This window comes from Phascolarctobacterium succinatutens (assembly GCF_023497905.1).
GTDB lineage: Bacteria > Bacillota > Negativicutes > Acidaminococcales > Acidaminococcaceae > Phascolarctobacterium_A > Phascolarctobacterium_A succinatutens.
On record NZ_CP097284.1, the window covers coordinates 1,919,459 to 1,977,129 of the forward strand.

At 45.8% G+C, this 57,671-nt stretch carries 49 protein-coding genes and 1 riboswitch (1 of these 50 cut by a window edge); of the genes, 10 read left to right on the top strand and 39 right to left on the bottom strand.

Annotated elements, in window-relative coordinates; translation table 11 throughout:
* The 4 genes from M5E81_RS09210 to M5E81_RS09225 all read right to left on the bottom strand — a co-directional run.
* On the bottom strand, window positions 1-916 hold the 5' portion of the coding sequence (locus M5E81_RS09210) for a hypothetical protein (RefSeq protein WP_249747339.1). Its footprint begins 59 nt before the window's first position; only the first 916 of its 975 coding nucleotides appear in the window; its start codon is at window positions 914-916; the stop codon falls past the left edge of the window.
* A 24-nt stretch (window positions 917-940) separates the two neighbouring features.
* Complete coding sequence (locus tag M5E81_RS09215; protein ID WP_249747340.1) at window positions 941-1,894, bottom strand: WaaS/CpsH family glycosyltransferase; 954 nt, start codon at window positions 1,892-1,894, stop codon at window positions 941-943.
* A gap of 195 nt (window positions 1,895-2,089) precedes the next feature.
* Window positions 2,090-3,904 (bottom strand): phosphoethanolamine transferase family protein, encoded by a 1,815-nt coding sequence (locus M5E81_RS09220; protein WP_249747341.1) that lies wholly within the window; start codon window positions 3,902-3,904, stop codon window positions 2,090-2,092.
* A gap of 27 nt (window positions 3,905-3,931) precedes the next feature.
* Window positions 3,932-4,864, bottom strand: a complete 933-nt coding sequence (locus tag M5E81_RS09225; protein WP_249747342.1) for a glycosyltransferase family 8 protein — start codon at window positions 4,862-4,864, stop codon at window positions 3,932-3,934.
* A gap of 159 nt (window positions 4,865-5,023) precedes the next feature.
* Here M5E81_RS09225 and M5E81_RS09230 point away from each other — a divergent pair, with 159 nt between their 5' ends.
* Window positions 5,024-6,808 carry a phosphoethanolamine transferase family protein gene (locus M5E81_RS09230; protein WP_249747343.1) on the top strand — a complete coding sequence of 595 codons (1,785 nt, stop codon included), beginning with the start codon at window positions 5,024-5,026 and terminating at the stop codon, window positions 6,806-6,808.
* 84 nt (window positions 6,809-6,892) lie between these two features.
* On the opposite strand, the gene M5E81_RS09235 is transcribed toward M5E81_RS09230, so the two are convergent.
* From M5E81_RS09235 to M5E81_RS09285, 11 genes are all read right to left on the bottom strand, one after another.
* Window positions 6,893-7,648, bottom strand: coding sequence for a glycosyltransferase family 2 protein (locus M5E81_RS09235; protein ID WP_249747344.1), 756 nt, complete (start codon window positions 7,646-7,648; stop codon window positions 6,893-6,895).
* 518 nt (window positions 7,649-8,166) lie between these two features.
* Window positions 8,167-9,375, bottom strand: a complete 1,209-nt coding sequence (locus M5E81_RS09240; protein ID WP_419720861.1) for an AAA family ATPase — start codon at window positions 9,373-9,375, stop codon at window positions 8,167-8,169.
* A 283-nt stretch (window positions 9,376-9,658) separates the two neighbouring features.
* A complete protein-coding gene (locus M5E81_RS09245; protein ID WP_249747346.1) occupies window positions 9,659-11,017 on the bottom strand; it encodes an MATE family efflux transporter in 1,359 nt (452 codons plus the stop codon).
* Between the two features lie 145 nt (window positions 11,018-11,162).
* A complete protein-coding gene (locus M5E81_RS09250) occupies window positions 11,163-13,055 on the bottom strand; it encodes an ABC-F family ATP-binding cassette domain-containing protein (protein ID WP_249747347.1) in 1,893 nt (630 codons plus the stop codon).
* A gap of 99 nt (window positions 13,056-13,154) precedes the next feature.
* Complete coding sequence (locus M5E81_RS09255) at window positions 13,155-13,424, bottom strand: barstar family protein (protein ID WP_249747348.1); 270 nt, start codon at window positions 13,422-13,424, stop codon at window positions 13,155-13,157.
* A gap of 10 nt (window positions 13,425-13,434) precedes the next feature.
* Entirely contained in the window at window positions 13,435-13,965 is a 531-nt protein-coding gene (locus M5E81_RS09260) for a ribonuclease domain-containing protein (RefSeq protein ID WP_249747349.1), read from the bottom strand.
* A gap of 107 nt (window positions 13,966-14,072) precedes the next feature.
* Window positions 14,073-15,650, bottom strand: a complete 1,578-nt coding sequence (locus M5E81_RS09265; RefSeq protein WP_074073548.1) for a recombinase family protein — start codon at window positions 15,648-15,650, stop codon at window positions 14,073-14,075.
* 140 nt (window positions 15,651-15,790) lie between these two features.
* Window positions 15,791-15,988 (bottom strand): hypothetical protein, encoded by a 198-nt coding sequence (locus M5E81_RS09270; RefSeq protein WP_032548367.1) that lies wholly within the window; start codon window positions 15,986-15,988, stop codon window positions 15,791-15,793.
* A gap of 58 nt (window positions 15,989-16,046) precedes the next feature.
* Window positions 16,047-16,985, bottom strand: coding sequence for a MobV family relaxase (gene mobV, locus M5E81_RS09275; RefSeq protein ID WP_249747350.1), 939 nt, complete (start codon window positions 16,983-16,985; stop codon window positions 16,047-16,049).
* Between the two features lie 182 nt (window positions 16,986-17,167).
* Window positions 17,168-17,563 (bottom strand): replication initiator protein A, encoded by a 396-nt coding sequence (locus M5E81_RS09280; protein WP_249747351.1) that lies wholly within the window; start codon window positions 17,561-17,563, stop codon window positions 17,168-17,170.
* A 111-nt stretch (window positions 17,564-17,674) separates the two neighbouring features.
* Window positions 17,675-18,088: a cysteine-rich VLP domain-containing protein gene (locus M5E81_RS09285; RefSeq protein WP_249747352.1), complete on the bottom strand. Its 414-nt coding sequence runs from the start codon at window positions 18,086-18,088 to the stop codon at window positions 17,675-17,677.
* A 380-nt stretch (window positions 18,089-18,468) separates the two neighbouring features.
* Between M5E81_RS09285 and M5E81_RS09290 the strand changes: the two genes are divergently transcribed.
* From M5E81_RS09290 to M5E81_RS09305, 4 genes are all read left to right on the top strand, one after another.
* Window positions 18,469-19,014: a P-loop nucleotide/nucleoside kinase family protein gene (locus M5E81_RS09290; RefSeq protein WP_021391068.1), complete on the top strand. Its 546-nt coding sequence runs from the start codon at window positions 18,469-18,471 to the stop codon at window positions 19,012-19,014.
* Between the two features lie 37 nt (window positions 19,015-19,051).
* The gene (locus M5E81_RS09295) at window positions 19,052-19,852 is read left to right on the top strand and encodes a helix-turn-helix domain-containing protein (RefSeq protein WP_249747353.1); all 801 of its coding nucleotides are present in this window, start codon (window positions 19,052-19,054) and stop codon (window positions 19,850-19,852) included.
* Between the two features lie 25 nt (window positions 19,853-19,877).
* Window positions 19,878-20,330 carry a GNAT family N-acetyltransferase gene (locus M5E81_RS09300; RefSeq protein WP_021391067.1) on the top strand — a complete coding sequence of 151 codons (453 nt, stop codon included), beginning with the start codon at window positions 19,878-19,880 and terminating at the stop codon, window positions 20,328-20,330.
* A gap of 374 nt (window positions 20,331-20,704) precedes the next feature.
* Window positions 20,705-22,180: an Lsa family ABC-F type ribosomal protection protein gene (locus tag M5E81_RS09305; RefSeq protein WP_235398761.1), complete on the top strand. Its 1,476-nt coding sequence runs from the start codon at window positions 20,705-20,707 to the stop codon at window positions 22,178-22,180.
* Window positions 22,181-23,383: 1,203 nt separating this feature from the next.
* On the opposite strand, the gene M5E81_RS09310 is transcribed toward M5E81_RS09305, so the two are convergent.
* The 9 genes from M5E81_RS09310 to M5E81_RS09350 form a co-directional block, all read right to left on the bottom strand.
* Window positions 23,384-24,970: an FAD-dependent oxidoreductase gene (locus tag M5E81_RS09310; RefSeq protein WP_009145613.1), complete on the bottom strand. Its 1,587-nt coding sequence runs from the start codon at window positions 24,968-24,970 to the stop codon at window positions 23,384-23,386.
* A 35-nt stretch (window positions 24,971-25,005) separates the two neighbouring features.
* Window positions 25,006-25,680 carry a 4Fe-4S dicluster domain-containing protein gene (locus tag M5E81_RS09315; protein ID WP_009145612.1) on the bottom strand — a complete coding sequence of 225 codons (675 nt, stop codon included), beginning with the start codon at window positions 25,678-25,680 and terminating at the stop codon, window positions 25,006-25,008.
* 292 nt (window positions 25,681-25,972) lie between these two features.
* A complete protein-coding gene (locus M5E81_RS09320; protein WP_249747354.1) occupies window positions 25,973-26,809 on the bottom strand; it encodes an FAD/NAD(P)-binding protein in 837 nt (278 codons plus the stop codon).
* Window positions 26,802-27,860: a 4Fe-4S dicluster domain-containing protein gene (locus M5E81_RS09325; protein WP_249747355.1), complete on the bottom strand. Its 1,059-nt coding sequence runs from the start codon at window positions 27,858-27,860 to the stop codon at window positions 26,802-26,804. Before M5E81_RS09325 ends, M5E81_RS09320 begins: the two co-directional genes overlap by 8 nt.
* On the bottom strand, window positions 27,853-28,842 hold the full coding sequence (locus M5E81_RS09330; RefSeq protein WP_249747356.1) for a 4Fe-4S dicluster domain-containing protein: 990 nt from the start codon (window positions 28,840-28,842) through the stop codon (window positions 27,853-27,855). Before M5E81_RS09330 ends, M5E81_RS09325 begins: the two co-directional genes overlap by 8 nt.
* Complete coding sequence (locus M5E81_RS09335; RefSeq protein ID WP_021719456.1) at window positions 28,830-29,267, bottom strand: hydrogenase iron-sulfur subunit; 438 nt, start codon at window positions 29,265-29,267, stop codon at window positions 28,830-28,832. The genes M5E81_RS09330 and M5E81_RS09335 overlap by 13 nt, the downstream gene beginning before the upstream one ends.
* Window positions 29,261-31,249: a CoB--CoM heterodisulfide reductase iron-sulfur subunit A family protein gene (locus tag M5E81_RS09340; protein ID WP_249747357.1), complete on the bottom strand. Its 1,989-nt coding sequence runs from the start codon at window positions 31,247-31,249 to the stop codon at window positions 29,261-29,263. The genes M5E81_RS09335 and M5E81_RS09340 overlap by 7 nt, the downstream gene beginning before the upstream one ends.
* Window positions 31,250-31,260: 11 nt before the next feature.
* A complete protein-coding gene (locus tag M5E81_RS09345; protein WP_249747358.1) occupies window positions 31,261-31,650 on the bottom strand; it encodes a 4Fe-4S dicluster domain-containing protein in 390 nt (129 codons plus the stop codon).
* Window positions 31,650-32,453 (bottom strand): CoB--CoM heterodisulfide reductase iron-sulfur subunit B family protein, encoded by an 804-nt coding sequence (locus M5E81_RS09350; RefSeq protein WP_249747359.1) that lies wholly within the window; start codon window positions 32,451-32,453, stop codon window positions 31,650-31,652. Before M5E81_RS09350 ends, M5E81_RS09345 begins: the two co-directional genes overlap by 1 nt.
* Window positions 32,454-32,766: 313 nt before the next feature.
* Here M5E81_RS09350 and M5E81_RS09355 point away from each other — a divergent pair, with 313 nt between their 5' ends.
* The gene (locus tag M5E81_RS09355; protein ID WP_249746999.1) at window positions 32,767-33,807 is read left to right on the top strand and encodes an IS30 family transposase; all 1,041 of its coding nucleotides are present in this window, start codon (window positions 32,767-32,769) and stop codon (window positions 33,805-33,807) included.
* A gap of 111 nt (window positions 33,808-33,918) precedes the next feature.
* Here M5E81_RS09355 and M5E81_RS09360 read toward each other — a convergent pair whose 3' ends face one another.
* The 12 genes from M5E81_RS09360 to thiC form a co-directional block, all read right to left on the bottom strand.
* Window positions 33,919-35,322 carry an alanine/glycine:cation symporter family protein gene (locus M5E81_RS09360; protein WP_249747360.1) on the bottom strand — a complete coding sequence of 468 codons (1,404 nt, stop codon included), beginning with the start codon at window positions 35,320-35,322 and terminating at the stop codon, window positions 33,919-33,921.
* 154 nt (window positions 35,323-35,476) lie between these two features.
* Window positions 35,477-36,121: a hypothetical protein gene (locus M5E81_RS09365; RefSeq protein ID WP_040565112.1), complete on the bottom strand. Its 645-nt coding sequence runs from the start codon at window positions 36,119-36,121 to the stop codon at window positions 35,477-35,479.
* A 1-nt stretch (window position 36,122) separates the two neighbouring features.
* Window positions 36,123-37,169 (bottom strand): glycosyltransferase family 9 protein, encoded by a 1,047-nt coding sequence (locus M5E81_RS09370; protein WP_249747361.1) that lies wholly within the window; start codon window positions 37,167-37,169, stop codon window positions 36,123-36,125.
* Complete coding sequence (gene waaC, locus M5E81_RS09375; protein ID WP_249747362.1) at window positions 37,169-38,212, bottom strand: lipopolysaccharide heptosyltransferase I; 1,044 nt, start codon at window positions 38,210-38,212, stop codon at window positions 37,169-37,171. Before waaC ends, M5E81_RS09370 begins: the two co-directional genes overlap by 1 nt.
* A 2-nt stretch (window positions 38,213-38,214) precedes the next feature.
* Window positions 38,215-38,721, bottom strand: coding sequence for a D-glycero-beta-D-manno-heptose 1,7-bisphosphate 7-phosphatase (gene gmhB / locus M5E81_RS09380; RefSeq protein ID WP_277247755.1), 507 nt, complete (start codon window positions 38,719-38,721; stop codon window positions 38,215-38,217).
* Entirely contained in the window at window positions 38,711-39,685 is a 975-nt protein-coding gene (gene rfaD / locus M5E81_RS09385; protein ID WP_009145598.1) for an ADP-glyceromanno-heptose 6-epimerase, read from the bottom strand. Before rfaD ends, gmhB begins: the two co-directional genes overlap by 11 nt.
* Window positions 39,682-41,172 (bottom strand): D-glycero-beta-D-manno-heptose-7-phosphate kinase, encoded by a 1,491-nt coding sequence (rfaE1, locus tag M5E81_RS09390; protein ID WP_367317902.1) that lies wholly within the window; start codon window positions 41,170-41,172, stop codon window positions 39,682-39,684. Before rfaE1 ends, rfaD begins: the two co-directional genes overlap by 4 nt.
* Window positions 41,162-41,725, bottom strand: a complete 564-nt coding sequence (locus M5E81_RS09395) for a D-sedoheptulose-7-phosphate isomerase (RefSeq protein ID WP_249747364.1) — start codon at window positions 41,723-41,725, stop codon at window positions 41,162-41,164. The genes rfaE1 and M5E81_RS09395 overlap by 11 nt, the downstream gene beginning before the upstream one ends.
* 14 nt (window positions 41,726-41,739) lie before the next feature.
* The gene (locus tag M5E81_RS09400) at window positions 41,740-43,254 is read right to left on the bottom strand and encodes an LPS-assembly protein LptD (protein ID WP_249747365.1); all 1,515 of its coding nucleotides are present in this window, start codon (window positions 43,252-43,254) and stop codon (window positions 41,740-41,742) included.
* A gap of 125 nt (window positions 43,255-43,379) precedes the next feature.
* Entirely contained in the window at window positions 43,380-44,309 is a 930-nt protein-coding gene (locus M5E81_RS09405) for a hypothetical protein (protein WP_040565109.1), read from the bottom strand.
* 176 nt (window positions 44,310-44,485) lie between these two features.
* Complete coding sequence (locus M5E81_RS09410) at window positions 44,486-45,391, bottom strand: VirK/YbjX family protein (RefSeq protein ID WP_249747366.1); 906 nt, start codon at window positions 45,389-45,391, stop codon at window positions 44,486-44,488.
* A gap of 395 nt (window positions 45,392-45,786) precedes the next feature.
* Window positions 45,787-47,088 (bottom strand): phosphomethylpyrimidine synthase ThiC, encoded by a 1,302-nt coding sequence (gene thiC / locus M5E81_RS09415; RefSeq protein ID WP_009145591.1) that lies wholly within the window; start codon window positions 47,086-47,088, stop codon window positions 45,787-45,789.
* Window positions 47,089-47,151: 63 nt separating this feature from the next.
* Window positions 47,152-47,250: riboswitch (TPP riboswitch) on the bottom strand.
* A 501-nt stretch (window positions 47,251-47,751) separates the two neighbouring features.
* Here thiC and serC point away from each other — a divergent pair.
* The 3 genes from serC to M5E81_RS09430 are packed head-to-tail and all read left to right on the top strand — an operon-like array spanning window position 47,752 to window position 51,098.
* Window positions 47,752-48,825: a 3-phosphoserine/phosphohydroxythreonine transaminase gene (gene serC, locus M5E81_RS09420; protein WP_249747367.1), complete on the top strand. Its 1,074-nt coding sequence runs from the start codon at window positions 47,752-47,754 to the stop codon at window positions 48,823-48,825.
* 17 nt (window positions 48,826-48,842) lie between these two features.
* Window positions 48,843-50,429 carry a phosphoglycerate dehydrogenase gene (serA, locus tag M5E81_RS09425; RefSeq protein ID WP_009145588.1) on the top strand — a complete coding sequence of 529 codons (1,587 nt, stop codon included), beginning with the start codon at window positions 48,843-48,845 and terminating at the stop codon, window positions 50,427-50,429.
* A gap of 30 nt (window positions 50,430-50,459) precedes the next feature.
* The gene (locus M5E81_RS09430; RefSeq protein WP_009145587.1) at window positions 50,460-51,098 is read left to right on the top strand and encodes a histidine phosphatase family protein; all 639 of its coding nucleotides are present in this window, start codon (window positions 50,460-50,462) and stop codon (window positions 51,096-51,098) included.
* Between the two features lie 808 nt (window positions 51,099-51,906).
* On the opposite strand, the gene M5E81_RS09435 is transcribed toward M5E81_RS09430, so the two are convergent.
* The 3 genes from M5E81_RS09435 to M5E81_RS09445 form a co-directional block, all read right to left on the bottom strand.
* Window positions 51,907-53,145, bottom strand: coding sequence for an S-layer homology domain-containing protein (locus M5E81_RS09435; protein ID WP_249747368.1), 1,239 nt, complete (start codon window positions 53,143-53,145; stop codon window positions 51,907-51,909).
* 376 nt (window positions 53,146-53,521) lie between these two features.
* Complete coding sequence (locus M5E81_RS09440) at window positions 53,522-54,073, bottom strand: hypothetical protein (RefSeq protein ID WP_249747369.1); 552 nt, start codon at window positions 54,071-54,073, stop codon at window positions 53,522-53,524.
* 374 nt (window positions 54,074-54,447) lie between these two features.
* Window positions 54,448-55,656 carry a porin gene (locus M5E81_RS09445; RefSeq protein ID WP_249747370.1) on the bottom strand — a complete coding sequence of 403 codons (1,209 nt, stop codon included), beginning with the start codon at window positions 55,654-55,656 and terminating at the stop codon, window positions 54,448-54,450.
* Window positions 55,657-56,159: 503 nt separating this feature from the next.
* On the opposite strand from M5E81_RS09445, the gene M5E81_RS09450 reads away from it, so the two are divergent.
* On the top strand, window positions 56,160-57,605 hold the full coding sequence (locus M5E81_RS09450) for an ATP-binding protein (RefSeq protein WP_009146093.1): 1,446 nt from the start codon (window positions 56,160-56,162) through the stop codon (window positions 57,603-57,605).
* Window positions 57,606-57,671 lie beyond the last annotated feature (66 nt).

A 57,671-nucleotide genomic window follows, 5' to 3' on the forward strand; every position in this document is an offset into this window, starting at 1 on the left:
CACTATTTTTAGACGTTTCATTCATTTTTTCGTGCTCTTTTTGCAATAATCCAATGGTACTTTTTGCATAATCAATTTCTGTATCAGTAAATCCTATGGCAATGCCATATCTTTTATTATACTCATTGCGATAATAGGATACACTTTTTCCTGGTTCAGGAACAATTATTGATATACAGCCACACAATGCAGCAATCCTCGAATAAGCCGTCTCTGTATCAAAACTAATACAGTACTTACATTTATTAAATACCTCAACCTTTTCTTGCTCCAGCAGATCATCAATTATAATTCCATCAAGCGATGCAGGCAAATCGCTTCTATTGCGACCTTTTCTTACGATATAACAGGTTGCACTCCTCTCTCCAAAATTCGTTCGTTTGTATAAATCAAGATTAAAATATGGACAGCAAAGCGTAATTTCTTTTGGATTAAGCTTATGATCATTAAATACATGTCTATAACATACAAACAGATCCTTTTCCTTGTTATATTCTCCATCCTTGTATGTATGATGGTATAATAGCCATCTTACAACATTCTTAGCCTTTAAAAAGTTTCCTTTAGCTATCTCTGGATATACCACTATTGTATTATCATCAACCCAAGGCAAATATTTTCTTGGCAAGCCCCTGATTGGTACATCGATATAATTAAAGTAATACCTTTTAAACATTTTTGCCAATAACGGTGCTGAAGCCAATTTCCATAAGTCTTTAACCGTAAACATTATCCACTTATACCAGAAAAAGAAGCTACCAGGTTTACTAAAATAACCAGAATAAAACATCTCTGCTTCATACCCTAAATCATTAAGATATTTACATAATGCATGTAATACTATAGCTCCACCACCATTATTTCTAGGAGAAACTATAACATACTTTAATTTGTTCCTATTATTATCTTTAGACATTAACTAAATCCCCCAATAATATCTTTACTTTTTAAACCTCTCCACCCAGCTTTTCAGCGTATATTCGTCAACAATCTCCTTGTCAATTTCTTTAAAAGGCGCATTCAAAAACTCCGGCAGTTCTGCAACCTCTCGTTCTCCTAAAACAAACACATTTTGCTCGCAGTAGAAATCATAATTTTTGATTTCAGCACTCGTCGTAATAAGCTTCTTTTTAAAGAAAAGTGCTTCATAAGGCCTTTGAGTAATACCGGTCTGTCCGTCAGAAATCAGCTCTAATATAGCCTTGCTTTGCTTAACATGTTCAATGACATCACTATATGTCATGTATGCAGCTTTCTTCTTGCCACGCCTGTTTTGCGGTACAAGGTGAATATCATGCGTCAGTCCTGCCTTAGAAAGGATTTCTTTAATTTGCGCAATTCTTTGCGCACGATCCCCTTTTTCCTCCCCAACAAAAAAGACCTCTCTATTGTTTTCAAGCCAACTGTCATTAAGATACTCATCAAAATAGTATGGTGAAAAAATATAAAAGTATGGTGCAAATTCAATGTGATATCTTTCTGCAATTCTTCTGTCGCAGGTAAAAAATCTTACCGGCAAATCCTTGTACAAAAATGGTTCTTTTTTCGAGCCTTCTTTTATTGGTGAATCGATAAAAACATTTAAGTTGCATTGAGGATTCTTTTCCAGAATATATTCAAAAACATCTCTTCCACGAATTTCATCTATAAGAATTACTGTGTCAAATCCCTTGATCCGCTCTTTCCAATCACCATACCAGGTACTTGGCTTAATACAGTCAAATACTTGCATGCTTTTGGGCATATGAAAAGACAAATCCTTGAATTTTTTTTCACACCAATTAACGTTTTCCCTATAAATACGCGTTACTTCAATATCCGGATATCTTTGTAACCACTTTTGCGGCGGCTTTACAGGCCAGCCAAGTATCAATGTTTTATTATTATTTATCATACCCTCTACTCCTATAAAATCATCTTTTTCTATTAAAATATTTTACACCCAAAACCAATACGTTTCAATCTCAGCACTGCCTTATTGCAAGCTTAAACTGCATATTTTTGCCCAAATTAGACATTAATGCATAGTGATATCAAGACCTTCGCTCACTTCTGACAAATTAACTTCTCATCATCTATGCATTATACTTTATTCAGCCTTTCGTGGCTCTTTATCATCGACCAATCTCATTTTTCCAAGCTCTGTTGTCAAATTCTCCCTTTTATACTTATACGAACTGTTCAATAAGCTTTCATCCTCATTGTAACGATTAGATTTTATCTGCAGCAAATTGCAAACAGCCTCATACATCAAATCATTCGTAAAGTAAGCGTTTCTGTGTTCCTTAAATACAGCAACACTGTCACTGAATAGCTGCTTGTATTCATCAGATACATAAATAAACATGGGAATCTGCAATGCTTTAAAGCCAGCAGCATCAGGATTACGCTTACGATAGGGATCAGCACCATGATCGCTAAAATACAGCATAGCCTGTAAATTCAAATTTGCATTGGCATACTTATAAACTTCACTCAAAACATAATCTGTATAAGCAATGCTGTCATCATAGTTCAAAACCATATCAAATTGACCGGGTTGGCTGAATTTGGCAAAGCTTTGCGGATAACGGTTAATGCAATCCTCATGACTACCCATAAAATGCAAAACAACAAAGTTATTCTTCGTCGGATCAACCTTTTTCAAGCAATTAAGCAAGTCGCCATCATATTGATACTTGCCCCTTAAATTTTTATCCTCGCTAAGCCATTCCGCATGGTCCGCAGTTTTAGCCACCATAGTAATAGGAGTATCTGCATCACTGATATAGCCTTTGTTGCTGAACCAATAGGTTTCATAACCGGCCTTTTTAGCAATATCAATTACGGTAACACTTTGATTGAATTCTTTATTATTATACTGATTTTTCTCCGTCAGAGCACGCTCTAATGCCGGCACTGTCTGGCACCTGCTTGTATAGGCATGGTTGAACAGGATAAAATTATAATTACCACGCATAGATTTCAGCCAAGGTGAATTATCATTTTTTACATCACTATACGCACTCATATAATAAGCAGAAGCTGATTCACCAATAACCATAATCACCGTGGAAGGTTTGGAGAATGCAGGCTTAGACGGCGATACAGTTAAATCCGCAAAATTTTGCTCATGATAAGTTTTAAACCTATTAGCACCTTCAAAATACTCTTTAGCAAATACATATGTCTGCATGACGCCAGTATTGAAAAACATCTTGCTTCCATAAACAACGGTAGCTAAACATATAAGCATCGCTGCAGCAACATACTTCTTGCTTAGTTTTACTGTGTTGTTAGTATAAAAATTGTTTAAATGCACAAAATACAGCAACATTAAAGCTAAAACTACAACTGCTGCCATAATTCCAAAATATCCCAGATTTAGCAGTAAATATTCCTTGGCTTCTTCAGGATTGGTCTGCAATAACGCAATAGAAGCAGCTTCAGTAATAGGATACTGATAGTTAGCAAAGTAAACTAACTGCAGACACGGTATTAAAGCTGCAATTGTATCTGCCAAACCAAAGCCAAATGCTATTATCCTGCTATCTTGCCATTTAATTAAAAGCAGGCGTAAGCATACAATAAAAGCGAAGAAATATGCACCGAACGACTCATCATAATGCTTATCAATAAAGGTTAACGTACTATGATAAGTCAGCCAATAGCAGATAGGATACACTAGAACCCATGCAACGCCAACTATTGCATGAGGCAACAATTTATTTAAATTCAACCCGGCATGTTTCCACGTAGAAACAGCTATAGCTACCGCCAAAGCACACGGAAGATAGCGACGCATTTGTAAAAACAATGTAGTCGGACGAATGCCAACGGAAGTAAAATAATAAACGCCTACTAAGACTATATATGTTAAAGCTAAACTAACAAAAAATGTTTTGGATTTAGATAAAAACCTCATATTTGTGATTTTGCACCCTTAACAACATTAAAAATGACTGATAAAGTCAGCTATATGTATTCTAAGCATCTGTCTGCCCAGTGATTTTCCCTGCATGTTTTTTCCCGGCTGAGGCATATCTACATCAGCAAAGGCAGTATTTTTTAGATATTTGTAGTACTTATCATTAAAGCCCGGCTTTAAGACAAATTCCCAAGGCTTATAGCGTCCTGCATAATGTAAAATAGCAATATCGTTTCTTGCTTTAATAGCTGAAGCTCTAAACCTATTATTAAGCAAAACCTTCGGCAATAAATCAAAAATAGGCGGAATTACATTCCACGATAACGGCAATTCCTTCCAATTATACATAAAGAGCTTGTTCAAAGCATCCTGATCATGGTGCGGGAAATTGCCTGTTGCAGCAAGCTCAATTACTTTACCGGAATAATCATTAGCACGCCACTGCTGTAAATCCATTATAACAACTCCGGAATTAAAGTACTTTTTATCTAAAGGCAAGCCAATAACCTCATGCTTCTGCTGCATCAATCGCTTGGAAGCCATAATGCCATAATCCGGCACAGCAGCTATAGCCTTCCCCTGCATATCAATGTTCCATAAAACAGCTATATCCTGCAGAACCAGCAAATCTACATCCAGATAAATTACCTTTTGCACATTCTCAGGCAATATATTGGCCATATATAATCTGAAATATGCAGCCTTGCTGATATGTCCGCTTGTATACAGCTTTTCAAAGCCCTTGTATGTCGACAAATCGCAAACAACCAGTTCTGCGTTCTTACCATCAATTGTCTGTTGTAAACCTGTAATTTTTTCAGCAGTAATACCGTCACTCAACAAGAAAAAACGCACTTTGTTTGTTTCTTCAGTATTCTCTAAGATTGACTCCATGACTACAGCTACATGCTGCGCATAATTATTATCTGCTGCTAATGCAATATTTATCGTTTTCATAACGAATCTCCTAGTATTTTTTATTTATTATACTATAAATAGCATTATTATGCTGACTTTTTCTCAATCACTAAGCCACAACTTATTTGCATTGCCGGCCAGACTATATTATAATAATTTTTAGATGATTTTATAAACAGAAAGGAAGTAACCGAATACATGTCTATTTATATTATAGCAGGCATCTGTCTTTACATCGCTTCTTATGCGTTTTATGTTACATTTTCCCACGGTCTTGGCCACAAAGCAGAATACCTGCAGCTGCGCAGATTTATTCCCTGCGCCATTTTAGCTGTGTTACCTATGTATCTGGTAAATGAGTCTTTACTCTCGCCCCAGTATCTGCTTAGCTTTTTGGTAGGTGTATCCTGGATAACAGCATATCCGCTGTTTTATTATCTTACCTACCACAAAATATCCTCGGATTTCGGCTTTCATCTAGATACAGTATTCGGCTTATACATTATCGGCTGGCTTATTTCCTTAAAGCTGCTTGTACAAGCCTTTAACATTTTCCCGGCAATCACCTTGTCACTTATCTCTCTTATGGAATACGTATTGCTGGCACTGCCATTATTTCAGGCTTCCTACTATCTCCTTTACGGAACCTGTGTAAGCACCGGTGCAGTAACTATGATTTTTGAAACCTATACTAATGAGGTTATAGAATATTTTAAATCTATGCCGTTAGCCGTACGCATCGGAACTCCGATACTTAACATCGCTCTGTTGGCAGGCTTCTTTTATTTCAATCTGACATCGGAAGCATCAATCACCGCTCCGCTGTTGCCGAATTTGGCAATAATCATTGCTTTAACTCTATTTTTAACCTATTATTTATGGAATACTAAAAAAGGTGTTTTCATCCGTACCGGTCTTATTGAATTAGTCTTGGATGTTAAAGACTATCTTGAGCAAACCAAATCATATAAAACAAACCTTGCCAAACGCGTAGCTAACCTCAATGTAACACAAACTACACCGTTCTGCAAAAAACCGGCTACGTTCATTTTGGTAATAGGCGAATCGGAATCCCGTGACTACATGAGTGCCTTCTGTAATTATCCGCAGGATACCACGCCTTGGTTAAATGCAAAGAAGCTTGAAAGAAATTATCTGTTATTCCCCAAAGCCTATTCCAGCCGCGGGCAAACCGTCCCTTCTTTAGAGCGAGCTTTTACTGAAGTTAACCAATATAATGACAAAAAGTTTTATGAATCCTGCTCCTTTGTTGATATAGCCCGCAAAGCAGGCTTTAAGATTTCATGGTTCAGTAATCAAAGCCATATCGGTGCTGCCGATACTGCGGTAACGCTGGTAGCAAATACTGCTGATACTGCAGAATGGACTAAGCTGCACCTCAATCAGGTACAATACGACGAAAGCCTATTGGGTTATTTGAAACAGATTGACGCTAATGAAAATAACTTTCTTGTTTTTCATCTCAAAGGCAGTCATTTTAATTTCATTAACCGCTATCCTCAGAAATTTGCTAAATTCAGTAAACCAGATACCTATGACCTTATTCCAAACTATATTGATTCAATTGCCTATACTGACTATGTTTTGCAGCAGATTCAGGAATACGCTGCTAAGCATTTAAATTTACAAGCTATGGTGTACTTCTCAGATCACGCTACAATGCCTGATAAACGACGTTCACCAAATTTTGGCGGGTTTGCAACAGTGCGCATCCCTCTGTTTACTTATTTTTCTGATGAGTATATTGAAAGCCATCCTCAAGTATATTCAGCACTTAAATCTAATCAGGATAAATATTGGACTAACGATTTAGCCTATGAGCTAATTTGCGGTATTTTAGATATCAAATCCAATCATTATGACGAAGCAAACAGCTTAGCATCCACTCAGTATAAATATACCAGAGATATGCTGCTAACCGACCTAGGAAAATTACATATTATCGATGATCCGGAAGGATAACCTGACAAACGCGAAACGTTAGTATAAAAAGCTAACCGCTTCGCGTTTTCTTCTTTACTTATATTTACACAATAAAATATCAGCCTATTTACTTTTTGCTTTCTGCAACTCATACAGCTTCAAATACTTCATCATAGTATAAATAAAATGCTGCAGACTGGAATATAAACCGCTCCAGCCATCAATAAAACCAAGCTGCAGTATATAAGCCCGCAGAAAGCCATAAGCCGAATGCGCAAAGCATGCTGCAAGTGAGGTCCGCTTTCCCTTTGCAAAATTATCCTCTGCCCAAATAGTAGTATAATGCCCTGCCTTATCCCACCATTGTTGCCAGGAATCATATGTATAATGTTCGATATAGCCTGCCAGCTTTTCTTTCGGCAAATCGCATACCGGTCTTTCATGCACTTTATTTTCCCAATGCACCTTATTTACAGGGAAAAGGCGCAACACTTCATCCGGTTTAAAAATGCCATGCTTATAGGTAAAACCAAAGGCATGTATTTTACGCATAATGCTGTACTGCTTTTGTGCTTTTGTTGCCATTGCTTTTTCTACAGCACAGCAAAGATCATCAGTCATTCTTTCATCTGCATCAAGATACAGCACCCATTCGGTTTTTACATGCTGTAACGCAAAATTGCGCTGCGCCGCAAAGTCATTATCCCAAGCACGGTAAACAACCTTCGCACCATTTTCTTCTGCTAATTGAACTGTTTTATCCGTACTACCGGAATCGACAATCAGCACCTCTGCTGCAACTTTCTTGGCATTCTGCACAACAGCGACTATATTTTTTTCTTCATTTTTTGTTAAAACTACTACAGTAACTTTACTCATTTTTATTTTCCTCATATTGGATTTTTTATCTAAATATCTCATATCAGCAAATAGCAATCTTCCTGTTAAACACTCACGCTAGTAGGTATATTATACCATACTTTTCATTCACAAGTTGACTATGATTATAAAAACTCTATTTAGTAATTATCAAGAAACTGCATCCGAAAAAACGATTACAAAAAAATCACTTTTCGTTTTTTCCAATCAAATATTAAGAACTACTACAAGTGAAAAAGTTGCATCGGTCCACCCATTCGTCAAGAAAAATGTAATTTATTGCACTTTTTCCTAACGAATATTATGTGCGCATATTGTTCTATTCTACAACTATATTCTGAATGTAAAAATAATGCATTCGGAAAATTAACTACCAATCGTCAAAACAGATATTTTCATTAAGAAATAAATTTAATCACTACTAAATCTCTCCGTTTACCTCTCTCCAATGCCAATCGTACTAAAAATCCCCCTGACAAATCAATGCCAAGGGGATAATACAGTCGGAGGTTTTAAGCTCATTGCCATTCACCATCCTTCAGCATATTCTGCAAGTATGGGTCTGCTCCGTAACGTCCTTCAAGATACTGCTTGTCATAAGCTGCGGTATTGTTGATACGCTCGTTGTTTTCTTTGCGGATTTCATAGAGCGAGTACAGCTCGCTGCTGTGGTTATCTCCTTCAGCGGCAAACCAAATCTCGTCACGGCGGTAAACAGTGTTTTTCATAGTTGCTATATCGTGAGAGGTGAAGATTAGTTGCGCTCCATGCGTATTTAGCTTAGGATTTTTAAACAGAGCTATGATGTAACGCAGCAGCTTCGGATGAAGCTTGGCATCTAATTCGTCAATAACAGCCAGCCGTCCTTCTGCTAAAGCAATCAGTAGTATCGGCAATGCTGCAATGAGCTTTTTAGTACCATCTGATTCATCTTTATAGGATAACTCGTAGGTTTTTCCATGCAGTGTTCTTTGCATGATGAGTTGTTTGCTATCGTTGTCGTAGCGATAGCCGTTGATATCAATACCCATATCATTTAAAGCACTTATAATTTGCCGGCGTATGGTTTTGTTATCAGACAGCATTATCTGTAATTCAGCTTCAGGATTAGCATAGCTGCGGATAATGCAGCTTTCAAACCATTTTTGAGCGTCATTGACAGCAGGGATATCATAGTTGATTGCCAAGAACGATAAGTAGGGCATCTTTGGATTTATATCTCTATTTATTGATGCTTTATTTATACTGGAGCCTAGAGTAATAACTTTTTCTTCTCGGTCAAAAATATGGGCGGTGCGTTTGCCGCCTATTTTTTTTCTGTCCAGTGCTTCGGCAATGATTTCATCATGAAGCATAGAAAGGTAATAGCGGTACTCATAGCCATTAGTACGGAAGTAAAGCAGGAATTCTGTAGGCTCATTAGAGGTTTTTTCATCAAACAGGAAAGGCGTGCAAGATACTTTTTGCTGTACTATAAGCTTAGTACGAGTTTTTTCCATATCGTAGATAGGTTTTACCACGGTGGAGATAAGGCAGGTTAAAGCCTGCAGCATATTTGTTTTACCGCCGCCGTTAGGTCCATAGATAGCTGCTACAGGTAAAAGATTACTCGCTGGCTTGCAGTAAATAATATTTTCGGCAAACTCAGGCAGATTAGCTGCCAGCATATCAAAAACTGTTTCATCTTTATATGATTTGAAATTTTTAAATGAAAATTGACAGAGCATGAAATCAACTCCTTTCATGCTCATTGTAACATTAAAAACGCCAAAAATCAATTTTATAAGCCTGTTTTAGAAAATATTTTACTGAAAACGGCATATAAAACCTAAAATTTGTTTTTTTAGCTGCTACTGGAAGTGCCTTTAGGCGTTTTTCACCCAAACTCTAAACTATTGGCATTGTTTAATATTCTATCATTTTCCCTAACGAATATCATACGCGTACATTATTCTACTATACAACTACATTTAAAGTGCAAAATAAGGAGCAGCTTAAGCCGCTCCCTATCTATTCTTCATCTTTCTTTATCCTGCGCTGCAGCAAAACAAGACGCAACGACAAAACAACAGCACTGCAGATTACGCCGATATCCAGGCTCTGCCAATAAGCAAAGGCACCATTATTGAACTTGTAATCCAAAAGCAGACCCACCGGCAGGCAAATTGCCCAATAAGCCAGCATGCTGCACCAAAATGTAGCATTAACGTCCTTGTAGCCACGCAAAATTCCCTGTATCGGCGCCGCGACTGCGTCGCCTCCCTGCCACATAATAGCGTAGATAATAAACACCTTCACCAGCTCAATGACGTGCGGATTCGTTGTATAAATGAGCGCAATATACTCACGCGCCACCAGCTCCAGCGCCATGTAACCCATAGCAATAAAAAGGCTCATCTCCAAGCCCAATGCCGTGTAATCGCGCGCCCCCTGATAGTTTTTCGCACCATATTCAACGCCCACCACGATCGTCAGCGCCAGCGAGAAGCTCATGGGGAACATATAAATAAGCGAGGAGAAGTTAAGTGCCGCCTGATGCGCAGCAATCACCTCTGTGCCGAATTTGGCAATGAAAAGCGCCACAACGCCAAAGATGCTTGTTTCCATAAAAATAGCCACACCCATAGGCACACCAATGCGCAGATATTCTGCCACCAGATGCTTTACTGGGCGCACAAAGCCCAGCACATCATACTGCTTGAACGGTTGCAGCTTCGTCACCACCACTGCGAACATCACCAAAAGCAGCCAAAAGGTGATGCCCGTTGCTACGCCGGCGCCAATGCCGCCCAGGCGCGGTAAGCCCAGCTTGCCGAAAATCAGCACATAGTTCAGGAAGGCGTTGACAGGCAGCGCCAAAAGATAAATCTTCATCGACAGCTTGGTATAACCCAAAGTATCTACAAGGCTGCGCAGCGGTGTGATAAGGAAGAACGGCAGCACGCCTATGCCAAGACCGGCCATATACCACAGCGCAATGTGATAAACCTCCGGTGCCAAGCTCATGCCCTGCAAAAACGGCGGCAGAAAGATAACGCCACCGACAATTATCAGCACAGAAAAGGCTACAGCCAACAGCATGCCATGTCGTACTACCGTAGAGATTTTTTCCTTTTCGCCTGCCCCCAACAGGTTGGCAATCAAAGGCATCGCCGCCAGCAAAATGCCTGCAAAGCAGGTCTGTACCGGCATCCAGATATTACCGCCGATGGCAGCGCCGGCCAAATCCGCATCGCCAGCCTGCCCGGACATACTGGCATCAAAAAAGTTCATGCCCATAATCGCAATCTGCGTGCCGATAATCGGCAACATAACGCTCAGCAAACGCTTAACCTTATCCTTATAATCCTTGTGTAAAATTTTTAGCATATCATTACTCCCATTTTCCCTAATATAACAAAAGCCACACGGCTGCAAACACAGTCGTGTGGCGAAAAGATGACTATTGAATCAGAAAAAATCCACAACAATTTTTCAGATTTAATTTTAACAATAAGCAGCCTGCTTGTCAAGCTCAGTCTTCTGCTTCTGCCAATTCGGAAAGATAAGCCCAACGGTCCACCATCTCATCCAGCTTTTGCTGCACAGCCTCCTGCTGCTTAGTTAAAGCTGCCAGACGGGTGAAGTCACTGCCGCATTGGTTGATTTCTGCGCCCAACATTTTCAGCTCTGCCTCACTGCGCGCAATCTCCTGGTCCAAACGCTCCAGCTCCAGGCGCTCGCCATAAGTCATTTTCTTCTTCGCAGGCTCTTCGGCAGGCTTTGCTGCAGCCACCGGCTTAGCCTTAATAGGCTGCGCCTGCTGCGCACTTTCCTCCTGCAGAGCTTCTGCATAATCGCTGTAGCCGCCGATATACGGCTTAATGCTGCCATCCTGCTCCAATGCGAAAATCTTTTGCGCAAAGCGGTCGAGGAAGTAACGGTCATGGGAAACGGCGATAACCGCACCGGCGAAGCTGTCGAGATAATCCTCCAAAACAGAAAGTGTCGGGATATCCAAATCATTTGTCGGTTCGTCCAAAAGCAGCACGTTCGGTGCCGTCATCAGCACACGCAACAGATACAAGCGGCGTTTTTCACCGCCACTGAGCTTGGACACCGGCACCCATTGCAGCTCCGGCGGGAAGAGGAAGCGTTCCAGCATCTGCGCTGCGCTGATGCGTTGGCCGTCGGCCGTTTCAATGTAATTATTCGCTTCCTTGATATATTCCAGCACACGCATATTGCTGTCCGGGAATTCGCTGTGCTGTGCAAAATAGCCAATCTTCACAGTCTGGCCTACGCGCATTTCGCCGCTCGTAGGCTGCAGCTTACCGGCAATGATATCCATCAGCGTTGATTTGCCTGCGCCATTAGGACCGACGATACCGATGCGGTCATTACGCAGCAGGATATAGCTGAAATCCTTGATATAATCCTTACCGTCCCACACCATGCCGATGTCTTCCAGCTCGATGATTGTTTTGCCAAGACGACTGCTGACGGAGGACATTTCCAGATTTGCTTCCGTCTTGACGTTCTTCACTTCCGCTTCAATCTGAGCAAAGCGCTCCACGCGGTCCTTCTTTTTGGTACGGCGTGCTTCCGCACCACGGCTAATCCACGCCAGCTCACGGCGATAGATGTTACGCAGCTTTTGCGCAGCAGAGGCCTCCGCAATACGGCGTTCCTCACGCTTTTGCAGAAAGAGGCTGTAGTTGCCTACATAAACATAGCCCTTGCCGCCATCTATCTCTAAAGTGCGGTTAACAACACGGTCAAAGAAATAACGGTCATGGGTTACCATCAGCAGCGCACCCTTGCGCGCCAACAGCTTTTGCTCCAGCCAGGCAACAGTGGCGTTATCCATATGGTTGGTAGGCTCGTCCAAAATCAGCAGATCCGACGGACGCACCAGCACACCGGCCAAGGCCACACGCTTGCGCTGGCCGCCGCTCAGCTCGCCCATCTGCTGCTGCAGATTAGTAATGCCAAGCTGCGTAAGCACTGCCTTCGCTTCGCTTTCCAGCTGCCAGGCATATTTATCATCCATCTGCTGCTGCAAATCAAGCAAATGCTTTTGCAGCTTTTTGTTATCAGGCTCCGCTGCAGCCTGCTCCACCGCAGTTTCGTAATCACGCAACAGCACCATCAGCGGCGAATCGCCTTTAAAAACCTGCTCCAATACAGTTGCATCTGCCTCAAACGGCGGGTCCTGCGGCAGATATTCCATCACCACGCCGCCGGGAATCGTCAGCTTGCCGTCACCGGCCTCATGATGGGCAATCATGCGCAGCAAGGTACTTTTACCGGTGCCATTAACACCGATAATACCGTACTTGTCACCCTCTTCTACGTTAAATGTAATATTTTCAAACAACAATCTGTCGCCATAGCTGTACGACAAATCCTCTGCACTTAAAATCATTTTACTTATCTCCCTGTGAAACATTTACACTCTAAAATTATAACACGCCTGCGGATAAAAGTAAAAAGGACGAACCGCTAAGGCTCGCCCTTCGTATTGCTAATTCACTGTTACCTGTAAATTTTCGTTTTCCTCTGCTGCGTCCTGCAAAACCTGCAGCAGCTGCTCGCCATACCAGCCCAGCTTTTCATTGTCGGTAATATCAGCAGGCACAATAATCTGCGTCGGCTCGGCAATTTCTGTCAGGCAATCATACAACGCGTCTAAATTGGCACCGTAATGCGCAGGCAATGCCAGTGCGCTGCGCAGATATTTATGCAGCGCAGGCACAGAGGTCATGCGCTCAAGGTCTAATGTGATTGTTCTCATAATAATCTCCTTATTTTCCGTAAAGCTTGCTGAAGGACTTGTAGTGATCACCGGTATAGTAAATCAGACCATCGTTGGAAAAGACAATGCGCTTCGCGTTACGATTACCCTTCACATAATCAATGTCACATTCCTTCCAGTTACGGCCGTTTTTCTTCGGCAGCTTACCCTCGTAATTGCCGTAGCGGTCGCCGCCGATGGATTTACCGGGTGCAACCTTGTCGAGGGTGCCTTTTGTCTGCCAGCCCAGCTTTTTGGCCTCGTTTTTCGTGATATAGTTGTGCGGCAATCGCTTATATTCGTTGATGTAGGCAGCAACATGCTCCTTATCGGTGTAGGCAGCGCTTTCGCTGATTTTGATTTTGCCGCTGTTGGCCTTGACGTTGGCCGCAGTGTTCTGGCCATTGTTGCTCTTGGTTGTATTAACATTTGTTGTCTGGGTTGTCTGCTTATCGTTGGTCTTGGGACTGTTACTGCCGCAGCCGGCAATTACGCTGACGCTGAGCAGCATCGCCAGTAAGAACGCTAAAAGTTTTTGCATAAGTATGCTCCTTTCGTTTTCTTTTCATTATATCATATACAAAAAATCGGCGCACCATATCATGATACGCCGCCCCGGTATCACATACTTAAAGATATTGGTGTCATTCAATCAATTTTGCCGATGAAGCGGTAGAAGATTTCTACCTCCTGTTCCCGGCTTCCGTCTTCGTTCTTGACCGCCTCATGGACAAGGATTTTTTCAATCAGCGTGTTCAAGAGTTCAGCGGTGAGTTCCGTGGGATTGACGCACTCTTTCATCAAGGCAATCCATTTTTCTGCGTCTGCGGCACTCTGGCTTTCAGCGGCAATAGCAGATTGAAGCTGTTCAATCTTTTCTTCCAGTTCCGCCTGTTCGCTTTGGTACTTCCCGGACAGCATATTGAAGTTGTATTCTGTGATACGCCCCGCCGCCCAGTCCTCATACATCCGGGCAAACAGGGTATCGACCTCGGCTTTCCGCTTCTCCGCTTTTTTCAGTTCAGCAGCCTGTTTTTTTCTTGCGGCGGCCTGTCCTTTGTCATTGGCGTTCAGCAGCCGTTTCAAAAGCTGTTCTTCATCGTGCTGTACCAGCGCCGACCAGTATTGCAGACGGGAGAGGACATAGGCGTAAAGCACATCATAGCGGATGTAGTGCATGGAGCATTGGCGTGTGCCTTGCCCGTTCTTGCTACAATGGTAGTAGCCATAGGGCTTGCTGTTCTGTCTGTTCTCCCCGTAGGCCAGCGACCAGCCGCAGTCCGCACACTTTATCAGCCCCGCAAAAATCTGTGTCGTGCCATTCTTGCGCTCCCTCCGGCGGCTTGCGATCTGCTCCTGTACCTGCCGGAAAACCTGTTCGCTGATAATCGGCTCCTGCGTGTTCTCCACCCGCACCCATTCGCTTTGGGGCTTGCGTATCCTCCGCTTGTTCTTAAAGGAAATATTGGTCTCCCGGTAGTGGATGGTATGGCCGATGTAGGTTTCATCTTTCATAATGCTTTTGACCTGCGCTATCGTCCATGCGTAGCCTTTTTCCTCTGGTGCGCCAGCATAGATATTGGCGAAAGTCCCGTCACGCTGGAAGTTGATAAATCCCGGCGTCGGTACTTTTTCCGCAATCAATATCCTTGTAATGCTGGCCGCCCCTTTGCCGTGAATAGCAAGGTCAAAAATCTTCTCCACGATCCAGCGGGTTTCCTCGTCGATTATCAGCTTGTTCTTGATTTCCGGGTGCTTCTTGTACCCGAGGGGAGCATAGGCGCTGATACGCTGTCCGGCGGCAAACTTTGCCTTGAAAGCAGTTTTTACCTTGCGGCTGGTGTCCTTTGCGAACCATTCGTTGAACAGGTTTTTGAATGGCACAAAATCGGACAGTCCCTTTTCTGTGTCCTCATTCTCCGCAACGGCGATGTACCGCACCCGTTTTTCCGGGAACAGAAATTCCAGATAGTAGTCCATCATCACATGCTCCCGCCCGAAACGGGACAGGTCTTTGGTGACAATGCAGTTTACTTTTCCGGCTTCCACATCGTCCATCATGCGCTGGAAACTCGGACGCTCGAAGTTTGTCCCACTCCACCCATCGTCCACATATTCTCCGACCACATGAAGCCCCTGCTCCCTTGCGTACTGTTGCAGGATTGTCCGCTGCGTTTCAATGCTTACGCTGTCACCATAGCTTTCATCGTCACGGCTTAACCGCATATAAAGAGCCGTGTTGTAAATGGTAGTATTGTAAGGTTGTTTCACCGTAAAAATCCTCCTTCTAAAGAAACAACCCACGCTTACAATACTTTTGCTCCATGGCAATTATATCATAAGCGTGGGCGTGTATCAACGATGGGTCACGAAGAAGCTGCCCTTGCCGCCGTGTGCCGGACGACATCCACAATCAGATCGCCAATCGGACGACCGCCAGCGGCAAAATGTTCGGAGATTTTGATACGGTTTTTCCCACATACAAAATACTGTGTGCCGTTCTCGTCAGTAATGACCTGCCCGGTGTGTATTGTATCAATAATGTCGCTTTCGCTTTTTACCATCCAGTGTCCTCCGTATGATTATTTTTCATCATGCAGCTTGAATTTCTGTTCATAGCGTTTACCTCCCTCTTGTTCGCTGCTGCCGTTTCAGCTCCGCCAGCACTTCCGGCGGGATACGGCCAACCAGCCTTTGCATATTTTCCAGTTCGCTTTCCAGCTTTGCCCGTTCCATGCGGTCTTTCATCTTGCCGCTTTCACTGGCCTTTGCCCTTGATTCCAGCTTTTGATTTTCTTCCAAAAGGTCTTTGATCGTGACCTTGTATTTTTTCAGCTGCCCGGAGAAGTTCTCCATCTGCGGAAACCATTTTTTCAGCATGGAGAGGGCTTCTTCTTTTTTCTTTCCGGCGTTCAGCGGGTTTATGCCGTCAAGGGCGGCTTCAATGGCTCTGGCCTGTTTGGAGAGGGAAACCGCCTGTTTGAACAGCCGGGTGGGAATGTGCTTCCGGCCTGTCTTGCTGGCGCTCTCCCCACGCTCCAAATCCGGGTATTTTTCCACCATGTAAGCGTGAAAATCGTCCTGCCACTTCGTCAGGTTTGCCCGGTTGCCAATGATTTCTTTGGCGCACAGGCGGTTGTCCTTTGTCAGCGGCACAAAGGTCAAATGCAGGTGGGGCGTTTTCTCGTCCATGTGTACCACCGCCGACACGATATTTTCCCGGCCTACCCGGTCAATGAGGAAATCCGCCGCCCGCTGGAAAAATGTCTGTATTTCCTTTGGGGATTTCCCCTTGAAAAACTCCGGGCTGGCAGTTATCAGGGTATCGACAAACCGGGTGCTGTCTTTTCTCGTCCGGCACCCGGCCTGCTCGATACGGCTCTGAATGAAGTGGTAATAGCGTCCCTCCGGCTTGACGATATGGAAGTTGTACTTGCTTTTGGCTGTGTCAATGTCGGGGTTGCTGGCGTACTGTTCTTTCTGGCGTTCGTGATGGGCTTCCAGCGGCCTTGCCGGGTTGCCCTTGTGCTTCTCAAAACGCAAGATTGCGTGTTGTGCCATGAAACTCCTTTCCCCATTCCTTTCCCATCCGGGGTTTTCCACAGGGAAAATCCCGCCGGAAATAGCTCGGATAAGATTGGAATGGATAGAATCTAAATCAATCTTTTAATCTTTGTATTTCTATATACCGTCCGGTTTCCGTACTTCTCACGGGTGATTTCCGTACTTCATGGGTACGGTTTTCAGCCCTCCGGCGTACCATAACCGGATTTCTTGAAGTCGGTGTTTGGAACCGCTTCATAGGATTTTGGGTAAATGCGATTGGGTTTTCCACAGCCCTGCTTCTGGATCTCTATCAGCCCGGCGTATTGCAGTTCCCGCAGGGTATTCACCGCCTTTTGCCGCCCACAGCGGAGCAGGTCAACCACCTCGCAAATGGGATAATACAGATAAATCCGCCCATACTCGTCCGCCCACCCATTTTCCCGGGATAACTCCGTCCGGCGCAGGATAAAGGCATACAGCAGCTTTGTCTCATTGGACAGGGGCTTGAATGTAGGTGCTTCAAAGAGGAAATTGGGGAGCCGGGTGAAGCTGAACGCCTGTTCCGGCTGATGAATGTAAATCGTGTTTGTCATAGCGTGTTTTGTGGACGGTTAGAAGCCTGTTTTCCGGGGTGGGCGATAATTTATACCACCCGCCCCGGTTTGGGGCTTGCGAAGCCTGATAAATCAAGGCTTTTTTCGCTCCTAACTGTCCACACAAGACCTCCTTTTCCGTTCACTTTCTGTTTTCTGCCGCCTGTGAACTCTGGCGGCACAGCCGGGGCAGTATTTAGCCTGGTTGGATTTGGGGACGAACACGCCGCCGCAGACTGCACAGCGTTTCAAGTCCTTATCCCGGAAAATCTCTGCTTCCAACGCCCCGTCCAGCGGCAAGACTGCCCAGCGGAACCACTTGCAGCAGACCGAGAAAGAAACCGTCTGCGGGCAGGTGCAGGTGTCCCCATCGTCAAGGGCAATGCAGTTGCCGTCCTCACAGCAACAGCACTCCCGGCGTATCAGGGCGCTTGCCCGTTTCCGCTGCGCCGGGGTCATGCGGTAAAGGGAACCGTCCGGCCTGCATTCCAGCGGCGGCAAGTCTTTGTAGGGATTATTTTTCATGCGTTCCCTCCGTTTTGCTTTCCGCTGCCGTTCTCCCCGAAAAGGCTTCCTGCCCCATTCCTGCGGCGTGTTCCGGCGTTGGCACGCTCCCCATAACTTCGGGACAACTTGTCCCAAAGTGACCTCTGGACAAAGTGTCCAGAAGTCGGCTCCTTGCGGTGCTTCCCCAGCCGGGGGTATTCCTTTTCGGACGGTCATTCGGTTTTCAAGGTGCTGTCCATCGATGAACTAACCTAAGTCTACACCGAAATGACCGCCCGTCCCGTATATCCGAAAGGTGGGAAATCTGCCTGAAAATCCCCCCATTTCCACGCTCTCGGAATTGTGGTAGAATGGAAGAAACTGAACAGTAAATTTGAAGTTGTGGAGGTAACACATAGATGGATCAAGGTAGAATTATTGTAATCACAGGTTCGCCGGGGACGGGGAAAACTACAACGGCATCTACTGTTGCAAAAGAATCGGATTTGGAAAAATCTGTGCATATGCACACAGATGACTTTTATCATTATTTGAGTAAAGGGGCAATACCACCATATTTGCCAGAATCAAATGAGCAAAATTTGATTGTCATTGAAGCATTTTTAGAAGCCGCGAAGCGATATGCTCGTGGTGGATATGATGTAATTGTAGATGGTATTGTAGGACCGTGGTTTTTAGAGCCGTGGCTCAACATTGTTCAAGAGCATTATGAAGTACACTATATCGTTTTAAGAGCAAGTAAAGAAGAAACTATGAAGAGAGCTATCAAACGCTCAAAGTTAGACAGAGAAACAAATATTGAATTAGTTGAAACGATGTGGGAACAATTTTCCAATTTAGGAATCTATGAATCAAATGTTATTGATACAACTACGCACTCAGTCAAAGATACTGTATCAGCAGTAAAAGAAAAAATTGTAAGGGGTACTGCTTTACTGCTTTAGGCAATTCCAGTTTGTCGAGCAGACAAGGAGGGAGAACATGGAACTATCCATACAAGAACGCCTGAAAGACCTGCGTGTGGAGCGTGGCCTGACGCTGGAGCAGCTTGCGGAAGAAACCCATCTCTCCAAGTCTGCGTTAGGCAGCTATGAGGGGGACAAGTTCAAGGACATCAGCCACTATGCCCTTATCCAGCTGGCAAAGTTTTACGAAGTGTCCGTTGATTATCTGCTGTGCCGTTCTGAAACAAAAAATCACCCAAACGCCGATCCTGCAGACCTGCGTTTGAGTGATGATATGATTGAATTTTTGAAAAGCAGGCTGGTGGATAATGCCCTCCTGTGTGAACTGGCGACGCACCCGGATTTTCCCCGGCTCATGGCTGACCTTGAAATCTATGTAAACGGCATAGCGGCAAAGCAGGTACAGGGGGCAAACGCCATTGTGGACGCTGTGAGTGCAACGATTATGAAACAACACAATCCCGGCTTGACTGACCCGCAGCTGCGACAGCTTATCGCCGCCCACATTGACGACGACAGCTTTTGCCGCTATGTGATACAGCAGGACATAAACAAGATAGCCCTTGACCTGCGGGAAGCCCACAAGGACGATTTTTTCAGTGTCCCGGAGGACAATCCTCTGGAAGATTTCTTGCAGACCGCCGAAGAAGCCGCCAGCCCAAACAGCGACCCGGAACAGGCTGCGATGGCCTTTATCTGCAAGCGGCTCAAACTGAACTATGGGAAGCTGTCGGAGGAGGAAAAGAAATGGCTGAAAAGGATTGCACAGAAGTCGGACTTGCTGAAAAATCCAAACCCGCAGCGGGGAAGAAAATGAGAAATTAGATATGCAAAAAGGAAAAATGAGATTCATTGAAGTAGAAACCAAAAACAGGACGGCGGATTTCATAAATCGGCTGCTGACGGTATGGGAAAGTTCTGTAAGAGCGACACACCTGTTTCTGTCGGACAGTGAAATCAAAAAGATAAAAGAATATGTACCGCAGGCGCTCGCTGGAATTGCGCATTTGATGATTGCAGAAGATGATAGGGGCTGCCCCGGGGCTTTTATGGGGATCAAGGACGGCACCTTGGAAATGCTGTTCATTTCCCCGGAAGAAAGAGGAAAGGGGCTCGGAAAGCGCCTGCTCCAATATGGGATTAAAACCTATGCCGTAGAGCGGGTGGCTGTGAATGAGCAAAACCCACAGGCCAAGGGCTTTTATGAACACATGGGCTTTCAGGTTTATAAAAGGACAGACCTTGACGAACAGGGCAATCCTTATCCGCTTTTATACATGAGCCTTAACATCTAAATCGGATTTTACGAAATCTCATATCTCGCAGAGAAGCAAAAACAGAAAGTACCCTGCCTTATACTCATTATCATCATTGCCCTTTTCCTTGACTTGCTTGTGTCTTTGTGATATACTAACATACATAAAATTAGAGGTGAGGTGGAAAGATGATTAACTTTTCTTGCAAATAAATTGGAATATACAGTGATACTGTGTTTTACAGTACCATTGTACCCATTGCAAGAAAGTTAAAAGTCTATTCACTCGATATATCGTAGGCGTATCACTCTTGATAGGGGTGGTACTATTATGCTGTGACGAGCTGCAAGAATTGACTTTCTTGCAGCTCTTATTTTATGTTCTTTATCCCCGGAATAAAGGAGGAATGCGATATGTCGATGATCCGAGTCGAGAACCTTACCTTTGCCTATCCATCCAGCTATGATAACATTTTTGAAAATGTCAATTTTCAAATTGATACAGATTGGAAACTTGGGTTCATTGGTAGAAATGGCAGAGGTAAAACAACTTTTCTAAATCTTCTGCTTGGAAAGTACGAATACCATGGAAAAATACAAGCCTCTGTGCAATTTGATTACTTTCCATACCCTGTTAGCAATAAAAACAGATTAACTGCGGACATTCTCTCGGAAGTCTGCCCGCTGGCGGAAGAATGGGAGCTGTTGAGAGAACTATCCTATCTGGAAGTCCGTGATGATGTGCTTTGGAGACCATTTTTTACGCTTTCTAATGGGGAGCAGACCAAGGTGCTGCTTGCCACCCTCTTTCTGAATGATGGACACTTTTTACTGATTGATGAACCGACAAACCATTTGGATATGGAAGCCAGAGAAACCGTTTCAGCATACCTGAAACGGAAAAAGGGATTCATTTTAGTCTCTCATGATCGCTGTTTTTTAGATGGCTGTGTTGACCATATCCTGTCGATCAATCGGTCAAACATCGAAGTGCAAAGCGGAAATTTTTCTACTTGGTTTACCAACTTCCAGCGTCAACAAGAATTTGAACTCGCTCAAAATGTGAAGCTGAAAAAAAGCATTGATAATATGCAAAAGGCAGCTAAAAGAACTTCTGTCTGGTCAGACCGAATTGAAGCGTCAAAATATGGGAACGGCCCGGTTGATCGAGGGTATATTGGTCACAAATCTGCCAAAATGATGAAACGCTCAAAGGCTATCGAAGTGCGGCAGCAACGTGCAATCGAGGAAAAGTCCGGCCTTCTCAAAAATTTGGAAACCGTAGAAGATTTGAAAATCGCTCCGCTTCTCTATTTTTCAGATACCTTAGTGACTTTCTCTGATGTTGTACCGATTTTTGACGGCAAAAATGTCTGCCAGCCAATCTCGTTTACAGTAAAACAGGGAGAACGCATTGCCCTTTATGGAAAAAATGGTTCTGGGAAAACGAGCCTTCTAAAGCTACTGGTTGGGCAACAAATAGAACATCGTGGGACAGTTGCAATAGGTTCTGGCATGATATTGTCCTATGTACCTCAAGATACTTCTATGCTGAACGGTTCGTTATCAGAGTTTGCGGAAGCCAATCGTGTTGATGAAAGTTTATTTAAGGCAATCTTACGGAAAATGGATTTTTCACGAATACAGTTTGAAAAGAAAATGGAAGATTTTTCGGCGGGACAAAAGAAAAAAGTGTTGATAGCAAAAAGCCTTTGTGAACAAGCGCATCTGTATGTGTGGGATGAACCTCTTAACTATATTGACATCTATTCTCGAATGCAAATTGAAAATCTGATTAGAGAATTTTCTCCTACCATGATCTTCGTAGAACATGATCTTGCTTTTAGAAATAACATGGCGACCAAAAGCATTCGTCTGGCTACCGAATAGCAAAGCCAGCCGAGCCAGTCAACGGTCAAGATGAACGGCGCATTTCATGCGCCGCCGTTGACAGCCCCGCCCGTCTTTGCAAAAGGTAATCAAGGCGGGAAAGCCACAAAATGGCTTCCCGCCCATTTCAATTTTGCAAGGGAGAACGCTCCCAAATTAAAAAAAGTGCGGCCAAGCACTTTGAGGGATTGGCCGCCTTGTCTGCCCGTTCAGCGGGACGGAGGGCGGCGGTCAAGGCCGGGTATAAAACCGTTCATTTCAGCCTTGACGGTTGCCCGCTGTCCTGCTACTTTTCCGGGAGTGTGGCCACAGCTTCGGGACATTTTGTCCACAAGTCGGAGCGTAGGACGAGGGACGGGGCTTTCATATACCTGCCGCCGTTCTCTGAAACCAGCCCGATTTTTTGTTCATTCCCATTCACAAAAATTCAGCCTGTTTTCCTGCCGGAGCAAACGGGGCGCAAAAAGCACCGCACCCCGTTTCCCCCGTCAGCCACGCCAGCAGGTATAACACACTACACTTTGCTTCGCAAAGTCGTGTGCCAAATGGGGGCTTTGCCCCCTTTGGAAACCCCCACAAGAAAAGGCGGTACGCTACCCCTCCACGGGGCGCATACCGCCTTTTCTTGTTATCCAGCCCTCCGGCTGTATCGGTTGAGCAAAAGTCAGCATGGGATTGGTGTGATATCTTTAATTATGTGAAACTCCCAAAAGTTCACAAGTAATTCCTTGAAAAAAACTCTGCTTCATGTTATATTATAGATAAAGAAGACAACCGCCCAAGCAGTTCGTGCCATTCCAATCGGCTTACGCCTCTTGGGGCACTATTGCATGGCGTGCATAAACCAATCAGCAGCGTCCTACGGACTTGCTTCTTGGATGCACCCGCAAAGGTGGGTTGCCGCTTAAATTAGGTTTGAAAAACCGTCTCTAGCTCGCAAATTACAGAGGCGGTTTTTCTATGTCTAGACTATCTGCTGTACTGAAAGATAAAAGTCAGCAATGCCAGAATGAACATGCCAAAAGCCATCAGGTCTTTGGAATCATCGTTCCTCATAGACATCACCTCGATTCTCTTAGAGAATTTCGGCAATGCCACCCCGTAAACGGTTGTCTTAAAACATATTTTAGCATATAAAACAAAAACATACAACGAACAAACTGTGAAGTTTGCCGTTGTATGTTTTTTATTTATATCTTGTTTTTACCTTACATCTCTGCCATGAGTATAAACCGGCAGCAGCTTCGGCGACAACTCACCATGCACTCCGGCAGCCTTTTCTTCCTCAGCGTAGCGACGTACATGCTCCAGGCTCAGCTTGCCCAGCTTAACAGACTTCGCTGCTTCGGCAGCCTTAGTACCGGCAATGCGGCCAAAGACGATGATATCCAGCAGGCTGTTGCCCATCAGACGATTGGTGCCGTGAATGCCGCCAACAGCTTCACCGGCAACAAACAGGCCCGGCAGCTTTGTTTCCGCATCCTTATCAATCAGGATACCGCCGTTTTGGTAATGCAGCGTCGGATAAATCAAAATCGGCTCCTTGCGCAGGTCAATGCCAAACTTAGCATACATGCGCAGCATACCCGGAATGCGTTTGGCAATCGTGCCTTCACCATGCAGCATTTCAATCAGCGGCGTATCGAGCCACAGCGCTACACCATCGAGCGCCTTCACGCCCTTGCCGCGGGCAGTACATTCGCGAATGATAGACGCAGCCGCCACATCACGGGTTTCCAGCGGATGCATAAAGATTTCGCCCTCGCTGTTTACGAGCTGCGCACCAATCGAGCGCACCTTTTCGGTAACCAGCGCACCGTAAATCTGCGCCGGATAAGCAACACCCGTCGGATGATATTGAATAGCATCCGCATAAATCAGCGGCGCACCGGCACGGTATGCCATAACAAGGCCGTCGGCAGTCGCACCATAATGGTTAGAAGTCGGGAAGCCCTGATAATGCAAGCGTCCTGCACCACCGGTTGCCATGATTACGCATTTAGCACGTACAACCTTGTACTCCTGCGCATCAAAATCCCACAGCACCGCACCGGCAGTTTTACCCTCCTCGTCAAGCAGCAGCTCGACTGCGGGTGAAAACTCCAGCACCGGAATACCGCGGTTCTGCACTTCGTCACGCAGCACGCGCATGATCTCCGCACCGGTGTAATCGGCGCAGGCATGCATACGCTTACGGCTCGTGCCGCCGCCATGCGTCGTTACCATAGTGCCGTCCTGCTCCTTGTCGAACATAACGCCCAGCTTGCTCAGCCAGTCAATCGCCAAAGGTCCGTTGGTTACCAGTTCTTCCAACAGCTCGGGAATATTTTTGTAGTGACCGCCGCCAAAAGCATCCAGATAATGCTGCGCCGGGGAATCGTTGCCCTTATCCGCAGCCTGAATACCGCCCTCGGCCATCATCGTGTTGGCATCGCCCATACGCAGCTTCGTTACTACGAGGACGTTAGCACCGCCGTTATGTGCTTCCAACGCAGCGGAAGCACCGGCACCGCCGCCACCGATAACCAGCACATCAACGTCATAGTCCACTTTTTCCAAATCAAGCTCTACATCCTGCAGGCGGCTTTTGCCCTCCAACAGCTGTGCCAATTCTACCGGCACCTTCTGGCCCTTGTTAGGACCAACCTCCAGCACCTTGAAGCCCTTGGAGCTGTAGTCCGGATGGAACTCCTTCAGCAGCTCGTCCTTCTCCTCTGCCGTAAAGCGTTCGATAGAAGCGTGCAGACGTTGGGCACGGGTAGCTTCAACCTTAGCCATAGATTTTAACATATCTTCAGTAAATGCACTCACCTTGCCGCACCTCCTTATTTTTCAATCTCACGCTTGTTATACAGGTCTTTGATTTCGTCCAAAGGCATATTTTTGAGCTTTTCCAACAGCGTTACATAATCGCCGTTTTCAATTTCGGCAACACGCTGAGCCAGATGCTCGCACTTCGGCGCAATATATTTGCCTGTCAGGCGACGGCACAGCAGGCCGACAGCGCTGTGGCTGATTTGCGCCGGGCAGCGGGATGCACAGATATTGCAGCCAACGCAGTCGAAGGAAGCATGTGCTGCCTTCTCATATTCGCCGCGCTGAGCGTAAGCAATATACTGCATAACATTCAGGCCCTGCGGACAGCCCTTCGTGCAGGCATTGCAGCCGATGCAGCTGAAGATTTCCGGATACAGCTGACCGACAATATTATCGCTTGCCTTAATCTCTTCGATATTAAAGGTGCGCTTGTTAATCGGGAAGGAATCAATCTTGCCAACGCACATGCCTTCCTCAACCTTCGTCTGGCAGGAAAGCACAACCTTCAGCTCCGTGCTGCCCTTCAGGCGATAAATTACTGCACAGGCTCCGCAAAAGCCGCTGCGGCAGCCGCAGCCGCGCACCAGCTTAAAGCCTGCATATTCCATGGCATCCATAATGGTCAGGGTTGCCGGGACACTGTACTTTTTGCCCAGCAGGTAAACAGTTACCATTTCTTCCATATTTTTGCTCCTTATATTTTCTTCTCCAAAACGTATTTCAGAATCTCAAAGCTAAAATCCGCTATAAACGAAACAGCTTCGTTACGAGCCATCAATATATCGTGTAAGGAATAGCAATTTTAGCAAATGAGTGCTTGGAAGCACAGGAACAAGGGTACGTAACTTACTGTTACTATATGACAAATTTTACCGAAGTTCCGTCTTGCTTCCGCACGAAATTTGCGTTATGCCCTAAGTCATAGGAAAATTGCTCCTGACTGGAACGATATATTTATGGCGACGCAAAATATAATCAATATTCGTCCGGTATCTCGTCCAGCTCATCGCAGGTAAACACCGGTCCATCCTTGCACACGTACTTCTTGCCGATATTACAGCGACCGCACTTACCAACGCCGCACTTCATGCGTAGCTCCAGCGTCGTATAAACCTGCTTCTTCTCAAAGCCCATCTCAATCAACGCCGCCAGGCACAGCTTAATCATAATCGGCGGACCGCACAGCAGCACCGTCTTATCCGGCGTAAACTTCAGGTCCTTCAGGAAATTAGGCACAAAGCCGACATTGCCCGTCCAGCCCTCCTGCGCACGGTCAATCGTCAGATGCACACGCGTATCCTTTTGCACCGGCCACACATTCGTCAGCTCGTCATAACGCACAAAATCTTCCTTGCTGCGTGCGCCGTAAACAACATCAATGCTGCCGTAATCGTCACGCTTATCCAGCATATAATTGATTACACTGCGCAGCGGCGCCAAACCGATACCACCGGCAATAAACAGTAAATCCTTGCCCTTCAATTTATCCTCAACAGGGAAATGATTGCCGTAAGGTCCGCGCACTGCTATCTGCTGGCCCGGTTCAATATCAAAATGCAAAAAGTTCGTAATCGAGCCGCAGCGTTTAATGCTGAACTCCATATATTTTTCGTTCGTCGGAGAGGAGGTAATGGAAAAAATCGCCTCACCCTTACCGGGAACGGAAAGAATAGCGCATTGTCCCGGCAGATGCTCAAACAGCTTACCGCCGCCGATTTTCTCCACGCGGAAGGTTTTTACATCAGCTGTTTCCGTGCAGATATCCGTCACCACGCCAATCTGCGGAATCAAGGTATCCTGACAATTACACATCCTGCTTCACCTCCGCTTTTTCCAAGGCCTTGGCTACCTTGACGATATTCAGCTGCACCGGACACTTTTGCAGGCAGCGTCCACAGCCGACGCAAGCATATTCACCGTCATTGTTCTCCGGGAAATATACCAGCTTATGCATATAACGCTGACGGAAGCGCTCCACCTTCGTCTTACGCGGACTGCCATGCGCCATCAGCGTAAAATCCTTCGCCATGCAGCTGTCCCAGCAGCGATAGCGTTGCGTGCGCTCCTCAGTCTCCTGATAATCACGGATATCGTAGCAATGACAGGTAGGGCACACATAGGTACAAGTACAGCAGGACAGGCAGCCTGCAGCCATCTGCTCCCAGATTTTGCTGTTGAATACCTTCAGCTCATCCTTAGTCAGCTCGTCATTTACCTTGAAATCATGCAAAGGCAATACGCTCAAAATTTTCTGCGTCTGCTCCTGCTGATCGCTGACCGCTGCCGCAGCATCTGCAGTTGCCTCCGCCAGCACACCGCCATCGACAAGCTTCGCTGTCAGCTCCTCGCCCTTGGCAGTCACAGCCTGCCAGCAAAGCTCCTCGCCTGCCAGCCAGGTCTGCACATCCGTCTCCGGAGCACCTGCGTCAATGCCAAAGGCATGGCAGAAGCAGGTTTCTTCGGGAGCACTGCAGCCTAAACCGATGAGCACGCATTGCTCGCGTCTTGTTTTGTAATATGTATCAACAGGTGCTTTTAAAAACACCTTATCTAAAATCTTAAAGCTGCGCGCATCGCAGGCACGCACGCCCATGACAATCGTCATGCCGGCAGGCGGAACATTCTGCTCCAGCGCCAGCTCCTTGCCGCTCGTCTTAAAGGTCAGCAGATTTTCTACCTGCGGGAAGAAAACATCCTTCGCGCTGCGGTTCGTCAGCGGCGCATCCAATGCAACCTCCACATCCTCTCGATACGGTGCGAAGTCCGCATGACCGCTCTTGTTCTTGCAGGGCAGCAGCAGCGTACCGATATTTTGCAGGGCTGCATATAACTTTGGCAGCTTATCCTTTGTTATCTTATACATGCTGCTCCCTCCCTTCTACCGCACTGTTGGCCTCGGGATCATTCTGCTTATAGCTTACCTGCGGTGCAGGCGTTTCGCTATCCGCACCGGCCTGATACTGGCCGAAGAAGCTGTTGATATCCTTCATAAACTTCATATTCAGCAGCTCCAGATGAATTCCCTGCGGGCAAACACGCGCACATTCGCCGCAGCCGGTGCAGCGCCCGGCAACGTGGAAGGCACGGATGATATGATACATCTGCTCCTCAACCTCGTCGGCATAAGCCTTGCCTGCTACCGGAGTATCAGGCTTATCAAAAACGCATTGCTCGCAGCTGCACGCCGGGCAAATATCGCGGCAGGCATTGCAACGGATACACTTGGAAAGCTCACTTTGCCAGAAGGCAAAACGCTCCTCGGCGCTCATCGCTTCAATCTCCTTGACCTTGGCGAATTTATCACCGGTAAACTGCGGTACAGTCAACGGCTCAGCCAACTCCTCATCCGCAATTTTATAAGCAGCGCCCTTGCACATCAGGCATTTGTTCAGCAGCACGTCAGCCTTCGCCAGACGCTTTTCACCATAAGCGGTGTTGACAACAACCTCATCACCGTCTACGCTCACGCTGATGATACCCTTAGCACCGGCAGCCTTAATCTTGTTGATATCCAGCATACCGCTGCAGGGTGTGCCGATGGCGTAGACAAGCTCACGCTTAATGCGGTTATCCTTCAGCAGCTGGTTCACTCCGTATGTATCGCAAGGCTTTAAGAAAACAGCCGTCTTCTTGCCTGCATGGCTTGTTTCGATTAAATATTTGCAGAGATTGGCAGGGCAGAACTCATTATAAACGAGCTTGTCGCATTCGTCTGCGCTGCCAACAGCAGCAGGTGCGTTATCGTAAAAGAATTCGCCTGCCTGCCATGCTAGCACACGCTCTACTGTGCCCTCTGCCAACAGCTCAGCTGCACGCTTCTGCAGCAGCTTTTCTATTTTTTGCATCGCAAATCCCTCAACTTTACATTCTCACCCAATGCCGCAATATGCTCGGCAAAATCATTCATCACCTGTGCAAAACGTGCGCCCTCGGCCGCACTAACCCATTCCACACGGAAGCGCTCACCGGCCACGCCCAGATAATCAAGCATACTGAGCAGCAGTGTCATACGACGGCGTGCATAATAGTTGCCTGTCGAATAATGGCAGTCGCCGGGGTGACAGCCGCACATGATGACACCGTCCGCGCCACGCTGAAACGCGCGCAAGATAAAGAGCGGATTCACTCTGCAGGAGCAGGGAACCTTGATGATTTTGATATTAGCAGGATAATGCTTGCGGGCCGTTCCGGCACCGTCAGCACCGGCATAGCTGCACCAGTTACAGCAGAAGGCCACGATTTTCGGTTCAAAATTTTTCTTCTCTAGCATAATGCATCCACCTCTGCCAGAATTTGTTGATTAGTAAAGCCCTGCAAATCCATAGCACCACAGGGGCAGGCTACCGTGCAGGCACCGCAGCCCTGGCACAGCGCATTGTTTACCACGGCAACGGTACGTGTTTCGCGCACGCCCAGCTTAGTAATAACCTGCTTGCTCTCGCCGGTAATCGCACCATAGGGGCAGACATGCGTGCAAGCCAGGCAGCCGCTGCAAATGCTTGTATCGCACTGCGCAGTGCAGGGGTTCGTCAGCAGCTTATCCTTCGCCAGCAGGCCGACAACCTTAACGGCCGCCGCACCGGCCTGCGAAACAGTTTCCGGAATATCCTTCGGTCCCTGGCACATGCCGCTGAGGAAAATGCCTGCCGTCGGACTTTCAACCGGACGCAGCTTCGGATGCGCCTCTACGTAAAAGTCATCGTTATCAATGCTGGCAGTCAGCATCGTTGCCAGCTTGCGTGCATCGGGAGAAGGCTGCACAGCCGTCGCCAGTACTACTAAATCAGGATTCAGCATCAGTTTGCGACCGCTGTTCAAATCACTGGCAAAAACCGTCAGCTTGCCATCGCCATCAACAACAACCTTGCCTACCTGACCGCGTACATAATGCACGCCGTACTCTTCCACCGCACGGCGCTGGAACTCGTCAAAGCCCTTGCCCGGAGTACGTACATCTATATAAAAAACAGTTACATCCACATCAGGATATTTTTCGCGGATATACATCGCATGCTTGGCATTATACATGCAGCAAATTTTACTGCAGTAGCTCTTGCCACGACCGCTCACATCACGCGAGCCTACGCAGGAAACTATAATAACCTTCTTCGGCTCCTTACCGGTAGAAGGACAAACGAGATGACCTTCTGTCGGTCCTGCTGCGTTCGTCAGACGCTCCAGCTCCAGCGAGGTGATAACGTCCTTGCTGGCACCGTAGCCATATTCGCCGAACTTGTCGAGAGACAACGTTTTAAAGCCTGTTGCCAGCACAATCGCACCATATTTTTCCGTGATCAGCTCATCGGTCTGCGTATAATCAATTGCTCCTGCCGGACAAACCTTGGAGCAGATACCGCATTTACCTGTCTTGAACTTAATGCAGGCCTCGCGGTCGATAACAGGCACCTTGGGAATCGCCTGCGCAAAAGGAATATAGATTGCGCCGCGATTCTTCAGTCCCATATCGAATTCACTCGGAGTTTTGCGGGACGGACATTTTTCGGTACAGATGCCGCAGCCGCTGCACATATCAGCCTTCACGCTGCGTGCCTTTTTGCGGATTGTCACATCAAAATTGCCCACGAAGCCGCTCACGCTTTCTACCTCGCTATAGGTATAGAGCGTAATATTTTCATGGTTTGCTGCATCCACCATCTTCGGTGTCAGGATGCAGGCAGAGCAGTCGAGTGTCGGGAAGGTTTTGTCGAGCTGCGCCATACGGCCGCCGATTGTCGGCTCCTTCTCCACAATATCAACCTTGTAGCCTGCTTCCGCAATATCCAGCGCCGTCTGAATACCGGCAATACCGCCGCCTATAACCAGTGCGCGCTTCACTACCTGGCTTTCGCCGGGCTTCAGCGCTCCGTTAAAGCGCACCTTGGCAATTGCTGCCTTGGCTAATTTAATCGCCTTCGCTGTCGCTTCGGCCTTATCCTTCAGCACCCAGGAGCATTGCTCGCGGATATTGGCAATCTCTACCATGTAGGGATTGATGCCAACGCCCTCCGCACATTTGCGGAAGGTTGCCTCGTGCATACGCGGCGAGCAGCTGCAGACAACAAGTCTGTCCAGCTTATAATCTGCCACAGCCTTGCGAATCAGCTCCTGGCCCTGCTCGGAGCACATATATTTATAATCGATGGCATAGGCAACGTCAGGAATTTGGCGCACTGCCTCTACCACCTGGGCAACATCTACCGTGCCGGCGATGTTGCTGCCACACCAACAAACAAAAACACCAATCTTTTGCACGTAGCTTCCCCCTATTTATTATATTTTCTAAAGGCTGCAACCAAAAGCTGCTGCGGCATATCGCTCGGATAATGCTCCACACTTTCCGCAGGCAGCTTGTTGTTTCCTTGCTGACGAATCTGCAGCAGACGCAACGCCTCCATAATACGCGCCGGACTCACGCCACGTGGGCAGCGCTCCTCGCACGCCATGCAGGACAGACATTGCCACGGTGCATCAGCCTCCAGCAGCTCGGATGCATAACCGCTGTTTAAGTCCCAAACTACGCGGTGGGGCAGCAAATCCATTTTAGACGCAGCTTCACAGTTCGCACTGCAGCGGCCGCATTGCATGCAGCGACGCACGTCGGTAACAGCAAGGCGCAAAATATCCTCTGTCAATTGCTTTTCATCAACAGCCATTATTCCGCACCTCCTTCGCTCTCCGCAACACCAAGTGCTTCTGCAAGAAGCTCCGTAAAGTAGCGCGTCTGCAGGCTGCCTGCGGCACCATTGGCCGTCAGGTTATATGCACACAGCGGGCATGCAGTAACAAGCTCCTGCGCACCACAGCTTGCAGCATTATTTTTAATTTCGCTGACAAGCTGCTCGCACTGCGCCTTATCCTTCAGCGCCAGATAACCGCCGCAGCATTCGTTGCGCATGCTATAAATAACAGGCTCCGCACCCAGCGCTTTAATAAAGGCTTCCATAACAGTTGGACTCTCTACGTCATCGAGGGCCAAAACTGCTCCCGGTCTGAGCAGCAAACAGCCATAATAAGCGCCAACCCTGCGTTCCTTTAAAGGATGGCTCACAAGCTGCGCCAGCTTTTCCCAACCGATTTCATCACGCAAAACCTCCAGGTAATGCAAAACCCGTGTTTCACCGGCATAAGGCTCTTCCAATTGCAGATAATTATTCACCTTTTGGCGAATCTCCGCATTCGTCGCCATATCGTGGTTCACACGTTTGATGACATGGTAGCACGCACTGCACAGCGTCACCAGAACGCCGCCGTTTTCACGCGCCGCCACAAGCGCACGCACCGCACTCAGACGCTCGGCAATAGCATCAGGCGCCATCGGGTAAACCGCGCCGCAACACTGCCATTCCGGCAGCTCTACCAGCGGAAAGCCCAGCACCTCAGCACAGCGTCGTGCTGCCATATCCAGCTGCTTCGCCTTCGTTGACAGCGTGCAGCCAGGATAATAATTATAAATCATCGTCTTTCCCTCCTTCGCAAAGGACATAAAACAACCTTGACCAAAAAATTGCTTTATTACGTATCTATTCTACATTAATTCTGAAAATACTGCTAGTAGCAAAGAAAAATTTTCTTGGTTGCGTCGTGTCCTGCGGACACGGGAAAATTTTTCTCTGAACGAAACGGAATGTGAATTGCGAATCATATATAATCTCTTGGCTCATTGTATAATGAAATTGCACACCTGAAAAATTGAATAAAAAATAGTCCATTGTGATACCTTTGTGTTAAGATTAAGTTGCTACACAAAAACTAACTAAGGAGTAATCACAATGGACTACACCAAAGATATCACAAATCATCAAAAAGGTAAACACTTTTCTTTAGGAGACCGCAGGGAATTACAAGGAATTCTGTCTGACAGCTCTAAACAGTATTCTCTTCGTCAGCTGGCAAAGTATTTTAACTGTGCTCCAAATACTATCAGGAATGAACTCAAGCGTGGTGCTCATCCTCATACCGGTAGATATGGAGCTGCTCGTGCTCAACGTGCCTATATTGCTAGCCATAGCAACAGTATTTGCAAGTCTAAAAGATTTCTTACAAGTAATTTTGTTACTTGGACTGTTCGAAAAGTATTGCAAGAACACTGGTCTTTGGATGCCTGCCATGGCTATGCCCTAGACAATCATCTATTTCCTCTCAAAGAAATTGTGTGCGTAAAGACTCTCTATAACTATGTAGATTCCATGCTGCTTAGATTGCGCAACATTGACCTTCCATTAAAGGTAAGAAGACGTAGAACAACCCGCAGCATAAAGAAAAATCTGAAGCATATGGGTCGCAGCATAGACGAGAGGGATTCTAATGTGGATGAACGCAATGAATTCGGTCATTGGGAAATAGATACTGTTATAGGAAGTAAAAGCAAGAGTGACAACGTGGTGTTGACTCTTGTGGAACGTATAACACGCAAGTATATCGCACTGAAAATAACTAGTAAAACATCCTTTGCTGTTAACGAAGGCATTGCTTACCTAAAGGAATACTATGGTACTAAATTCAGTCAGGTGTTTAAGACAATTACTAGCGATAATGGAAGCGAGTTTGCAGAACTCTCGCAAATAGAGAATGACACTTCTATAAAAATATACTTCGCACATCCTTACAGTTCTTGGGAAAGAGGCAGTAATGAGCGCCATAATGGTTTGCTCAGAAGATTCATCCGAAAAGGAAAGAGGATGGACAATTATAGCTACGAAGATATTATGTTTATCGCTGATTGGTGTAATTCACTTCCAAGGAAGATTCTGGGATATAAAACTCCAGATGAACTGTTTGACTTTGAGTTGGATAAGATCTATGCATCTTAATTTTCAAAAAGTGTGCAACTTCTTATTGCAATTTAGAATATATAATCTCTTTTTTATCATAAACAAAAAAGAGCTGCTACGAAAGCTCGTAACAGCTCAAAGAAACAAATTTTAATCCTGCCAGTAGTCCAGCTTTTGAGTCAGACCAATCTTGCTGGCCTTAAACTCAGGATTCTTACCGGCATTGCGCTGCTCGGTGTAATCATCCAGCGCACGCAGAGCAGGACCGCCCAGAATGCAGATAACAGGCAAGTTGATAATTGCCATGCAGCCCATGGTAACATCTGCCAAATCCCACATTGTACCCATGCTGGAGCCGGCACCGATGAAAATCAGTACGCAAGCCAGAATGCGGTAGCACAGAGTAAAGGTTTTGCCCGGAACATGCTTCAGAACATAAGCAAAAGCATTATCTACATAATACAGGTTGCCCAGCAGAGTAGTGAAGGCAAACAGTACCATAGATACAGTGATAAACAGCTTAGCATAATCGCCCATGCTTGCTGCCAGAGCTGCCTGTACATAAGGCGCACCAGCAAGCTCCTTAGTCGGCTCGATGCCGGAGCTCAGGCACATGAAAGCGGTAGCGGTGCAAATCAGCAGAGTATCAATAAATACGGACAGCATCTGAACCAGGCCTTGCTTAACCGGGTGAGAAACGTCAGCTGCAGCAGCAGCGTTCGGCGCAGAACCAACACCTGCTTCGTTGCTGTACAGACCGCGTTTGATACCGAACATCATGCAGCTGCCGGCAAAGCCACCGAAAATTGCAGTGAAGTCAAATGCTTCAGCAAAAATTCTGCCTACAACTCCGGGAACCAGATTGATATGCATAATAGTAAGGATAAATGCTACAGAAATGTAGATAACGCCCATCAAAGGAACCAAAGTAGAGGTTGCTTTGATAACGCGCTTGCCACCGCCCAGCAGGCAATAGCCTACGAGTACTGCTTCTACTGCGCCGATAATCCAGGGAGTTGTATCCGGATTATAGAAGCTCAGAGCAGCAAAGGTGGATTGCAGATTGTAGGAGCACAGCATATTAAAGCCGCAGCCATAGGTTACAATCAAGGCCAAAGCAAAAAGCACTGCCAGACCGCGGCTGCCCAAAGCAGCTTCGATATAGTATGCAGGGCCGCCGTAGCTGCCGTGCGGACCACGTTTCTTGTAAATCTGTGCCAGGGTGCTTTCAATAAAAGCAGAAGCGCCGCCAACAACAGCAATAACCCACATCCAGAACACAGCACCATAACCGCCGAGGCAGATAGCTGTGGAAATGCCGATAATATTACCAGTACCTACACGGGACGCAGTAGATACCATCAAAGCCTGGAAGGATGATACCGCACCGGATTCAACAGGCTTCTCCAAAATAACACGAATAGTTTCCTTAAACATACGTACCTGCACCAGACGAGTACGCAAAGTGTAGTACAGGCCTACACCGATGAGCATGATAATCAGCAAATAACTATACATAAAATTGCTGATTGCTCCAATAATTTCTCCGAACATAAATGTTGCTCCCCCTTTTTTAGTTTGTTTGTTAATTATAACATATTTACTTGCTTTTCCAAAATTCAGAAAGGACGACAGCTAACAAAGCTAACACTTTTGCACAATATAATAAATCAATTAAGTGATTTTGATAACCTCGCATTCTGCTGCTCTAGTTTAAGCCTTGCAAGCATTCCTTAAGACTCGCATAGCACGGATGCTCCAAATCAAAGGCTCCTGCCAGAGCCGCCTCGCCCAAGCGCATGCCCACATACCTTTCTGTTCCTGCGAAATATGTATACAATAAATGCCTGCTGTAGTTCATTAATCCGTTCTCACGCCCACGGCAGCAATTTACAGTCTGCAGATATTCCGCACTCACATTATAAAGATTATAGTAATCGCTGCATTCGGAGCTTTCCTGCCGCAGCGATTGCAGCAGCATATCCTCAAGATAGCCTTTTTGCCAACGTTTAGTAGCTTTTTTGCCGGGAAAGAAAAAGTGCGTGCAATACTCCACTTCTCTAAAGAAAGTATTGTCACGCACTGCAAAAAATTTCTGCATTCGGCGTTCGCGCTCATCAGCCGCGTCGGCAAAGAATACTGCTTTGCGCACTATTTCTCTGCCTTCCAGCTGTATAAGGCGTTTAGTCAGCAAGTCTAACTTATCGATACTCTGATAATTTACAATCTGCATGTTAGGCAAGCTGATTCCCTGCTTAAATAAATGCCGGAGATAGGCATGCATAAACTGCGCCATCTCCAATCTTTCACACAGCAATAAAACCTCACCGGTAATAATGCTTTGCTTACTCAATTTATTTCTCCTTTTGTTCCAACATCTGCTCGGCAGCCTGCACTACCTGCTCCACCGTCAGACGTGTCATACATTGCATATCGTCACATTTATGCTTCATGCCATCCGCACAGCCTGGGCAAGGCGGCAACGCTGTCACAATAGTTGCATCCTTGGTATAAGGGCCGTACAGCTTCGGACTGGACGGACCGTACATCGCTACGATAGGCACCTTCTGGCTGATTGCTACGTGCATCGGGCCGCTGTCGTTGGTGATAATCAGGCTGCAGCGACGCATTGCCGCCGCCAGCTCGCCAATACGGAAGCTGCCGGTTGCTACCACAGGTGTCGTCTTCATAAAGCTTACGGCCTCCTGCACCATTTCTTCGTCCATCGTACCGCCGAAGAATACAGGCTTATAGCCCTTTTCCGCAAGAATATCAGCTACCTTGGCAAAGCGCTCCGGCGCCCAACGCTTGGTAACAACAGCACTGCCGATGTTAAAGCCCACCAGCTTATCCGAAGCGAACACGCCGTGCTCACGCCAGAATTCCTCTGCATGCTGCTGATATTCCTCGCTCGGGAAAATCTCCAGACCGTTATGCTCCAGCTTCTGCACACCAAGTTGTGTAAGTACATCAAGATACATATCAGCCGCATGAATTGTGCGGTTGAGCGGTGTAAACACATCCCAAAGCGGTTTGAACATGGTGTGTGTTGTACCGCAACGCAATTTCACTTTGGTAAAAGCATCAATAAAGCTGCAACGCTCATTCGGATGCAGATTAATCAGCACATCAAAATCCATCTTGCTCAGACGGCGGGCGCAGGCCATCAACGCCAGCAGGCTATTGTCCTTGCCCTTCTTATCAATCGTGATAACCTCATCTAAATACGGATTGTGCAGCACTACATCCTTCAGCTTCTCATCCGCCAAAAAGGTAATGTGTGCATCCGGTGCTGCCTTACGCAGCGCATGGATAAAAGGCGTAGTCAGCGTCAGGTCTCCCAGATGCATCAAAAATGTTACCAATATTTTTTTGCCATTTAATTCTACAGCTTGTGCCATCAGCCCTCTGCCACCTTTTCCTGATAAATTTTATAAACCATTTCCGGCGTTATATCATGCATACAATGCCAGTTATCGCATTTTTTCTTCAAGCAGCCTGCACACTTTGCCGGTGAAAGCAATACCGTGGAATTTTTGCTGCCGTATGGTCCAGTGCGGTCAGCCTTCGTCGGTCCGTACATCGCCACAAGCGGCTTTTTAAGTGCCGCCGCAAAATGCAGCGGGCCGGTATCCGCACTTATATAGAAGCTGCAGCCCTTAATCAGCGCCGCCAGCTCACGCAGGCTTGTCTGTCCCGTCAAATTGATAACCAGCGAGCTTGCTGTGCCTTCGGCAATCTTCTGTCCCTTGACTGCATCATCGGGACCACCTGCCAGCACCACGGCAGTACCGTCAGCCGTAAGCTTTTTCGCCAGCTCGATATAATGCTCGACCGGCCATTCCTTCGTCCACCAGCGTGCACCGGGAACAATAACAACGTAATCGCCGCCCTGCCAGCCGGCCTCCTGCAGTTTATGCTGCACAGAAGCGGTTTCCGTGCTTAAATCCGGCATCGGGAATTCCACATCATCCAATGACTCTACCTTGGCACCAAGATAACGCGCCACGTCAAGATAACGCTCAATAACATGGTCCTTGCTATGACTTCCGCCAATCGCCTTGCTGATAAAGCCGCTGCCCTCGCGCATTTCGCAATAGCCGATGCGGTTATCGCAACCGCTGATAGCAGCCAGTACCGCGCTTTTGAAAAGGCCCTGCATATCTATCACCAGGTCAAAATGCTTGCTGTGCAGCAAAGAGCGCATTTCGCAAAAATATTTCAGCTTATCACTGAAGCCCAGCTTATTAAATTTTACCTTATCAAAATAAAGCACCTCGTCAATCACCGGCGGATCCGGTACAAAGCCGGCAAACTGCGGATGTACCAGCCAGGTGATTTTCGCCTTGGGATAATGCTTGCGCAGTGCTGCCGCAAAGGGCAAAGTGTGCAGGATATCACCTAAAGAACTCATTTTGATTAACAGGATATTCCGATACTCCATTATCATCTCTCGCTTACAATATTTTTTACGAAATCCAGCAGATTGCCTCCTGTGTAAAGATAGCCTTTGACACCAGCAGCCTCCGCTGCTTCCACATCGCGCTTACTGTCACCGACCAAGAAGCTCTGCTCCTTGTCGATATCATAGTCTGCCAGCGCCTGCAGCAGCATGCCCGGTTTGGGTTTGCGACAATCGCACACACCGGTATATTCCGGCACGCTGCCCTCTGGATGATGCGGGCAGTAGTAGATTTTTTCTATTTTGCCGCCTGCCGCAGCAATTTCACGCTGCATATAAGCATGCAGCTCATTCATCTGCTCTACCGTATAATAACCACGCGCAATACCGCTCTGGTTTGTTACAACAAAAATTGTATAGCCAAGCTGCGTCAGATACGCCACAGCCTCGCGTGCACCGTCAATCCAGCGCAGGTCCTCAATTTTGTAGAGATAGGCTACATCAACATTGAGCACGCCATCTCTGTCAAAAAATACCGCCTTAGCCTTCATAAACGTAATAACCGCCGGTCTTGTCGAGAAGCTGGCAATATTCCTCTGCAGCTTCTTCAATCGGAGTAAAGCCTCCGTCATAGCCTGCTGCCAAAAGGTTAGTGTCATCTGCTTCGGTAAAGCTCTGGTATTTGCCCTTCAGTACTTCAGGGAACGGTACATATTCCAGCTCGCCGCTACCAAAGTGGTTCAGCACAGCCTTAGCAAGAGTATTGAACTGATGCGCATGGCCGGTACCGCAGTTGAAAATACCGCTGATTTCCGGATGATCCCAGAAGTAGAAGTTTACCTTAACAACGTCTTTTACATACACAAAGTCACGAGTATGCTCGCCCGGTCCATAACCGGCGTACTCACCGAACAGGCGAACTTTATGTTCTGCTTTCCATTGGTTATACATTTGATAAATCATAGAAGCCATTTTGCCCTTATGATTCTCCTGCGGACCGTATACGTTAAAATAACGCAGGCCTACTACCTGGCTTTGTGCCTGCGGCAGCAGACGGCGCAGATAGTTGTCGAAGAACAGCTTGGAGAAAGCATATACATTCAGTGCTTCCTCACAGGCAGGCTCTTCACGAAAGCCATGAGCACCGCTGCCATAGGTAGAAGCAGAAGAAGCATACATCATCTGAATCTTTCTGTCGAGGCAGAAATGCAGCACGTTTTTGGTATACTCAAAGTTGTTTTCCATCATGTATTTGCCGTTATATTCCATTGTATCGGAGCAAGCGCCCTCATGGAAGATAACGTCGATTTTTTCATGATTGAATTTGCCTGCCTTCAGTGCATCCATGAAAGCATACTTATCCATATAATCCTTAACCTTCAGGCCTTGGATATTTTTGAATTTAACCATGTTGGTCAGGTTATCGACAACAAGAATGTCATCAATACCACGGTCATTTAAGCCTTTAACAATATTACTGCCGATAAAACCGGCACCACCAGTTACGATAATCATAATTTGCCCTCCTTAACCATTTTGGCAATTTTTTCCACCACACCGGTTGTGGAATAACCGTCTTCAAATTCTATAATGCGCACTTCACCGGCGTATTCACGTCCGGCAACCTCCTCAGGCTTGTAATCACCGCCCTTGACGAGAATGTCGGGACGAATTTTTTCAATCAGCTCGGTCGGAGTATCCTGATCAAACAGTACTACCGCATCTACGCAGGCCAGCGCTGCCAGTACACGCGCACGGTCCAGCTCATGCACCAAAGGTCTTGTTTCACCCTTCAGACGGCGTACGGAAGCGTCCGTATTCAGACCGACAATCAGGTGCTTGCCAAGGTTGCGCGCCTTTTCCAAATACGTTACATGTCCTACATGCAGAATATCGAAACAACCGTTGGTGAAAACAATCTTTTCGCCGCAGGCTCTCCAGGTTGCCGCCAAAGATGCTATCTCCTGCCAGCTCAGCGTGCGATAGCCACGGCCCTGCTTACGCTCCTCCGTGAGCAAATCCTTCAAAAGCTCGTCACGGTGCACCGGATAAGTGCCAACCTTGGCCACAACAATTCCTGCAGCACGATTCGCCATATAAACAGCATCTGCCAACGCCAGCTTGCCTGCAACACCGGCCAGAAGCGTAGCCGCCACTGTATCACCGGCACCGGAAACATCAAACACTTCAATCGCAGTAGCAGGACTGTGCAGCACCTGCTCAGCATTAACCAGGCTCATGCCGCGCTCACTGCGGGTAACAACAACATTTTTGATATGGAATTTTTCGCGTGCAGCCTGCGCCATGCTGACAACGGCTTCATCAGAGTTTTCACGCTGACAGCCTGCAGCCTCACACATTTCCTTTAAATTAGGCGTAATAAAATCACAGCCGTCATACTTGGACCAGTCTGCTCCCTTAGGATCAATCAACACCGGTATATCATAGGCCTTGCCCTGAGCAATCACCCATTGGCAAAAATCATCCGAGCAGACACCCTTGGCATAATCGGAAACAATAATACCATCCAAGCCTTCGTCAAGCAAGCCTGCCAGCCAATGACGCAGCTCAACAATTTCATCCGGAAATAAATCGCCGGTTTCTTCAAAATCAAGTCGCAGCATCTGCTGGTTGCCGCCCAAAACACGCAGCTTGGTAATGGTCTTGCGGCGTTTGCTTTTCACCAGTCCATGATGATTGATGCCTGCATCATCCATCAGCTTTTCCAGCAGCAGACGGTTTTCATCATCACCTGTCACACCGCCCATAAAAACCTGACATTCCAGATGCGCCAGATTGGCAGCAACGTTTGCTGCACCGCCCAGCACGGAATTTATCTTTGTAATACGTGTTACCGGTACAGGTGCTTCCGGAGAAATGCGTTTAACCTCACCCTGAAAATATCTGTCCAGCATCACATCGCCGATAACAGCAATGCGTACATTTTTAATCTGTTCCGCTAAAAAAGTTGTTACAGCTAAATCAGCCAAATTATTCACCATCCACCAGCTCACATAAAATGTGGCCTATCAAAATATGCATTTCCTGCGCACGGGCAGTAACCTTCGCCGGCACAGCAATGCACTCGTCGCACAGCAGCTTCATTTTACCGCCGCCCTCAGCCGTCATGCCTACGCAGAAAACACCCATGCTCTTGGCCAGCTCAACAGCTTCCACAACATTAGCGCTGTTGCCGCTTGTGGAAATGCCTACCAGCACATCGCCCGGACGTGCGAGTGCCTGCACCTGACGTACGAAAACCTTATCATAGCCGTAATCGTTGCCGACAGCAGTCAGAATGGAGGTATCTACCGTCAGTGCGATAGCAGGCAGACCGGCGCGTTCCTTTTGAAAGCGGCCTACAAACTCGGCAGCCAGATGTTGGCTGTCAGCGGCGCTGCCGCCGTTGCCGCAGAACAAAACCTTGTTGCCATTGGCCAGCGCCTTTTTTACTTCTGCAGCAATACGCTCAATCTGTGCCATGATATCGCTGTTCATCACAGCATTTGCCACCTGCAGATGGTCCAAAAAGCGTTGTTTAATCAAATTATCCATGATTTCCCTCTTAATTATAAATTATAGAAATAATATTGTACCTTAAAACTATTATCGCCATCATGCTGACTCTTTTCATAGGTAAATTCCAAAGCCCAGCAACAGAATTTGTGCAGCCAGCGATAATCTGTTTCATAGTTTTTCTTACTTACAAGATCATAACGATTGATAACGCTTATAGTATTGCGTTTGTCAGGAGTCCATTGTAAGCCATTACGCAGCTCTCGATCCATGTCTGCCTGACCAATCTCATACAAATTACTGAAGCGATCTTCACGATAATAACCTACCCAAGTACGCCATTGCGGAGTAATCTTCTGACCTAAGGTTGCATAATACATATTTGTGGAACGCAACTCATTCGTATTGCTTTCACCAATCCACTTTTTACCAACAGTAAGATTTAAAACAGTATTTTTGCTATTAAACAGATAAATTGGATCATGATTCAGATAAACAGCATATTCCTTACGCCATCTTTTACTGCCGCTTTTCCCCGTATCACGATTCCATTTATTCCACAAACCATATTCATAATAACCGGAGTAGCTCAAGGGCAAGCCCTTCATAATATGATGATTTTTATAATCAAAGCGCCAGGTATTTTGTTTTCTATACCAGTTGTCATCATCTTCATCCCAGCCATTAAAGTAGGAAACTCTGAAATTGCGTTCATTATGCGAAATTTTATATACCGGCTTAAAACCAACCTTAGAATACTGCGGAAGCTCTATATCAACCATTGTTTTTTCTGTAATAGGCTGACTAAGTTCCAATTTCACATAAGCACCATTATCACTGCCATCATAACCAACACGTGGCATAATTTTTGTTTTACCATCATCATTAAAATTATTCACCCATATATCACGAGAATAAATATGCTTACCACGGATAAATACTTTTACATCACGTGCAACCATTTTTTCCTTAGGATAAATTTCAAATGTTTTTGCAGTTACCGACAAGCAAGGCGGATGCTTAACTGCCGGACAACGAGACATTCTGCCGCCTTCGTCTATAACAAGCCTATCCGGATAAATTGTAGCATGCGGTGCGTCATAAATATCCTTCACACCATTGCCACTAATTTCTTTAATTTCACCAGTTTTAGTATTAAAATTGTAATGCGCCCATTTACCATGTAATTTGTTTTCTGGCTGCACTAAATCTGCTCCCTGTTCCAGCCATACATCACCAGTCTTCATGTTACCTTTAGCATATGTAGTCAGCAGCTTATCTGTTCCCTGCTTTAAAACAACACTACCGCTAGCGTAGAATTCACCACTCACACTATCATACTCTGCATGATCTGCACTTAAATAAATAGGCAGAGCCTGCTGTGCTTCTTTTTCAGCACTTTTTTCAGTTATTCTACTAGGCACAGCCTGGTTAACCGTCGTATTCTCTGCTTCATCTTCAAAAGCAGGAGCGGAATAACGGTCACTATCCGAATTAGTATACTGTTCCGCATAAACAGGCAGGCACATGCCCAGTGCCAAAGCTGTAGCTATAAAAGTCTTATGCATATAAAAAACTCCTTTTTTCCTATATTGATGAAGAAAAAATTTCATAATAATCCACTTAACATTATACCATAAAAAAAGCAAAAGCTCACTCGAAAGAGTGAGCTTTTCACGTATAATTTTCGATTTTATTCCTGATATACAACGCCCTGCAAAGAAGTATCCTCAGCAGTCTGTACAAAGGTTTCACAGCCAACCGGAATAGTTACGCTGTTACCCTTGACAAAAGCACCGCCAACCAGGCCCACAGGACCAAGGATAATCATACCACCAATAGCAGCACCTGCCGCACCGGCAATGCTTTCAGCCTTTTGTTTAGCAAGCTCGCCTACAGTAACGGGAATCTTGGTTCCGTCTACGCCATAGATATAGGTAAAGTCAATATCAATGCGGCCATCCTTACCGAAAATACCGGGCTGAACAACCTTCTTAACCTCACCAACACCGGTTGCACCCTTCGGCAGTACCAGTACGTCATTTACATACAGGTTATCCGCTGCCTTAAAATGAACTACATCACCCTTACGGCTCATTTTAGTGCTCAGCTCAGAGGTAAAAGCAATTTTAAAAACAGAATCCTTCGGAAGCACAACCTGCTGTACAGGCACATTTCCGTCAGTATAAGAAGCGAGCTTCAGCAGACTTTCCAGACGACCGCTCAAAGAACCGGTCTGATTCTGGCCATAAAGCAGCTTTTCCGTGGCTTCAATACGGTTTTTGGCAGCGCCGCCAGACATGCTTTCGTTCATTTTCCATTCTACCACATTCAGCTTAGTAGCAAAGGAAGCTTCACCGTTATCAGGAGTACCCTCAAGATAATCGTACATATTGTCAACGCGGTTTATAATAGCATCGCTGGTAATAGTTCCGTAAACATCATCTTCCAGACTATCCATACGCTGCAACAAGGAACCGCTCTGCTCCGTGCCATAGAGCATTTTTTCCATAGCGCCGATTTTATCTGCCATCGGGACAGCAGAATCAGCAGCAAAACCTGGAATTACTGTAGTAAAGCAAAAGATAAAGGTCAACAATAAAGTTGCAAGCTGTTTTTTCAATTTTCTTACCTCCAATCAGAGCTATATATTTTCATTATAGCATGTTTTACCTAAAAAAAACAGAGGTTCTGTTCTGAACCTCTGCTTTATCCAATGTAAAATTTGTACAGATTGTTACTATAAATAATATTGCAGACAGCTTTTGTACCTATATTACAAACCAAACAAGTAATTTTTTATTTTTTGTAGCTGTCAACAGCAGACTTAACAGCAGACTTCATTTCATCCATTTTAGCAAAGCGACGACGATGCTGTGCTCTTTTGGACGGCTTCAGCTCTTCCATAGATTTGCGGTGTTCCGCGGTCGGCATAATATAGAAGCGACGATCTGAGCAGATAACACCCTCGCACTCCTGCCAGAAAGCACCGAAATCAGTCTTCAGCTTACGATCTACACGTACATGGTTCATCGCGTAATAGCCGTCATTGGTAACAGCGAAAATATTTTCAACGCCTATAGCCTTAGCAAAACAACGCAGACCATAGAACATCAGGTTTTTGGTACGATAGCCGAAGAAAGCCTTCGTCATGCCCTTAATCAGCTCATTACCGTTCTGCGGTCCCTGCAGGGCACCAATATAAATAACATTCTTGCCGTCTGTTTTATTCTTTGCCAGCCAGAACATGATTTGGTATAAAGGCTCGCCCTCATAGAATAAAGCCAAAGACATGCAGCCTTCCTTGCGTTGGCCGGCATGAAACCACAGCTGCAGCGTCAACGGTCTGTCATCGTAGGAATCCTCCCACAGCTGCACCATTTCACCCTTGCTATACAATTTATCCATCAGCTCCGGCTTGAACAGCTCTTCCATAATCAGCAGATGATTCTGCACCAGCTCTACACGTTCATCCCAAGTTGAGCCTTTATAAAAAAACGCTCTGGTAGTCTGTTCCAAAAGCGCAGGTGCTCCCTGCAGCCATGCCTGACGATTGCTGTTTGCATCAAAAAATTTCAGCAAGCCTTCTATCGAGTTGCTATGCATAGCACAACGCGCACGGAAAACGACATAGCGCTTCATTTCCTTCAAAATATGTGTCTGATATAAGCTTTTGCCGACATATTCTAAAATATTCTTGTCCATCAGTTACCTCTAGAAATATTATAATTATCTATATTATAGCATAGTTCAGAATGATAAGCATCAAGCATTCTTGATAAAAATATGTTTATGTGTTAAAATTTTTACGACAACCGTTTTACAGGGTGGTATTGCCTTCATTCAATTAAGAATGGAGGTGATGTCTATGGTATATTTTACATTCCAGGATCTTATGATTTTCGGTATGTTTATACTGGCATTGCTGACGTTCATTTTTCAGAACCGAAAGTAAATCGCACATAGAAAAACCGCCTCTGTAATTTACCAGATTCCGAGGCGGCTTTTCAAGTCAATTCAACTGGCAACCCACCTTTGCGGGCGGTTGTCTTTTTCTATATTTAATATATCACATTCATACTATTTTTTCAAGTAATGACTTAATTCTTTCTCATATGCTCTTCGAGATACTGACCGACAATTTTAACGGCACAGTAATCACCGCACATGGAGCAAGCCTCATCATCGGATTTGTTCTTGCGGCAGCGATATTCCTTAGCCTTTACCGGGTCGATAGCCAGATCAAGCTGAGCAGGCCAATCCAGAACCTTACGTGCTCTTGCCATCTTCAGGTCCCACTCCCATGCCTGCTTGTTGCCGTTAGCCAAATCAGCGGCATGCGCAGCGATACGGGTAGCGATTACGCCCTCGCGTACATCATTTAAGTCAGGCAGGCCCAAATGCTCGGCCGGAGTTACGTAGCACAGGAAGTTAGCACCACTGACAGCAGCAAGAGTGCCGCCGATAGCACTGGTAATATGGTCATAGCCGGGAGCAACATCTGTTACAAGAGGTCCGAGCACATAGAACGGTGCGCCGTGGCACAGGCGTTTTTGCAGCTGCATGTTCGCAGCAATCTGGTTGTAGGGCACGTGGCCGGGGCCTTCTACCATAACCTGTACCCCCTTATCCCAAGCGCGCTGTGTCAATTCACCCAGGTTCAGCAGCTCCTGAATCTGCGCTCTGTCGGTAGCATCAGCAATGCATCCGGGACGCAGGCCATCGCCAAGGCTGATAGTTACATCATATTCGGCACAAATATCAAGAATTTCATCATAGTATTCATACAGAGGATTCTCTGCGTCATTGTGCAGCATCCAGCCGGTGATAAAGCTGCCGCCGCGGCTGACAACATCCATCTCACGGCCTTCGTCAATGAGTGCTTTCAGCACATTTTTGTTAATGCCGCAATGAATGGTCATGAAGTCGGCGCCATCTGCAGCCTGTTGGCGGATAACATCGAAAATATCTTCCTTAGTCATCTCAACCACTGCGCCACGCTTCTTAATGGTTTCTACAGTTACCTGATACATAGGCACAGTGCCAACCATTACGGTAGATGCAGCAATAATTGCCTGACGGGAAGCGCTGATATTGTTGCCGGTGGAAAGATCCATAACAGAATCCGCGCCTGCATCAATAGCAGCCTGCAGCTTTGCCAGCTCCGGTTCCGGATCAGGATAGCTGCTGGAGGTGCCGATGTTAGCATTAACCTTTACGGTAAGACCGGTGCCTACACCGCGCGGAATAATATTTTTATGATTGATGTTGCAGGGAATGGCGATAGTACCGTTTGCTACGCCTTCGCGAATAAACTCCGCAGTTACATGCTCCTGCTCTGCTACAATTTTCATTGCTTCGGTAATCACACCTTGGCGTGCCAATTGCATTTGTGTTGCCATAATTTTTCCTCCTTATAATTAAAAGACCGCTTTCCTGTCGGAAAGCGGTTGAATTGTCTTTTTGCAGAAATCTGCTCGCTTTCCTACGCTGGTTTTAACCAGATTCAGGTTCAAAGGGTCGGATGTAAGTCCTCTCAGCAAATTGCGCCCCTAGCGGTTGCGTTGTTTTGTTTACATGCTTACTTTAACATGAATAACATCATTTTGCAAGCATACAAACCGAAACTTTTCTGTAATCTACGTTACAAATTCACTAAAAAAATTGTATACATAAAAAATCTTTACAAAAACACTTGACTCTAAAAGCAGGCGTGCTATAATCATCTACAAATCACATTAAGCAACGCAATGATGGAGAAGCAATGTGCAGGTCTTTTCAGAAAGCTGGCGGTTGATGCAAGGCAGCAGCGAAGCACACTAGTTCCGCTCCGAAGCGGCAAATGACGAATTTGACGGGTGCGCCCGATACAGCGTTCAAAGTTGGCCATAGGCAAATTGGGTGGCACCGCGAGCAGTCCTCGTCCCAAGATAGGGATGATGGGCTTATTTTTTTAGGTGAAGCAATTATGCAATGGCAATTTGGGTGGTACCGCGAGATAAAGGCAAGCTCGTCCCAAAAGGATGTGCTTGCCTTATTTATTTTCAGGAAGAAGGAAAGAATACATGAAAAGAGCATATAACTTTAACGCCGGTCCTTCCGCTATGCCGCTCGAGGTACTGTTGGAAGCGCAGGAAGAATTCTTAAACTATCAAAACACCGGCATGAGCATCATTGAAATGAGCCATCGCAGTAGTGAATACGCTGCCCTGCATGCAGAAACAAAACAGCTGCTGCGTGAGCTGATGGAAATCCCCGAGGATTACGAGATTATGTTTATCCAAGGCGGCGGCAGCACCCAGTTTTTAATGACAGCTGCCAATTTCCACACTAAAAAATACGCCGCTTATGTCAACACCGGCGTCTGGGCCAAAAAGGCTATGGCAGAAGGAAAATTCTACGGCGAGGTTTATGAGGCCGCTAGCAGCGCTGATAAGAACCACAGCTACATTCCACAGGAATTCACGCTCCGCCCCGATACTTCTTATGTACACCTCACTGCCAACAACACGATTTACGGCACCGAATACAAGGATTTCCCCAAGTTTGATGTTCCCGTTATCTGCGATATGTCCAGCGACATCCTCTCGCGCAAGGTGAACGTCAAGGATTTTGATCTTATCTACGCAGGAGCGCAAAAGAATCTTGGTCCTGCAGGCGTAGTCATTGTCATTGCCAAGAAAAGCTTTTTGGCAACAGCGCGTGAGGAGCTGCCCACTATGCTGAAGTACAGCACCTTTGCCAATAACGATTCTTTGTACAATACACCGCCTGTCTTTGCCATTTATATGGTTAACAAAACTCTGCACTGGATTAAAAAGCAGGGTGGCGTAAACGCTATTGCCAAGAATAATGCAGCAAAGGCTAAGCTCATCTATGACGTTATCGACAACAGCAACGGTTTTTACAAGGGTCATGCTGCTCCCGAAGCTCGCAGTAATATGAACATTACCTTCAATCTGGCTACGCCGGAAATGGAGAAGGATTTCATAGCTAAGGGCAAGGCTGCCGGCTTTGTCGGTATCGGCGGTCATCGTCTTGTCGGCGGCTGTCGCGCCAGTGCCTATAATGCAGTGCCGCTGGAGGCCTGCAAGGCGTTGGCGGAGTTTATGGAAGAATATATGAAGGAAAACAAATAACAGGAGGATAAATCACCATGAAAATTTTTGTCAGCAACGATATCAGCGAAAAAGGCGTAGCTCTGCTGCGCGAACACTTTGATGTAGATGTAATGCCCAACATGAAGCCGGAGGAGCTTATTAAGGTTATCAACAATTACGATGGTCTGGTAACCCGCAGCATGACCAAGGTAACCAAGGAGGTTATCGAAGCCTCCACCCGCCTGAAGGTTATCGGCCGCGCCGGCGTTGGCGTTGACAACATCGATATTCCTGCCGCTACCGCTAAAGGCATCGTCGTACTCAACACCCCGGAAGGCAACACCATGGCAGCTACCGAGCACACCGTTGCTATGATGATGGCTATGACTCGTCACATTCCGCAAGCCCATCAATCCATTCAGGAAGGCAAATGGGACCGCAAATCCTTTGACGGCATTCAGGTACAGGGCAAAACCCTTGGCATCATCGGCGTCGGCCGTATCGGCAGCCGTGTTGCCAAACGTATGCAGGCTATGGAAATGACCACCATTGGTTACGATCCTTATATTACCGAAGAACGTGCGCATCAGGTTGGCGTTGAGCTGGTTGATTTTGACACTCTGCTGGCTAAATCCGATTACATCACTATCCACACTCCGCTCACCAAAGAAACCGAAAAAATGCTGAACGCCGAAGCTATTGCAAAAATGAAGGACGGCGTGCGCATTGTCAACTGTGCCCGCGGCGGCTGCATGGACCCCGAAGCTATTGCCGAAGGCGTTAAATCCGGTAAAATTGCCGGCGCTGCCATTGACGTTTATCCTACTGAACCGCTTACCAAAGAAAATAACCCCTTCCTGGGCCTGTTCAACGTTGTACAAACTCCGCACCTCGGTGCTTCCACCATCGAAGCGCAAATCGGTGTAGCTGTTGATGTTGCTTACGGCGTAATCGATGCTCTCGAAGGCCGTCCGGTTATGACCGCCGTTAATATGGCGCCCATTCCGAAAAGCGTGGCAGCAGTTATCCAACCTTACTTTAAACTGGCAGAACGCATGGGTACCGTGGGCATCTATTTGGCAGACGGACCGATTAAGAGCGTTGAGGTAGAATACACCGGTGCGCTTGCCGAAACCGAAACCCAGGCTCTTACCACCGCCTTCCTCAAAGGCCTGCTGAACCCGATTCTGCAGGAAAGCGTTAACTTTGTCAATGCTCCCGGCATTGCTAAAAAACGTAACCTGGAGGTTAAAGAGGTTAAGGCTAACAAGCCAGGTTACTTCACTACCGCTATCAATGTAAAAATTGCTACTGCCAAGGGCACACATAAAATCGAAGGCACTTTATTCGACGGCAAGCAGCCTAAAATTGTACAAATCGACCAATATCATGTTGACTTCAATCCCGAAGGCTACCTGCTGCTGGCACCGCACGTCAACAAGCCTAATATGATCGGTCAAATGGCAACTATTTTGGGCAGCGCCGGCATCAACATCAACGGCATGCAGGTTGGCAGCACTCCTAAATCCGACACCAACATTATGGCGATTGCTGTTGGCGATGATATTCCTAACGATATTATGCTGCAGCTGCGTGGTGTGGAAGGCATTATTGACGTTAAGCTTATCAACTGCGAAGGCTAATCACTATATAAATTACAGCGAGGAAATTCTATGAGAATAATTTTAGTCCGACACGGCGAAACAACCTGGAATATAGAAGGCAGATACCAAGGACAGGAGGATACACCGCTGAGCGAGCGCGGTCTGCGCCAAGGCCACCTGCTGGCCGAGGGCTTGCACCATATCCCTATTGATGTGTGCATCTCCAGCCCACTGCAGCGCTCCTACCAGACCTGCAAGTTCTGCGCCGATCTGCACAAGCTGCCGGTAGCAACAGATGAACGTCTGCTGGAAATAAATCACGGCAGCTGGGAAGGCGTGCTGGCACCGGAAATTGCCAAGCAATTTCCGCAGGAGTTTGCCCTGTGGCACACTAGGCCGCACCTGGTGCAAATGCCTGACGGGGGCGAAAGCCTGGAGGATGTGCGCAAGCGTGCGCGCGCTGCCTTTGACGATTATGCTGCCAAATATATCGATAAGACTGTGCTGGTTGCTGCGCATGATGCAGTGAACAAAGCAATTATCTGTGATTTGCTTGGCCTTGATATGTCGCACTTCTGGCAGATTAAGCAGGATAATACCTGTATCAATGTATTAGAATATAATGAAGGTGTTTGGCGCGTAGTGCTGCTGAACTCCACCAATCATTTAGGCTTCCTGTTCAGCGGTATTGAGCAGGCCGGCCTGTAATTTTACAAAGCAAAACTACCGTCCTGCGCAGCAAAAGCTGCGAGGGCGGTAGTTTTTTGTCTTTCTTGTCAAAATTTTGTTTGCATGATACAATATTACAGACAACCGTGTTGCGGGCGCATCCAAGAAGCAAGTCCATAGGACGAAGCTGATTGGTACTGCGCGCCATGTGATAGCACCCCAAGAGGCGTAGCCGATTGGTTTGGTGCGAACCACTGCAGGGTGGCGTTGCCGAAATTCCGTTGGAATGGAGGTGATGCTTATGAAAAATTACGACTTCAAAGATCTTATGGCCTTTGGCGTATTTATTCTGGCGTTACTGACATTTATATTTCAGTTCAGCAAATAATCCAGACATAAGAAAACCACCCCAAAACTTGCCGGTCGCAGGGTGGATTTTCTTACCACATTGAACTGGCAACCCACCTTGTGGGCTGTTGTCTTTCTATATTTATTATACCACATCAAAATATTTTTGCAATACAGTAATCCAGACATAGAAAAACCGCCTCTGTAGTTTGCCGTTCACTGAGGCGGATTTTCTGACCCTTTGAATCGGCAACCCACCTTGTTGCGGGCGCATCCAAGAAGCAAGTCCATAGGACGATGCTGATTGGTATATGCGCGCCATGCAATAGTGCCCCAAGAGGCGCAGCCGATTGGATTGGCACGAACTGCTTAGGCGGTTGTCTTTCTATTTTTATTATACCACATTCATATATTTTTGCAACACAAAGCCCCCTCACCTTTCGGCGAGGGGGCCTTTATACGCGCGTGTATTATTTTGTGTTACTTGCTAATCGTTAAATTAGAAAGTGAAGGTTACATCAGCCCAAACAATGTTGTCATGATCTTCATCATTCAGTTTGGAAACAGTGTCATAGTAAGCTACAGTACCAACGATGTTTTTAGCGAAGGTGTAGTTAGTGCCAACGCCCCAGCCTTTGAAGCCTTCATTTTTATCTCCAACACCATCAAATACAGTAGCATCAGTGGTGTGTGCAACATAGGTCATACCGCCTTGGTCATAGTAGTTAGCGAACAGGCCCCAAGAACCAGCTTCGGTAGCTTCAGCACCTTTGTAGGTCAGGCCAGCAGTCCAGCCGTCGGAACCAATACCGGTTACGTCTTTATCATCTTTGCTCATGTCGCCCTTCAGGTACATACCGGAAACAGCTACATTGCCGTCGAAGTCATAGGAACCGCCAACATACCAGATAGCATTGTCAAGACCTTCGCCAGCAGCTTCTTTGTACATATCTTTGAAGTTTACATAACCAGCCATAGCGTCAAATTTACCGAAATCACCAGTCAGTTCAGCGCCAGCATAGTTACCAAAGGACATATCAGTGTCTTTACCATTAACTTCAGCAGAAGCATCGCTAGCTTTACCAGCAAAGCCTTTTAATTGAATTTTGCTGCCATAAGATACTTCAACGCCGTCAGCGCGGGTATCATATACGTTGCCGTTTGCAAAGAATGCATTGTAACGGCCAGCGGTTACGTTCAAGCCACCCAGTTTACCTTCAACATATGCACGTTGGAAGGAAGTATCTTCATTGCCAGCGTTGTCGGTCAGGTCTTGAGTGTTTTCCAGCATGCCGGTGTAGGACCAGTCATCATTGATTTGGCCGTTAACCCACAGACGAGAACGCAAATCATTATATACATTGCCTTTATTGCTGGAATCAGTGTAACGATAACGCATTTCGCCGGTTACTTTTACGTTGTCAGCTTTTTTCTCCAGGTTAGCAACGCGAACGCCCAGGTTGTCCAGTTCGTCAGCGAATTCAGCAGCCAGTTTGTCAACGTTAGCGCCTTTTGCCATTGCTTTAGCAACGATTTGAGCCATTTCATAACGGGTCATCAGTTTGTCGCCACCGAAGGTGGAGTCGCCGTAGCCTTCGATTACGCCAGCAGCAGCCAGTTTGTTGATGCTGTCATAAGCCCAGTGACCAGCAGGAACGTCAGAGAACGGGTTAGCAGCGTATGCGGAAGCAGTTACGCCCAGAGCCATAGCCATAGCTAATACTAAAGATTTTTTCATTTTAATTTCCTCCTTTAGGAAAATACATTTGAAAAATTCTGCTACGCTTCTTCGCCTTGGCTTTGATACTCGGCTCGCCGCATCTTTCAGTAAGAGTTGCCTTGTTTCCTCTACCATACTCTTTGCAGTCTGCATTTTTCGCAGCCCTCAGCAGTTAGCATAAGCAAATTTTTCATGACTCTATTGTACCACTTTTTTAATAACTCTACAAGTGCTTCACAAATTTTTCTTAATTCATGTAAATAAAGAGATTCTACTTCGCAAACAATCATTGATATGTAAGCTTTTCTTTTCAAGTATTTTTTCACAATACAAAAACCGCCTCTGCAAAATTTACAGAAGCGGCTGGGTGTTTAAACTTAAATTAAGCTAGGAATTATTTAACACGCAGAGCACGGTCTACTTCGATGCGTACTGCACGGCCAAATTCTTCATGAGTCCAATCCCAACGGCTGGTCAGAGCTTCAGGAATGGTTTTGTCGCTGTAAATGCGGTGCTCGTAAGCTTTACCGGTGAGCTTGTTGTAAGCAACTGCATAGCCTTGCAGGTCGATTTGCAGTTTGCGCTCTTCGCTGGAATCGATAGCTCTGTCATCCAGCTTGTCCAGCTGAACAGCGATAACGATGTCAACATCGCCGTCTTTAGCAATCTTTTCCAGAGTTGCAGCACTGGGAACCTTATTGCCAACCTTAGCAGCATCAATAACAGCGGTCAGCTTGTCGTTTTCTACTACTACAAAGCCTTTTTTGCTGTTCAGAACAGCCAGAGCGTTTTTGTAGAAAACCTGATTTGCCAGTTCGTCTCCGCCTTCAACGTTGTTGATCAAAGGCAGCAGAGCAACACTTGCAGCTTCAGCTGCACCAAAGCAGGGGATGCTGAAGCAGATAGCCATAACGGTCATCAATAAATAACGTAAAACTTTTTTCATTCTTATTCCTCCAGACGCATTTATGTAATGCAGAATATAGGTATATTCTAGCATAAATTCAGGAAAAAATACAGTGTTTGCTTAAAATTTTCTGACTGGGTAGTCATTGTGAGTAAAACTTTTTTCTGAAATATTCTTCAGTTGTTATACTAATTTTTCAGTTGTATTTCACATTTTCCTTGCAAAAATTCAGTTCTTTGCAACAACTAAAATAATAGCTGAAAAATTTCACTTGTTATTTCAGTTTTTATTTCACTTGTTAACTAAAACCCTATTTTCAACAACCTACCCACACACAAAAAACGACCGCCCTTCCGGGCGGCCGTCTTATTATACGCGCGTGTTAAATGTTAAGTTGTTGTGTATTACTTAAATTAGAAAGTGAATACAACTTGAGACCACAGAGTTTGTGCGTCTTTGTTGCCTTCCTTAGCTTCCAGATCATACCATTCAACCTGGCCAACGATGTTCTTAGCGAAGGTGTAGTTAGCAGCTACGCTATAACCCTTGAAGCCTTGATCAGCATCTGTATAGCTGTCAGCATAACCGTTCATGGTGTGATCGATATAAGTGGAGAAGCCTTGATCATAGTATTTAGCAACTAAGCCCCAAGAACCAGCTTTAGCAGCTTTAGCACCTTTATAGGAAGCAGTTACTACAAAGCCATCGTCATCGCCTTCATATTTATCTTGATCGCCATTCAGATACATAGCACCCAGTTTGAAGTTTTTGTCGAATGCATAGTTAGCACCAACAGTCCAAATAGTATCGTCAACGTCTTTAGCTTCTTTTACATCTTCATAATTATAGTAACCAGCAGCCAAAGCTAATTTACCAACATTACCAGATAACTCTGCATAGTAGGTGTCTTTTGCATTAGCTTTTTTAGGTGTAGCTTCAAGACCAGTTGTATGAGCAGCTTTACCATAACCAGCAGTCAGTTTAACGTCCTTGCCATAAGAAGCTTGAACGCCGTCAAAACGGCTATCATATACGTTGCCTTCGGACAGTTTGCTATGATAACGACCAGCTTGAACTTTTACGCCACCGAGCTTACCATTTACATAAGCACGTTGAAATTTAGTGGTTTCATCACCTTTATCGTTTTTAAGGTCCTGGATGTTCTCCAACATGCCAGTATAAGTCCAGTCATCATTGATTTGACCATTTACCCAAATACGGGAACGCAGTTCGGTAGCATAGCCATTGATATCTGCACCATCATCTTTGTAGTGATAACGCAGTTCGCCAGTTACTTTTACATTGTCAGCTTTTTTCTCCAGGTTAGCAACGCGAACGCCCAGGTTATCCAGTTCATCAGCGAATTCAGCAGCCAGTTTGTCAACGTTAGCGCCTTTTGCCATTGCTTTAGCAACGATTTGAGCCATTTCATAACGGGTCATCAGTTTGTCGCCACCGAAGGTGGTGTCGCCGTAGCCTTCGATTACGCCGGCAGCAGCCAGTTTGTTGATGCTGTCATAAGCCCAGTGGCCGGCAGGAACGTCAGAGAACGGGTTAGCAGCGTAAGCGGAAGCGGTTACACCAAGAGCCATTGCCATTGCGAGTACTAAGGATTTTTTCATTGTAATTTCCTCCTCTTATCTTAAGAGATTTTTATTTATTACAAAATCCTTCGCAAGTTCCCGCCTGCAAGTCCGGTAAGAGTTGCCTTGTTTCCTCTACCATGCACGAGCTTCGCCTGTGTCAAGGATTTCATAATCAAGGGGTGAAATTATAGATTGGAGTAACTCTATTTACGATTTACTCTAATCTAAATCATACTTATATTATAATGGCGGATAAGTACTTAGTCAAGAGATTTTTTCAGAAAATTTTTAACAGAATAATATTTATTCCTATTAAGAATGTTTGCGATGTTGAGACAGCGCCTTGCACTGGCCTGCCTGCGCTGGAGTAAAACACTTGCCAAAGTCATTTTTTACGCGTTTTAAAGTATACTTGCGAAAATTCTCGAAAAATTGAAAGTATACTTTCGGAAATTCGCTAAAAATAGTAAGTATACTTTCAATTTTTCTTGTGCTGTGCTTTTGAGTGGTTTATAATAGAATTGTAAGGCGGTGATATTATGGCTATTATTAAGCAAGAAAATATTTTAAAAGTCCTTGCAGGCTTCAACCCTTGGTGGAAAACTGGTGCAGTAGCCCCTGCATTTCTCAAAAGCTACAAACGAATTTCCTATTATGAAACACTGGAAAAAATTTCTCATACCACTATACGTCGCAACGTCATTCTTTCCGGTGCCAGACGTGTCGGTAAAACAACCATTATATATCAGGTTATCGATAATTTGCTGAAGCAGGGTGTTGCGCCTGAGCAAATCGTTTTTATCTCCCTAGATCATCCTATTTTAAAATTAAGCAGCATGGATGCCATATTAGAATGCTATCACGAAAATATTCATCCTGATAAAGATGTTTATTACTTTTTTGATGAAATCCAATATGCTGCTGATTGGCCCGGTTGGTTAAAAATCATCTACGACACACAACCTGAAAGCAAGGTTATCGCAACCGGTTCTGCAAGCCCGGCTCTGGTAAAGGGCAGCACCGAAAGTGGTGCCGGCCGCTGGTCTGTAATTCAGGTACCAACGCTTTCTTTTTATGAATATTGTTCACTTATCGGCATCAGTATCACAAATCTTCCCAAAAATCTGTTGCTTTCGCAGCTGCTGTCGATGACTCAGGCCGAGCGTACCAATATTATGCTCAAATTAGAAAGCCTCCGACTGCACTTTAACCGCTATCTTCTTGTTGGTGGCTTCCCGGAGCTTGCTTTAGCTGAGGATGATTTTTTTGCGCAGCAGATTATGCGTGAAGACATTGTAGACAAGGTTTTAAAGCGAGATTTACCTGCCTTGTATAATATCCGTAATCCCCTGGAATTGGAGCGCATCTTTCTCTACCTGTGCAATGTTTCCTCTGAAATCGTTTCCTACGACAGCATTGCCAAAGAACTGAATGGTGTATCACGCCCTACTGTGGAAAATTATGTCCGCTACCTGGAAAGTGCTAATTTAATCTACATCAGTAATCCTGTCCATATCGAAGGCAAAAAAATTCTTAAAAGCAAGCCGAAAATCTATATTGCTGATGCAGCTATACGTAATGCCGTGCTAATGAATGATGACCTGCTCACAAATGCTGCAGAAATGGGTAAAATTGTAGAAACAACTATTTATAAGCATGTTAAAACCTTCTGTTATCGCAAGGCTACCAGCGTAGGCTATTATCGTGCTGCCGGTTCGGAAAAGGAAATAGATGTCGTTGCTGAATATCCTGCTAATAAAGATATTTTGATTGAAGTAAAATATCGTGAGCAAGCACCCATCAGCAACAATGACGCTATCTGTACCCTTGCAGGCAAAGCCGAGCTTGGCATAATTATTACTAAGCGCCAGGACGATTATGGTGTACATGACACACCTGACGGCAAGCAGCTTTTGCGCATCCCGGCCTACGCCTTCTGCTACCTTTTAAGCTTGGCAGAAAAGAATAACATTGCCTCTTTTTAAAGTATACTTTCGAAAATTCCCGAAAAATTGAAAGTATACTTCCGTAAATTCGCCAAAAATCGTAAG

Coding starts and splice junctions, on each gene's coding strand:
- M5E81_RS09435 (WP_249747368.1), bottom strand. CDS start 53,145: ATGAAAAAATCTTTAGTATTAGCTATGGCTATGGCTCTGGGCGTAACT.
- serA (WP_009145588.1), top strand. CDS start 48,843: ATGAAAATTTTTGTCAGCAACGATATCAGCGAAAAAGGCGTAGCTCTG.
- M5E81_RS09345 (WP_249747358.1), bottom strand. CDS start 31,650: ATGGCTGTTGATGAAAAGCAATTGACAGAGGATATTTTGCGCCTTGCT.
- M5E81_RS09330 (WP_249747356.1), bottom strand. CDS start 28,842: ATGCAAAAAATAGAAAAGCTGCTGCAGAAGCGTGCAGCTGAGCTGTTG.
- rfaE1 (WP_367317902.1), bottom strand. CDS start 41,172: ATGGTGAATAATTTGGCTGATTTAGCTGTAACAACTTTTTTAGCGGAA.
- M5E81_RS09215 (WP_249747340.1), bottom strand. CDS start 1,894: ATGATAAATAATAATAAAACATTGATACTTGGCTGGCCTGTAAAGCCG.
- M5E81_RS09245 (WP_249747346.1), bottom strand. CDS start 11,017: ATGCTAAAAATTTTACACAAGGATTATAAGGATAAGGTTAAGCGTTTG.
- M5E81_RS09400 (WP_249747365.1), bottom strand. CDS start 43,254: ATGCATAAGACTTTTATAGCTACAGCTTTGGCACTGGGCATGTGCCTG.
- M5E81_RS09240 (WP_419720861.1), bottom strand. CDS start 9,375: ATGCTCTGTCAATTTTCATTTAAAAATTTCAAATCATATAAAGATGAA.
- serC (WP_249747367.1), top strand. CDS start 47,752: ATGAAAAGAGCATATAACTTTAACGCCGGTCCTTCCGCTATGCCGCTC.
- M5E81_RS09225 (WP_249747342.1), bottom strand. CDS start 4,864: ATGAAAACGATAAATATTGCATTAGCAGCAGATAATAATTATGCGCAG.
- M5E81_RS09320 (WP_249747354.1), bottom strand. CDS start 26,809: ATGTGTAATTGTCAGGATACCTTGATTCCGCAGATTGGCGTGGTGACG.
- M5E81_RS09325 (WP_249747355.1), bottom strand. CDS start 27,860: ATGTATAAGATAACAAAGGATAAGCTGCCAAAGTTATATGCAGCCCTG.
- M5E81_RS09285 (WP_249747352.1), bottom strand. CDS start 18,088: ATGAAAAATAATCCCTACAAAGACTTGCCGCCGCTGGAATGCAGGCCG.
- M5E81_RS09350 (WP_249747359.1), bottom strand. CDS start 32,453: ATGATTTATAATTATTATCCTGGCTGCACGCTGTCAACGAAGGCGAAG.
- M5E81_RS09250 (WP_249747347.1), bottom strand. CDS start 13,055: ATGATTTTAAGTGCAGAGGATTTGTCGTACAGCTATGGCGACAGATTG.
- mobV (WP_249747350.1), bottom strand. CDS start 16,985: ATGGCACAACACGCAATCTTGCGTTTTGAGAAGCACAAGGGCAACCCG.
- M5E81_RS09355 (WP_249746999.1), top strand. CDS start 32,767: ATGGACTACACCAAAGATATCACAAATCATCAAAAAGGTAAACACTTT.
- M5E81_RS09235 (WP_249747344.1), bottom strand. CDS start 7,648: ATGAGTAAAGTTACTGTAGTAGTTTTAACAAAAAATGAAGAAAAAAAT.
- M5E81_RS09410 (WP_249747366.1), bottom strand. CDS start 45,391: ATGGACAAGAATATTTTAGAATATGTCGGCAAAAGCTTATATCAGACA.
- M5E81_RS09290 (WP_021391068.1), top strand. CDS start 18,469: ATGGATCAAGGTAGAATTATTGTAATCACAGGTTCGCCGGGGACGGGG.
- M5E81_RS09370 (WP_249747361.1), bottom strand. CDS start 37,169: ATGGCACAAGCTGTAGAATTAAATGGCAAAAAAATATTGGTAACATTT.
- M5E81_RS09445 (WP_249747370.1), bottom strand. CDS start 55,656: ATGAAAAAATCCTTAGTACTCGCAATGGCAATGGCTCTTGGTGTAACC.
- M5E81_RS09315 (WP_009145612.1), bottom strand. CDS start 25,680: ATGGAAGAAATGGTAACTGTTTACCTGCTGGGCAAAAAGTACAGTGTC.
- gmhB (WP_277247755.1), bottom strand. CDS start 38,721: ATGAAGGCTAAGGCGGTATTTTTTGACAGAGATGGCGTGCTCAATGTT.
- M5E81_RS09295 (WP_249747353.1), top strand. CDS start 19,052: ATGGAACTATCCATACAAGAACGCCTGAAAGACCTGCGTGTGGAGCGT.
- M5E81_RS09255 (WP_249747348.1), bottom strand. CDS start 13,424: ATGAGAACAATCACATTAGACCTTGAGCGCATGACCTCTGTGCCTGCG.
- rfaD (WP_009145598.1), bottom strand. CDS start 39,685: ATGATTATCGTAACTGGTGGTGCCGGTTTTATCGGCAGTAATATTGTT.
- thiC (WP_009145591.1), bottom strand. CDS start 47,088: ATGGCAACACAAATGCAATTGGCACGCCAAGGTGTGATTACCGAAGCA.
- M5E81_RS09300 (WP_021391067.1), top strand. CDS start 19,878: ATGAGATTCATTGAAGTAGAAACCAAAAACAGGACGGCGGATTTCATA.
- M5E81_RS09270 (WP_032548367.1), bottom strand. CDS start 15,988: ATGGTAAAAAGCGAAAGCGACATTATTGATACAATACACACCGGGCAG.
- M5E81_RS09305 (WP_235398761.1), top strand. CDS start 20,705: ATGTCGATGATCCGAGTCGAGAACCTTACCTTTGCCTATCCATCCAGC.
- M5E81_RS09440 (WP_249747369.1), bottom strand. CDS start 54,073: ATGAAAAAAGTTTTACGTTATTTATTGATGACCGTTATGGCTATCTGC.
- M5E81_RS09230 (WP_249747343.1), top strand. CDS start 5,024: ATGTCTATTTATATTATAGCAGGCATCTGTCTTTACATCGCTTCTTAT.
- M5E81_RS09310 (WP_009145613.1), bottom strand. CDS start 24,970: ATGTTAAAATCTATGGCTAAGGTTGAAGCTACCCGTGCCCAACGTCTG.
- M5E81_RS09280 (WP_249747351.1), bottom strand. CDS start 17,563: ATGACAAACACGATTTACATTCATCAGCCGGAACAGGCGTTCAGCTTC.
- M5E81_RS09260 (WP_249747349.1), bottom strand. CDS start 13,965: ATGCAAAAACTTTTAGCGTTCTTACTGGCGATGCTGCTCAGCGTCAGC.
- M5E81_RS09220 (WP_249747341.1), bottom strand. CDS start 3,904: ATGAGGTTTTTATCTAAATCCAAAACATTTTTTGTTAGTTTAGCTTTA.
- M5E81_RS09265 (WP_074073548.1), bottom strand. CDS start 15,650: ATGCGGTTAAGCCGTGACGATGAAAGCTATGGTGACAGCGTAAGCATT.
- M5E81_RS09360 (WP_249747360.1), bottom strand. CDS start 35,322: ATGTTCGGAGAAATTATTGGAGCAATCAGCAATTTTATGTATAGTTAT.
- M5E81_RS09395 (WP_249747364.1), bottom strand. CDS start 41,725: ATGGATAATTTGATTAAACAACGCTTTTTGGACCATCTGCAGGTGGCA.
- waaC (WP_249747362.1), bottom strand. CDS start 38,212: ATGGAGTATCGGAATATCCTGTTAATCAAAATGAGTTCTTTAGGTGAT.
- M5E81_RS09430 (WP_009145587.1), top strand. CDS start 50,460: ATGAGAATAATTTTAGTCCGACACGGCGAAACAACCTGGAATATAGAA.
- M5E81_RS09335 (WP_021719456.1), bottom strand. CDS start 29,267: ATGCTAGAGAAGAAAAATTTTGAACCGAAAATCGTGGCCTTCTGCTGT.
- M5E81_RS09450 (WP_009146093.1), top strand. CDS start 56,160: ATGGCTATTATTAAGCAAGAAAATATTTTAAAAGTCCTTGCAGGCTTC.